32 protein-coding genes are annotated in these 44,104 nt (G+C 44.0%); 19 read left to right on the forward strand and 13 right to left on the reverse strand.

From position 1 onward, the window contains the following. Positions 1 to 10: 10 nt before the first annotated feature. Both GVO62_RS07670 and GVO62_RS07675 read right to left on the reverse strand, forming a co-directional pair. A complete protein-coding gene (locus tag GVO62_RS07670; RefSeq protein ID WP_159118445.1) occupies positions 11 to 430 on the reverse strand; it encodes a diacylglycerol kinase in 420 nt (139 codons plus the stop codon). Then, positions 418 to 2,025: a phosphoethanolamine transferase gene (locus tag GVO62_RS07675; protein ID WP_159118446.1), complete on the reverse strand. Its 1,608-nt coding sequence runs from the start codon at positions 2,023 to 2,025 to the stop codon at positions 418 to 420. The genes GVO62_RS07670 and GVO62_RS07675 overlap by 13 nt, the downstream gene beginning before the upstream one ends. Positions 2,026 to 2,318: 293 nt before the next feature. Here GVO62_RS07675 and GVO62_RS07680 point away from each other — a divergent pair, with 293 nt between their 5' ends. The 6 genes from GVO62_RS07680 to GVO62_RS07705 all read left to right on the forward strand — a co-directional run bounded on the left by GVO62_RS07680 (position 2,319) and on the right by GVO62_RS07705 (position 10,887). Further along, positions 2,319 to 3,008 carry a response regulator transcription factor gene (locus GVO62_RS07680; RefSeq protein WP_159118447.1) on the forward strand — a complete coding sequence of 230 codons (690 nt, stop codon included), beginning with the start codon at positions 2,319 to 2,321 and terminating at the stop codon, positions 3,006 to 3,008. Further along, complete coding sequence (locus GVO62_RS07685; RefSeq protein WP_159118448.1) at positions 2,992 to 4,431, forward strand: sensor histidine kinase; 1,440 nt, start codon at positions 2,992 to 2,994, stop codon at positions 4,429 to 4,431. Before GVO62_RS07680 ends, GVO62_RS07685 begins: the two co-directional genes overlap by 17 nt. 197 nt (positions 4,432 to 4,628) lie before the next feature. Beyond that, on the forward strand, positions 4,629 to 4,943 hold the full coding sequence (locus GVO62_RS07690) for a hypothetical protein (protein ID WP_236547099.1): 315 nt from the start codon (positions 4,629 to 4,631) through the stop codon (positions 4,941 to 4,943). Between the two features lie 195 nt (positions 4,944 to 5,138). After that, positions 5,139 to 6,224: an efflux RND transporter periplasmic adaptor subunit gene (locus GVO62_RS07695; protein ID WP_159118449.1), complete on the forward strand. Its 1,086-nt coding sequence runs from the start codon at positions 5,139 to 5,141 to the stop codon at positions 6,222 to 6,224. A gap of 9 nt (positions 6,225 to 6,233) precedes the next feature. Then, positions 6,234 to 9,419, forward strand: a complete 3,186-nt coding sequence (locus GVO62_RS07700; RefSeq protein ID WP_159118450.1) for an efflux RND transporter permease subunit — start codon at positions 6,234 to 6,236, stop codon at positions 9,417 to 9,419. Beyond that, entirely contained in the window at positions 9,409 to 10,887 is a 1,479-nt protein-coding gene (locus GVO62_RS07705; RefSeq protein ID WP_159118451.1) for a TolC family protein, read from the forward strand. The genes GVO62_RS07700 and GVO62_RS07705 overlap by 11 nt, the downstream gene beginning before the upstream one ends. A 107-nt stretch (positions 10,888 to 10,994) precedes the next feature. Here the strand turns inward: GVO62_RS07705 and GVO62_RS07710 are convergent, their stop codons facing one another. Next, the gene (locus GVO62_RS07710; protein ID WP_159118452.1) at positions 10,995 to 11,444 is read right to left on the reverse strand and encodes a hypothetical protein; all 450 of its coding nucleotides are present in this window, start codon (positions 11,442 to 11,444) and stop codon (positions 10,995 to 10,997) included. Positions 11,445 to 11,677: 233 nt separating this feature from the next. Between GVO62_RS07710 and GVO62_RS07715 the strand changes: the two genes are divergently transcribed. Next, positions 11,678 to 13,804 carry an alpha/beta hydrolase family protein gene (locus GVO62_RS07715; RefSeq protein ID WP_159118453.1) on the forward strand — a complete coding sequence of 709 codons (2,127 nt, stop codon included), beginning with the start codon at positions 11,678 to 11,680 and terminating at the stop codon, positions 13,802 to 13,804. A 30-nt stretch (positions 13,805 to 13,834) separates the two neighbouring features. On the opposite strand, the gene GVO62_RS07720 is transcribed toward GVO62_RS07715, so the two are convergent. The 4 genes from GVO62_RS07720 to GVO62_RS07735 form a co-directional block, all read right to left on the reverse strand. After that, the gene (locus tag GVO62_RS07720) at positions 13,835 to 14,602 is read right to left on the reverse strand and encodes a substrate-binding periplasmic protein (protein ID WP_159118454.1); all 768 of its coding nucleotides are present in this window, start codon (positions 14,600 to 14,602) and stop codon (positions 13,835 to 13,837) included. Positions 14,603 to 14,761: 159 nt separating this feature from the next. Then, the gene (gene ppx, locus GVO62_RS07725; protein ID WP_159118455.1) at positions 14,762 to 16,324 is read right to left on the reverse strand and encodes an exopolyphosphatase; all 1,563 of its coding nucleotides are present in this window, start codon (positions 16,322 to 16,324) and stop codon (positions 14,762 to 14,764) included. A 16-nt stretch (positions 16,325 to 16,340) separates the two neighbouring features. Next, positions 16,341 to 18,413: a polyphosphate kinase 1 gene (ppk1, locus tag GVO62_RS07730; RefSeq protein ID WP_159118456.1), complete on the reverse strand. Its 2,073-nt coding sequence runs from the start codon at positions 18,411 to 18,413 to the stop codon at positions 16,341 to 16,343. A 181-nt stretch (positions 18,414 to 18,594) separates the two neighbouring features. Further along, positions 18,595 to 19,101 carry a glycine cleavage system protein R gene (locus tag GVO62_RS07735; RefSeq protein ID WP_105930631.1) on the reverse strand — a complete coding sequence of 169 codons (507 nt, stop codon included), beginning with the start codon at positions 19,099 to 19,101 and terminating at the stop codon, positions 18,595 to 18,597. A gap of 210 nt (positions 19,102 to 19,311) precedes the next feature. Here GVO62_RS07735 and GVO62_RS07740 point away from each other — a divergent pair, with 210 nt between their 5' ends. The 5 genes from GVO62_RS07740 (at position 19,312) to GVO62_RS07760 (ending at position 26,293) form a co-directional block, all read left to right on the forward strand. Then, entirely contained in the window at positions 19,312 to 21,489 is a 2,178-nt protein-coding gene (locus GVO62_RS07740; protein WP_159118457.1) for an ABC transporter permease subunit, read from the forward strand. Beyond that, positions 21,482 to 23,041, forward strand: coding sequence for a phosphate ABC transporter permease PstA (gene pstA / locus GVO62_RS07745; protein ID WP_159118458.1), 1,560 nt, complete (start codon positions 21,482 to 21,484; stop codon positions 23,039 to 23,041). Before GVO62_RS07740 ends, pstA begins: the two co-directional genes overlap by 8 nt. A 17-nt stretch (positions 23,042 to 23,058) precedes the next feature. Next, positions 23,059 to 23,865, forward strand: coding sequence for a phosphate ABC transporter ATP-binding protein PstB (gene pstB / locus GVO62_RS07750; RefSeq protein WP_105930628.1), 807 nt, complete (start codon positions 23,059 to 23,061; stop codon positions 23,863 to 23,865). 99 nt (positions 23,866 to 23,964) lie between these two features. Beyond that, entirely contained in the window at positions 23,965 to 24,681 is a 717-nt protein-coding gene (gene phoU / locus GVO62_RS07755) for a phosphate signaling complex protein PhoU (RefSeq protein WP_105930627.1), read from the forward strand. Between the two features lie 340 nt (positions 24,682 to 25,021). Next, the gene (locus GVO62_RS07760; protein WP_159118459.1) at positions 25,022 to 26,293 is read left to right on the forward strand and encodes an inorganic phosphate transporter; all 1,272 of its coding nucleotides are present in this window, start codon (positions 25,022 to 25,024) and stop codon (positions 26,291 to 26,293) included. Positions 26,294 to 26,376: 83 nt separating this feature from the next. Here the strand turns inward: GVO62_RS07760 and GVO62_RS07765 are convergent, their stop codons facing one another. After that, a complete protein-coding gene (locus GVO62_RS07765) occupies positions 26,377 to 27,354 on the reverse strand; it encodes a universal stress protein (RefSeq protein WP_159118460.1) in 978 nt (325 codons plus the stop codon). 302 nt (positions 27,355 to 27,656) lie between these two features. Here GVO62_RS07765 and GVO62_RS07770 point away from each other — a divergent pair, with 302 nt between their 5' ends. Beyond that, complete coding sequence (locus GVO62_RS07770) at positions 27,657 to 28,565, forward strand: hydrogen peroxide-inducible genes activator (protein WP_105930625.1); 909 nt, start codon at positions 27,657 to 27,659, stop codon at positions 28,563 to 28,565. Between the two features lie 153 nt (positions 28,566 to 28,718). Here GVO62_RS07770 and GVO62_RS07775 read toward each other — a convergent pair whose 3' ends face one another. From GVO62_RS07775 to GVO62_RS07785, 3 genes are all read right to left on the reverse strand, one after another. Further along, positions 28,719 to 29,234: a hypothetical protein gene (locus GVO62_RS07775; RefSeq protein ID WP_159118461.1), complete on the reverse strand. Its 516-nt coding sequence runs from the start codon at positions 29,232 to 29,234 to the stop codon at positions 28,719 to 28,721. Between the two features lie 24 nt (positions 29,235 to 29,258). Beyond that, the gene (gene trhA / locus GVO62_RS07780; RefSeq protein ID WP_105930623.1) at positions 29,259 to 29,915 is read right to left on the reverse strand and encodes a PAQR family membrane homeostasis protein TrhA; all 657 of its coding nucleotides are present in this window, start codon (positions 29,913 to 29,915) and stop codon (positions 29,259 to 29,261) included. A gap of 212 nt (positions 29,916 to 30,127) precedes the next feature. Beyond that, a complete protein-coding gene (locus GVO62_RS07785) occupies positions 30,128 to 30,577 on the reverse strand; it encodes a MarR family winged helix-turn-helix transcriptional regulator (RefSeq protein ID WP_159118462.1) in 450 nt (149 codons plus the stop codon). A gap of 137 nt (positions 30,578 to 30,714) precedes the next feature. Between GVO62_RS07785 and GVO62_RS07790 the strand changes: the two genes are divergently transcribed. The 3 genes from GVO62_RS07790 to GVO62_RS07800 all read left to right on the forward strand — a co-directional run bounded on the left by GVO62_RS07790 (position 30,715) and on the right by GVO62_RS07800 (position 34,164). Then, positions 30,715 to 31,143 (forward strand): organic hydroperoxide resistance protein, encoded by a 429-nt coding sequence (locus GVO62_RS07790; RefSeq protein ID WP_159118463.1) that lies wholly within the window; start codon positions 30,715 to 30,717, stop codon positions 31,141 to 31,143. A gap of 290 nt (positions 31,144 to 31,433) precedes the next feature. Further along, a complete protein-coding gene (locus tag GVO62_RS07795) occupies positions 31,434 to 33,374 on the forward strand; it encodes a M1 family metallopeptidase (protein WP_159118464.1) in 1,941 nt (646 codons plus the stop codon). A 253-nt stretch (positions 33,375 to 33,627) separates the two neighbouring features. Next, entirely contained in the window at positions 33,628 to 34,164 is a 537-nt protein-coding gene (locus GVO62_RS07800; RefSeq protein WP_159118465.1) for a redoxin domain-containing protein, read from the forward strand. Positions 34,165 to 34,264: 100 nt separating this feature from the next. On the opposite strand, the gene GVO62_RS07805 is transcribed toward GVO62_RS07800, so the two are convergent. Further along, the gene (locus GVO62_RS07805) at positions 34,265 to 34,867 is read right to left on the reverse strand and encodes a YigZ family protein (RefSeq protein WP_159118466.1); all 603 of its coding nucleotides are present in this window, start codon (positions 34,865 to 34,867) and stop codon (positions 34,265 to 34,267) included. A gap of 225 nt (positions 34,868 to 35,092) precedes the next feature. Between GVO62_RS07805 and GVO62_RS07810 the strand changes: the two genes are divergently transcribed. The 3 genes from GVO62_RS07810 to GVO62_RS07820 all read left to right on the forward strand — a co-directional run bounded on the left by GVO62_RS07810 (position 35,093) and on the right by GVO62_RS07820 (position 41,940). Beyond that, positions 35,093 to 36,385, forward strand: a complete 1,293-nt coding sequence (locus GVO62_RS07810) for a TMEM143 family protein (protein ID WP_159118467.1) — start codon at positions 35,093 to 35,095, stop codon at positions 36,383 to 36,385. A 271-nt stretch (positions 36,386 to 36,656) separates the two neighbouring features. After that, positions 36,657 to 38,198, forward strand: coding sequence for an exonuclease subunit SbcD (gene sbcD, locus GVO62_RS07815; RefSeq protein ID WP_159118468.1), 1,542 nt, complete (start codon positions 36,657 to 36,659; stop codon positions 38,196 to 38,198). Positions 38,199 to 38,202: 4 nt separating this feature from the next. Further along, positions 38,203 to 41,940: an AAA family ATPase gene (locus tag GVO62_RS07820; protein WP_159118469.1), complete on the forward strand. Its 3,738-nt coding sequence runs from the start codon at positions 38,203 to 38,205 to the stop codon at positions 41,938 to 41,940. 133 nt (positions 41,941 to 42,073) lie between these two features. Here GVO62_RS07820 and GVO62_RS07825 read toward each other — a convergent pair whose 3' ends face one another. Continuing rightward, positions 42,074 to 43,435 carry a glycoside hydrolase family 68 protein gene (locus tag GVO62_RS07825; RefSeq protein WP_159118470.1) on the reverse strand — a complete coding sequence of 454 codons (1,362 nt, stop codon included), beginning with the start codon at positions 43,433 to 43,435 and terminating at the stop codon, positions 42,074 to 42,076. Between the last annotated feature and the right edge of the window lie 669 nt (positions 43,436 to 44,104).

The following is a 44,104-nucleotide window of genomic DNA, read 5'->3' on the forward strand; positions in this document are numbered from 1 at the left end:
AGTAACAACTCTATATGTGGCTATAAAATACGCCCGCCCACAACATGCAGGCAATAACGATTGATAGAAAAACCCCTGCCGATGCTAGGTCTTTTGCCAGCCCTGATAGTGCATGAAATTCTGTGCCTATTCTATCGACGGTAACTTCAATGGCCGTATTGATTATTTCGGCAAATAAAATGAAAAAAATGGAAAACATTAAAATTGCCCGTTCAAGTAAAGGGATTGACCAAAACGCAAGTACCACGAATGCCAAAACAGTTAGGCTTAGCTCCTGTTTAAATGCAGCTTCGTTCTTAGTAAGCCAACTAAATGCTCGAAGTGAATTCTTTAGAGCCTTAAATACTCGAAGCAAACCTTTTGGCTTGTTGGTTGGGTCGAAGTGCGCGGTGGTACTTACCACACGGTTTGATTCATTTAGGCTTCGCATTGTTTAAAGATATCCATAGTGGGTTGGTATGTAATACTCTTGACACTTGATAAACCAAGTAACGTGTCAAATAAGTTGTCTTGAGAGTAAGGATGGTTGGCTAAGTTTTTAATACAATTTCGGTAGTCTGAATCTTCGAATTTCGACGCCCAAAAAAGCATAGGAATATGAGTTTGTTCTTGCGGTGCAATTTGATAAGGAAATCCATGCAGATAGAGTCCTTTTTCACCTAAGGATTCACCGTGATCGGATAGATATAGCATAGAAGCGTTTGGCACATTTCTTAATGTTCTAACAATCTCACCAAGTACAAAGTCAGTGTATGCAATAGTGTTGTCATAGGTATTGAGAAGCGCTTGTGACTCACAATTTTGAATGTCACTTCTAGGGCATTCAGGAGAAAACTTCGCAAATTCAGTGGGATACCTCCGAAAATAAGTGGGGCCATGAGAGCCAATCATATGAAGAACAATAACTCTATTACTTTCCGCAGGTATTGATAAAACGTCCTTCAAAAGCGCGTTTAGCAAAACGTCATAGCAAAAATCACCGTCACATAAACTAGGGTCTCGGGACGGGTCAAATGCAATAGTTTCAATTCGTTTGCACACCCCCTTGCAGCTACTATTATTGTCTATCCATGTCACGTCAGCGCCAGCTCGGTGTATGATATCAAGCACATTATCCTGACTTTCCGCAATGCGAACATCATAGCTTTGCCTTGAAAGTCGAGAAAACATACAGGGTACTGACACCGCAGTAGCGGTCCCGCATGAGGTCACGTCGTTGAAACTTACCGCGCCTATGTCGTTCATAAAGGGCGTGGTGTTTCTGCTATAGCCATTACTGGCAAACTTGTCTGCCCTTGCTGTTTCTCCAACAACCAGTACAGTCGTAGAAGGCAAAGCGTTATTTCTATTTATTATAGAAGGTGTCTTGTCCAGTACCTTGTAAGGAAGTGGCGGATAAAGGTAGGTGTCTCTGAGATATTTGTAGCCAGAATCGTAAAATGCATACGGGATAATATATTTGGCTAAATCTTTGTTATTTCTACCCACCGCAGCATAGTCTTTATAAAGGCCGGCAGCAATAATGATTATTCCTACCACTGCTAATACGTTGAGCTTAAGTAAGTGCTTAACTCTAGCAACTAATTTTCCATTAATTTCCTGATTAAAGACGGCAACAACGGGCACCAATCCTAACAAGAAGAAAAAGAGTAAAAGCGTTGAGTTTAGATAGGCAAATGCTTCACCAGAATTGGTCTCCATCACATTTTGAATCATACTCTTATCAAATATCACGCCGTAAGCGACCGTACCGTATAAAAGAAGTGAACTGACTAACAGCGTCACTGCCACTGTCAATCTTGGCAAGAGAATGGCGCCTAATAGGCTAAGGGCGATGATATTGAAAAAGGTAAGCAACAATGGAACGGACAGAAGAAATATCCACTGGCTTACTGTGGTTGGTAGCACAGCATGATAGACATTTGAAATAAAAGGGAAGTTGAATACCAGCGTTATTGAGACTGATGCTATAAAAACAAAATTGGCTAATGAAGGATTTAAATTTAACGAACGTGGAAATTTCAAAGTCAGTTCTCTTGTGTACTACTTGCAGCACAAGGTAACTTTCAAAACTTAAATAAAGCTTAAGCAAAACTTTGGGATTAGCGTTAATGGGAATTTTTATCTAGAACCAACAATTCCAGATGGTTTCCCATTGCAACTATTTGTTATACATAGAGAAACGGCGTGCAGTTGCACAAAAAGCTTCCTAAGCCGTCACTTTCTATCGTTAATTAATTCAATATTATTCTCGCCTTCAGTTTATCTTAAGATTGAGATCATAACCTTAGCGAGGAATAAAAATCGACCAATGAAACATGAGAATACTCCTTGTAGAAGATTCATTGTCTTTGAGAAATAGCCTGAGCTTAGGTCTAGAAAAACTTGGCCATTCAGTTGATTTAGCTGCCACAGGGCCCGATGGTTTGAGTATGGCGCTTCTTGGTAGCTACGACATTATTGTATTAGACCGCATGCTGCCAGAGCTTGATGGAATGGCTATTTTAAAAGCGCTAAGAAAGAGACGAATGGAGACTAAAGTACTTATTTTGTCTGCGCGAGCCGAACCAGCAGAAAGAGTAGAAGGTTTACTAGCAGGCGCCGATGATTACCTCTCTAAGCCTTTTTCATTTGAAGAGTTGTCAGCGCGACTTCTCAGTTTGATGAGACGGGGCGTGACAAACTGTATCAACGATCAAATTACCATTAATGGGTTGATATTGGATATTCAGGCCAAGTCTTTTTTATTAGGGGACCAAATTATTGGTTTAACGCCGAATGAATACCGAATAATAGAGTGCATGTTCCTCAACAAAGGCAAGGTCGTCACATCAGAAAAGTTAAGTGAATTTATTTCCGGTAGTTATGATCATATCTCAAAAAATGCAATTGAAGCGCATCTCTCTTCAGCGCGAAAAAAAGTAAGGGCGTGTGGCGCTACACTCCCCATTAAAAGCAAGCGGGGCTTTGGCTACGTCGTGTTGGACGGCGATGAAGTCAATACGTAAAACCTTAACACGACGCCTTTCAATCACTATTTCGTTGCTAGTAATTGTCGTTTTACTCGCCGCAGATATCGGAGTAGATACCTGGGTTCAAAGAGAGTTTAATCAAGGTTTAAAAGCCAAAGTTGGCATGCTTCAGAGCTTAGTTAATGAGAATTTAGACGGCGTTGAGTTTGAGTTCGCTGGCGAGTATTTCCCAGAGTTCGAGGGTGCTTCTTCTCCAGAATACTTTCAATTGTGGTACAAAGGGCAGGTTTTCGAAAAGTCGGAATCCCTTGCACTGTACACTGTTGACGAGCTGCCGTTTGAAAACTTAAGTTTAAACGAGGCGGTGATTAACGACATTACGCTGCCAGATGGTCGTTCCGGGCGTATTATTCACACCAAATACGTGCCTCAAATTGACTCTGAAGGCCGCGAAGCATTCTATAATGTACGAGGCGAAGAGCAGCGCGACGCCATGGTTATCGCATACGCAACCTCCACTGAACTGTTGAATTTTACTCTTTGGTTTATCGATATCGCATTTTTAGTGGCGCTTATTGTAATTCCGTTAATGGTAAGATTCGTCGTGCGCAACACGGTGTCTTACGCGTTGGCACCACTTGATGCATTAAACAACAATATAAGAACTCTAAGGTTTACTGCCACAGATAAGCACGAAGCATTCTCTACAAACGTTTCAGAACTAGAGCCAATCGTCAGCAGCTTGAACCATTTTATAAACGATAACTACGCCCTATACCTTAGAGAGAAAAGACTTACCTCTGACATTGCTCACGAACTTAAAACGCCGGTTTCTGAACTTATCAACCTGGCGGAAGTTGCGATGAAGTTTCCGGGAGAGGAGCGACTCGAAAAAGATTTTAAACCGCAGATTCTTCGCATTGGTGTGCGAATGAAAAACATCATTTCAGGTTTGATGTTAATTCAAAAGCACAGTGTCAAGCAGACTCAATTAAACGACCTTATTAATATTGAAGAGCTCGTTGCTCAAGTTGTTGCAAGCAAAGCGGTAGATAATATTAATGTGGTTGCGAAAGAAAGGAGCGACGTGGTTATTCACTCTAACCGAATTGCGGTGGAGTCTATATTTAGCAACTTGTTAGACAATGCTATTGAGCATGGAAAGCATTGTGAGCCGATAAGCGTGTATATAGGCAAAACGCAATCAGGACGGGGCCAAATAGAAGTGACAAATATAACGCATACTGAAATGGATGAAAGTGATCTAAGACATATGTTCGAACCCTTGTGGCAAAAGGATGCATCACGTACATCGGAAGACAACTTTGGTCTAGGGCTTTCAATAGTAAGTGCATTGTGCAGTGCGATTGGGGCAGACGTATCGGTAGATAAGTTGGACCATAACCACATCTCTTTTTCTGTGATTTTCAAAAGGTCTCTTAATAATACATGCTGTTAAAATGCGTTATTGCTTGCTGTAAAACGATATGACGTACACTGCCACGCTCTGGAGCTCTAAGTTTGTTTTTAACAAATACGTGCAATCGCTTATTGCCTGCGTTTACTAGCAAGAATGTTTCTTGTAAAAGCGTAATCGCCTGTGTAGCATAACGCCGCAATTTTCCTTATATAATTGAATTTCTGGAATAATCATCGGTGAATAATCATCAGTACATGAAGCAGTACACCATATACGCATTAATTGCGTTGTTGTTTACTTGCTTATCTGGACTTAAACAGGATTACAAGCCGATCACGTTTAAGCATCATTTTGATGCTTCTATCTCAGAATATTCATTTGAATTTGATACTGAGGAAAGTGCGCCGGAAGAGCCCGTCCCGCCACAAAATGTTGTGCTGGATTACCTTACGGACTCCTTCACGGATACCGCAAAACCACGTCCGCGTGGGCTTTTCAAAACATCCCTTAACTACGCAACGCCGTTAACCCGAGCGCCGCCTATTGCTTAGTTTTTTAGGTTTAGCGGTTATTGGCTACCTAAAAAACACGTTAATTCGATATTCCTAACAACGCGCCAGCGCTTTGCTGGATGTTTTTGCGTGCTTAATTATCAGCGGTGAACCTATTTGCTGAAAGCGCGCTAGTGGCATGCTGTCTTTTTATAAGGCATGTCACGATTAGCCTTTTTATTACGAATTTACATTATGAGCAAAAAAGCACTTCTTGCAGTAAGCATTGTTTCCGCACTTTTAGGTGGTTGTGGACATGAAGAACATGTTGCACATCACGAAAAACTTCAATTCAACGTTACTCATCCTATCGTACAAGACACAACGCTGGTAAAAGAGTACGTCAGTCAGATACGTGCCATTCAACATATTGAAGTTAGAGCTATGGAAAAAGGCTATCTTCAATCGACCTTTGTTGATGAGGGACAAACGGTAGAACGTGGTCAGCCCATGTTCAAAATAATGCCGAACGTATATGAAGCTGAACTACACCGCGCTGAAGCCGAGGCTAAAGCGGTCGAGATGGAGTACAAAAATACAAAGTCGCTTGTTGAACAAAACATTGTTTCTCCTAACGAACTCGCCGTTATTGAAGCACAGCTTCAAAAAGCTCAGGCTGAAGTTGAACTGGCAAAGACTCATCTAGCGTTTACTGACGTTAAAGCACCGTTCACTGGCAAAATGGACCGACTGGAAGCTCGAACGGGAAGTCTGCTTGATGAGGGTGAACTGCTCACCACATTGTCTGATATCAGCACAATGTGGGTGTATTTCAATGTGCCTGAATCAGAGTATTTAAAGTACGCGCAGAACAGCGCATCAAATGAGCAAACTTCAGTGCGATTAAAGCTTGCCGATGGCAGTATTTACGCGCATCAAGGCGTGATAGATGCTATTGAAGCCGATTTTGATAATCACACTGGTACCATCGAAATGCGTGCGTCTTTCCCTAATCCTGACCAACTGCTAAGACATGGGCAGACCGGTAATGTCATGGTGGATATTGCCTATCCGGATGCTTTAGTTATTCCTCAGAAAGCCACATTCGAAATTCTCGATCAAAGCTTTGTGTATGTGCTGGATAGCGAGAACAAGTTAGCAACCCGCCACATTAACATCGCTGCAGAACTCCCTAACATCTATCTGGTTTCAGACGGACTAGCGCCGGACGACACTATTTTGATTGAAGGACTGCGAAGAGTTTCGAACGGCGATGAGATAGAGCCGGAACTTATTTCAGCCAGCGACACATTAGCTGAACTGTCACTGCACGCAGAATAAGGGGGAGCTATGTTTGGAGTTTTTATTAAACGTCCAGTGATGGCCATCATGCTATCGCTGATGATTATATTTTTGGGCGTGTTGTCGGTGTTTAGCCTGCCCACGTCACAGTTTCCAGATATTGCTCCGCCGCGAGTGCTTATTTCTCTGGCATATCCCGGTTCGAGCGCTGATGTATTGGTGAAGTCATCGCTGGTTACCATTGAGCGTTCAATCAACGGTGTGCCGGGCATGAAGTACATCGTGTCTGATGCGACCAGTGCGGGTGAAGCCACTATTCAAGTTATCTTCGATTTAGATGTGGATCCGAATCAGGCGTTAATTAATGTGAAAACGCGGCTTGACCAGATCATGAACCGGCTGCCCCAGCTCGTGCAGTTAGAAGGGGTGGTACTAGAGCGGGTTCAGCCTAGCATGTTGATGTACATAAACGTTTATAGCACGGACGAAACGGCTGATGAAAAGTTTCTGTACAACTATTCCAATATCAACCTTATCCCAGAGATACAGCGGGTAAACGGTATTGCCAGTGCAAAAATATTGGGAAGCCGCCAGTACGCCATGCGAATTTGGCTGAAGCCCGATCGCATGCGTGCTTACAATGTTTCTGTAGATGAGATCATGGAATCGATAGACGAGCAAAGCTTGATTGGACGCCCTGGACGACTTGGCAGAAGCTCAGGCATTACTGCTCAGTCCAAAGAATACGTGCTTATTTACGAAGGACGTTACGACGAGCCTGAAGAATATAAAAATATCATTATTCGCGCCGATTCCGACGGTCGCTTGCTCAAATTAGGTGACATCGCCGATGTTGAGTTAAGCAGTGAATTCTTCGATATCTATTCAAACAAAGACGGATATCCTTCCGCTGCCATAGTACTTAAGCAGAACTACGGAAGTAGTGCCAACGAGGTTATTTCTCAGGTGAAAGCCACTATGGCTGAACTAGAAAAAACGTTTCCAGAAGGCATGAAGTACGAAATCAACTACGATGTTTCCAAGTTTCTAGATGCCTCTATTGAACAAGTGCTGCATACCTTGTTTGAAGCCTTTATTTTGGTTTCCTTGGTGGTGTTCATCTTTCTGGGTGACTGGCGCTCCACACTTATCCCGCTTCTTGCTGTGCCGGTTTCACTGGTTGGGACGTTTTTCTGCATGCAGGCCACAGGGGTGAACATAAATCTTATTACTCTGTTCGCTCTCGTATTAGCGATAGGGATTGTGGTGGATAACGCTATTGTTATCGTGGAGGCCGTTCACGCGAAAATGGAAGAAAGCAGCAGCCTAACCCCTTATATGGCGACCCAACAAGTACTGGGTGAAATGGGGGGAGCTATTATCGCGATTACACTTGTGATGACGGCGGTTTTTGTGCCCCTTATTTTTATGACGGGCCCGGTAGGTGTCTTCTATCGCCAGTTCTCTATTACCATGTCATCGTCAATTATCATCTCGTGTATTGTGGCGCTTTCATTAACGCCAGTGCTGTGTGCAATGTTGCTTAAAAACCCCCATTCACACACAAGAAAGGCAACGCCATTAAGCAAGTTTATCGACGGGTTTAATTATTATTTCAACAAGTTAACCGGTCGTTATACAGGCATTGTCAAAGCTATCGTTACGCGCCGCAGTGTTACTATAGTGCTGCTTGCGGGCTTTGTGGTAAGTACCTTTGGCGTTAATCAGGCATTACCTACAGGCTTTATTCCCGGTGAAGACCAAGGGCAAATCTATGCCATTATTCAAACACCGCCAGGCAGTACCCTTGAAGCGACGAATACAGTAGCGCGAGAGCTGCAAAGCTTGGCGCTGGACGTTGAAGGCGTCTCCTCGGTGTCCTCGCTTGCTGGCTACGAAATCCTCACGGAAGGACGAGGCTCAAATGCAGGTACCTGCTTGATTAACCTTGAAGATTGGGCTAATCGCGAACAGTCGGTACGTGAAATTATTGAAGAACTAGAAGCCAAAACACACCACTTAGGTGCAGTAATTGAATACTTCGAACCACCTGTTGTGCCGGGTTATGGCGCGTCGTCGGGGTTATCATTCCGTTTACTCGATAAAACCAACACAACCGACTATCAAGAGTTCGACCAAATCAACAAAGCCTTCATGGAAGAACTAGGCAAACGCGATGAGCTAAAAGGTTTGTTTACTTTTTATGCTGCCGATTATCCTCAATACAAAATTGAGATAGATAACCAAGCTGCAATGCAGAAAGGGGTATCTATTGGCGCCGCCATGGAGAATTTGAATATTCTTATTGGTAGTACTTACGAGCAAGGTTTCACGCGTTTTAATAACTTCTTCAAAGTGTACACACAAAGTGCACCGGAATATCGTCGTTATCCCAGCGATTTATTGGATTACTACGTGAAAAACGAAGAGGGTGAAATGGTGCCTTACTCTGCTTTTATGAAGCTGATCAAAACCCAAGGCCCTAATGAAATTACACGCTACAACCTTTATACCTCGGCAGCAATTCGTGCAGAGCCTGCAGCAGGGTATACCTCGGCGCAAGCGATAAAAGCAGTTGAGGAAGTAGCGGCTGCCACCTTGCCAAAAGGATATGACATAGGTTGGGAAGGCCTGTCATTTGACGAAGCTAAACGAGGCAATGAAGCTATCGTTATCTTTGCCGTAGTATTGTTGTTTGTATATATCGTACTGGCATCACAGTACGAGAGTCTGCTTCTACCTTTCGCGGTTATTCTTTCGCTACCTACTGGTATTCTTGGCTCATTCCTGTTTTTAAAAGGTATGGGGCTGGCCAATGACGTTTATGCTCAGCTTGGTTTGGTTATGCTGGTTGGGTTACTTGGTAAAAACGCCGTATTGATAGTGGAATACGCAGTGCAAAAAAATCAGCAGGGCTTGTCAATTGCCGACGCGGCAGTTGAAGCGGCCAAACAGCGCTTTCGTCCAATCCTAATGACATCGTTCTCGTTTGTAGCAGGGCTAATTCCGCTTGTTATTGCAACGGGGGCAGGCGCAGTGGGAAATAGAACTATCGGTGCTTCTGCCTTAGGCGGTACTTTGTTCGGCACTATTTTTGGTGTGCTGGTTATTCCTGGGCTTTACTACTTGTTCGCCAAACTTGAAGAAGGTAAGTCATTAATCAAAAACGAAGATCATGTCCCTCTTACTGAAACTTACCACTATAACGATGAGGTGCTAAGCGATGACAAATAAAAAGCGATTTACCTATAAGCCGCTGTGGTTAGCGCTTAGTAGTGCGTTGTTAGTACAGGCATGTGCTATTCCTACCATTGAAACGCGAAACCCTAACCTGGATTTGCCAGAGCAGTTTAACGCGAAAGTTTCGCAAGTGGATACTCAGGCTGGTCAAGGGATTAACCAGAGTACACAAGCAAATATTCAATGGAGTGAGTGGTTTAACGACCCTACGCTTTCTTCGCTGGTGGAAACGGCGGTTAAGAACAACCAGGAGGTGTCTATATTAATTCAACGCATTAATATGGCGTCGAATGAAGTGTATGCACGAGAAGGGGAATATTTGCCTCGACTCTCTGCGGGGGGAGCCGCTGAAACCGAAAAGGTTGGCGAATATACCCGGGAAGGCGCAGTAGAAGAGCAGTTAAATATCAAGGAGGATAAAGAATTTCCTGACCCGCTGGCAAACCTAAAGCTAGGCCTTAATGCGTCGTGGGAAATTGACGTTTGGCATAAGCTGAGAGATGCGTCTAAAGTGGCCTCGCTTGAATATTTGGCGTCGGTTGAAAGTAAGAACTTTTTCGTTACCCAGTTAGTATCTGAAGTTGCGCGTACTTACTATGAACTGCTGGCACTAGATAACAAGCTAGAGAACCTCGACTCAACCATTTCGCTACAGCGTAATGTTATTCACACTATTAATGCGTTGAAAGAATACGGGCGGGCGTCATCGCTACCCGTTGCGCGCTTTAACGCGGAAGTGAAGAAAAACGAGAGCGAGCGTTACTTGATTGAGCAGGAAATCCTAGAGAAAGAGAACACGCTCAATCTGTTATTAGGACGCACTCCACAGCCCATTCAAAGGGATAGTAACGTGTTACTTGATGCTAAAATCATCAACCCGCAGGTAGGTGTACCCTCTGCGCTATTAGACAATCGCCCGGATATAAAACAAGCAGCACTCATGCTCCAGGCGGCAGAGTTAAATATCGAAGTGGCTAAAGCCAACTTCTACCCATCTTTTGAGCTAAAAGCAGGGTTAGGTTTATCGGCGTTTGATAGTCGCTACTTGTTTAATGTGCCTGAGTCATTGGCATATTCATTATCTGGTGATGTTTTTGCGCCATTAATAAACCGCAGGGCGATTGAGGCGGTTTATCAAAATGCCAGCGCCGAACAAATTGAAGCGGCTTACGAATATGAACTGACCGTTTTAACGGCGGTAGCTGAAGTAACAAACAGTTTGTCGAAGCTCGATAATTTGGAGAAAAGTGCTGAAGCAAGGCGTCATCAAATTGCTTCACTCGAACAGTCGATTGATATTGCCAATAGGCTTTTTTCGTCAGCTCATGGTGAATATTTAGAGGTGCTGCTTGCACAGCGAGAGGCACTGGAAGCGCGTAGCGAGTTTATAGAAACTCGTCAGCAGCAAATGGCCGCACTGGTCGATTTGTATCAGGCACTCGGAGGCGGATGGCAGTCTTAAAATAACTAGGAGAGCGTTAGCTCTCCTTTTTTTTGCCTTTATCAAAAGCTGCCGGTGAATTTCAGACTCAACGTGTGACAAAAGCAGAACGCATGCGGTGTTAAATGTTAACGCGTAAAGTTAAAGCGTGAAAAAAAGCGCTCAGCTTCGTCACTATCAAAATCATAGCCATTATTCGTCATCGCTTCCAAAGCATCTTCTACCGTTTCGTAAAAGCCATAAGGAACCTCGGCAGCGTCGTAGCACTGAGAAATCTGATGCTTAGTTGTGAGCATAATGTCGGTATCTAATATCACCACGGCAAGAAACGACAGGCCGCGGGTTTTTCTTACACGAGTTTGTTTTACAAAAATATCAAAGGTGGAAGGGGGCATCAGGCTTTCACCGTAAAGGCAGCTTACTTGTGCCCATTTAGTGCCCTTTTCGAATTTTGAAATGTCAGAAGACATCTTAATTACGCCATTTCTCATGGTTTCGTCATTCCACGGTCCGCGCGCTGAGAAGAGCAGCAACTGACCGCTTACGCTACATTCAAACTCGCCGTGTGAATTATTCATGGGCACTCCTTTTACGCCTTGTATAGAAGTTATCATTTTATCGCTATCACGCTACTAACCATTCGGCCAAAGCCAACGCCCCTGTGTACTGCGCTTAATCGCCTAGCGATGTCGCTCAACGTTTAATCTTTATTGGCTGAATATATTCAGTAATATGGAGACGATAAATGCATCACTACAACGTGATCACCCCATAAAAAGAACGGATAAGAACAAATAGATTAAGGTGAGATATGTCTTTTACGAGAAATCACAGGTACCCGTCAGTCAAAAAGCGGTTTGCTATATGGGCTGCACTATTTAGCGTAGGCACGCTAGCTATGCCATCCACAGCGCTTGCAAGCAATGAGAGAGAATCTCTTACTACCGACTCTGAACGCTATTTTAAATCGGAAGATATTTTCAATTTAGAATACGTGAGCGAAGTTCAAGTATCGCCAAACGGTAAATATATCGCCTATGTACGTCGCTCGAACGACATCATGTCTGACAGCAGTCGCGCGAACGTCTGGCTAGCGTCTGTGGATGGCAAATCTCATCGCCCTCTACTGTCATCTAAAAAGAGTTACTATTCTATTCGCTGGTCACCAGACGGTAGTCGTTTGGCTTACCTTTCTAATGAAGAAGGTAAACCTCAGCTATACGTACGCTGGATGGACACAGGGCAAACGGCACTCGTCACTAATGTCACTTCAAGTCCTAGCAACATCACATGGTCGCCAGACGGTAAGCATATTGCCTTTACCATGAGCGTAGATGCCAAGGAAAAGCCGCTAGACGTCAAAATGCCCAAAAAGCCTGACGGTGCAAAGTGGTCTCCTAGCTTTCAATATATTACTAAAGCCCGTTATCAAGCCGATGGACGCGGTGTTCTTGAGCCTGCTTATACCCATATTTTTGTTGTTCCTGCCGAGGGAGGCACCGCACGACAGCTCACTTCAGGTAACTATCATCACAACGGGCGTTTAAGCTTCTCTCCTAGTGGCAACAAAATTTATTTCTCTGCCAACCGCAGTGACAATTGGGAATATGAACCTGTTGAGGGGGATATCTTCTCTGTGGATATGATGGGTAATATCGCGCAGCTAACTAGCGAGAAAGGGCTCGAATCATCGCCCGTAGTATCGCCTGACGGAAAGCATATTGCTTACGCGCGTCGCGATGACGAAAAAGTGATGTACAAAAATAGCTATTTGTATGTGATGAAGAGCGATGGTACAGATGCTCAAAACTTAACAAAAGACATTGATAACTCGGTATCTAACTTTCATTGGAAAAATAATAAGCATATCTATTTTCAGCAATCGGTACGCGGCTTAGCGCAAATTGATGTGGTGTCTTTGTCAGGCAAAGTGAAAACAGTGGCTAGCGGTTTAGGTGGCACTACACTCGGTCGTCCTTACGTGTTTGGTACCTATCATGCGGTAGGTGATGTAGTGGCATACACCAAAGGACGAACCGATCGTCCTGCGGATCTATTTGTTACTACTCGAAGCGAGCGACAGCTTACAGCACTTAATGAAGACGTGCTGGGTCACAAGCAGTTGGGTGAAGTTAAAGAAATTGTCTATCAGTCTTCTATTGATGGTGAAGAAATTCAAGGTTGGTACATTCTGCCGCCAAACTATGACAGCACGAAAACCTACCCACTTATTTTGGAAATTCACGGCGGGCCAAATCTCGCCTATGGCCCTGTGTTTACTGCTGAGCTGCAGCGCATGGCAGCAGAGGGCTATGTGGTGTTTTACGACAACCATCGCGGCAGTACAGGTTATGGTGAACGCTTTGCACTATTACTTCAAGGGAAGTACAGCTCGGAGTATGACTTCTCAGATCATATGTCCGGCGTCGACGCGTTAATAGAAAAGGGAATAGCTGACCCAGAGCGCCTGTTTATAACGGGTGGTTCAGCAGGAGGGATTGCATCAGCCTATGCCATTGGCCTCACCAATCGATTCAAAGCCGCTGTGGTTGCTAAACCTGTTATTAACTGGCTATCGAAAGTACTGACTGCCGATTCAGGTCTTTATCAAATCCCTTTTCAATTTCCTGGCAAGCCTTGGGATAACGTAGAGCATTACTGGAAGCGCTCACCTTTGTCGCTAGTAGGAAACGTAACGACACCAACCATGTTGATTACCGGTGTGGAGGATAAACGCACGCCCATGTCTGAGACTGAGCAGTTTTATCAGGCTTTAAAGCTTCAAAAAGTGGATAGTGTACTGGTAAAAGTACCAGGTTCGCCTCACGGTATCGCATCAAAACCTTCAAGAATGATTGGTAAGGTTGAAAACATTCTGGCTTGGTTTAAAAAGTACGACATCGTACCGTCACAAAACACGCAAGTTGAAGCTAAATAGTTAGTTTGCTGGGGTTAAGAAAAGGTGGGGCTATTGCGTCGATTCAATCGGTTCAAGGCCCCATTTTTTTAATATCCGAGCGTATTCGCCATTTGCTTTTAAAATTGAGAGCGCATTTTTAATCGAAATCACTTTGTCTTGCTCAGTCTTTAGACCAGTGGCAACAAAAAGATCGGCACCTAATGCTTTGATGACATATTCGCTCGTTACGTCGTTTGGGTTAAACCCAGCGTCATTTATTTCGTATTTACCTGTCTCGAAATTTGCAAGAGCAAAGTCGATGCGTTCCATGTACAGAAGCTTCCACAATATTGCAGGTTTCGTGACCAACGCTAAGTTTCTATTTTCTTCAAAACCTTGCTGCTGCAAAAATGATGCTGAGCCATAGCCCCTAATCGATCCTATCCGAAAGTTTTTAGCATCGTCCAATGATGTGATATGTGCATTATCTTTTCGCTTTAGCCGAATGAGTGCAGCCTGCATATGATTAACTGCGCCTAGCCACTCAAACTGATCTTCTCGCTTTGGTGTTTTTAATAATGATAAGAGCACAAAATCTGGTTTTTCGTGAGTCTCCTGATAAGCTCGAGCCCATGGCATGTGCTCAAGAGAACTAGTAAATGGGAGCAGAGGTTTAAGCGCATTCGCAAGGTCTACGTTAACGCCCTGCGCCTTACCATTTTCGTCAATCCAATAATAGGGTGGCGTAATTTCGCTAAGAAAGTAGATATGGTTAGGCGTTGCATAGGCAGATGAATTTACAATTAACAACAGATAAATCCAGATACTACGAAACATGACGATTATTGAGAACCTATTATAAGAATGCGATTTGACTTTTTTTAATAAGGTAAAGCTAATGCGTAGTATACGATTTTTATAGACAAATAATACTCATATTTGCCTATAAAATGTGCATAACGGAGTTTTGGCAGGGGCGTGAAAGGCGCTGTTTGTCTATTCCACGGTGGGATGTAATTGCTCAATGTTAGGAACAATAGAGAGTTTCAAATCAAGGGCTTTCCAGTAATGGCTTTCTCGCAATAGATCAGCAGAGATAATCGGTTTTTCGTCGAGCCACCCCTCAGGGAAGGTGATGGTGAGTTCGCTCTTTTCCACATTCACTAAAAGTTCTGGAACAAAGCCTTCCTGGCGTTTGATATTCAACAACACGCCCAAGCGCAATAAAGCGATTAAGCGTTTTACCGCAAGATCGTCAAATAAGTTGAACGAAGGCAGTTCGTTAATGCGAATTTTCTTTCTGTGAAACCTGACCAATGTGGCTAGTAATAACTGTTGTTCTTGTGTAAACCCAGGCATATCCGTGTTGCCAAGTATATAAGCACTGTGTTTTTGAATGCCACGAGAGTTAATTTGCATGCCGACTTCATGAAGTAAAGCTGCCCATCCGAGCATGCTTTTAAAATCACGGCCTTTAAGCTTCCACACTTTTTCAACCTCGCGAAACAGCGTAAGTGTTGTGTTCAAAACCATGGTGGCTTGTGAGGTATCTACGTCATAGCGGGTGGCCAAACTACTGGCGGTTCTGCCGCGAATATCTGCGTGGTGCAACTCATCTTCCATTTGATAAAGAACACCCTCACGTAAGGCTGCTGGAGAATAGACTAAGCCTTCAATTTCCAGCGCTTTAAATACGGCGATAAGAATAGCGAGGCCGCCAGCGATAACTACGCGGCGATCTTCACTTAAATCAGGATAGCTAAGCTTGTCTATATGTCCTGCACTAATGAACTGCTTCATCAAGTTGCGCAAGCTCTTGAGCGTCACAGGTATATCGTGGCCATTCGGCCTGTCTTGCTGACAAAGAGTAAATAGTGAACGAATGGTACCTGATGTACCGATACACTGAACCCAACCTAATCTGCGATATTTGTTGTCGATTAACTCAAGTTCTTGTTGTGCCGCGGTAATGGCGCGATCAAAGGCTTTTGCCTTTAGCTCACCATCTGAAAAGAAGCGCTTGGTGTAGCTAACGCAGCCCATTTGAAGACTACGGCAGAGTAAGGGGGTGAAGCCTTCACCAATGACGAACTCGGTAGAACCACCACCGATGTCTATTACTAACTGCTGACCGTCTGCATGATTGGTATGGGCCACACCTGAGTATATAAGTCGCGCCTCTTCTACCCCCGAGATAACTTCAATAGGGTAGGGAAGAATGTCTTTTGCTGCATTAATAAAATCGCGAGCGTTTCTCGCCCTTCGCAACGTATGGGTCGCCACAATCCGCACTGAGTCAGGTTCAAAACCTTTCAGGCTCTCTGCTACCACTTTTAGCATAGCAAGCCCACGCTCCATCGCTTCATCAGACAATATATCGTCGTCGTTAAGACCTTCGGCCAAGCGAACCTTTTGTTTAACTCTATGCAGAATCTGCACAGACCCAGCAACAATGCGTGCTACTACTAAGTGAAAACTATTTGAGCCAATGTCTAGTGCTGCGACTTTATTGACTTCGCGGGTTTCCACGTCATTAAAAACTGATTCGTGCTGGGTCATGTACTAATTTTCTATCCTACAAAGTGTCTTCTAGCTTCTTCAAATAGTCATAAATGTCTATCTGAGAGCGAAGTTTTTTACGGTTACCCCTGCGAACGTACTTGTTGCTCTGATCCTTGTCAATCACTCGTGCTTTAAGGGTATCTTTAAATTGAAGCTCCATTATATCAACAATGCGCTGTTGAAGCCCTTTATCGTAAACAGGGCAACCTACTTCGATACGGTTATCCATATTCCGAGTCATCCAATCGGCCGATGAAATGTACACTTTTCTTTCGCCGCCGCCTTCAAATATCATCACGCGGGGGTGTTCAAGGAACCTATCAACAATAGAGATAATTTCGATGTTTTCACTTATTCCTTTTATCCCAGGATTCAGTGAGCACATACCGCGAACAATACCGCGAATTTTAACGCCAGCCTGGCTTGCGCGGTACAAATCATCGATAAGTTCTTTATCAACAAGGTTGTTAATTTTGAACGTGATCTGAGCTTTCTGTCCCTGATTTAAATGCTGAATTTCTTGACGAATCAGAGACTGAATTTTAGTTCTGGCATTTAGTGGCGATATTTGAAGGTGCTGAAATTTATAGCGTCTGTAAGGGTATTGAATGAGATCAAATACCGCGACGCCTTCATCTGCTAATTCTTGATTGCGGGTAAATAAGCTGTAATCGGTATAAATTTTTGCGGTTTTCTCGTTAAAATTACCTGTACCAAAATGCGCATAATTCACCAAGTTCCCCCGTTCTTCACGGGTCACAATACATAGTTTAGAGTGAATTTTAAGGGTAGGTACACCGAGCACTACGCGTATACCCGCATCCGTCATACGCTTAGACCATTCAATGTTGGCCTCTTCATCAAAGCGCGCGCGAAGTTCTACTACAACCGTTACTTTCTTACCGTTGTCCACCGCGTCAATCAACGAGTTTACAATGCGCGAATTACTCGCAACACGATAGATATTGATACGTATGGTTTTGACGTTCGGGTCGAAAGCTGCCTGACGTAAAAACTCGGTGAAGTGCAAAAAGCGATGATACGGGTAATAAAGCAAAATATCCCGTGCTGTAATGGCATCAAATACCGTGTTGTATTTCGAAAAGGCTTTACTGTCTATCGCAGGAAGTGTTGCATGCTCTAGATACTCTCGACCCACATTTGGAAAACCAATAAAGTCTTTAAAGTTGCGGTAGTGCCCAGCAGCATGCATGGTATCAAGCTTGGTGATTTTTAAGCGTTTGCGCAGGTCAGACTGCATATCCTCTGGCATGTCGGTATCGTAAATTACCCGCACAGGTTCAGCAATTAAACGCTGCTTCATACTTTCAGACATCTTCTCAACAAAGCTTTCGTCAATCTCTTCGTTAATCGAGTATTCAGCGTCACGTGTCATTTTGAACGAGAAGGCTTCGATTTCATCAAACTTAACAAAACCGCGAAATATGTCTTCGATACAGAGCTGAATCATGTCATCGAGCATAATGATGCTCTTCTTCTTTTTGCTCTTTTGTGGCGGTATTAACATGAAACGCGACATTTCAGTTGTTGGCACCTGAATCACAGCAAACCTTGGATTGCGGTCCTTCCTTCTAAGAGCAACGTAAAGGTATACCGATGTGCCGTTGAGTCGGCTGAGCAAGTCGGTTTTTTTATCAATTAGAATAGGGGCTATGTGGCGAAGCGCTTTGTTTACGAAAAAATTGCGAACCCACTGTTTCTGATAGTCATCAAGGTCATCTTTTCTGAGAATATGGATGTTGTAGCGAGCAAGCGCTTTAACAACTTCTTTATGTATTTGGTCAAATTTTTCAGAAAGGTGTACTACTTTCTTCTGAATTTGCGCCATTAAGCCGATGAGTCGCTCTGCTTCTTCCTCGTTTCCATCATTTTGTGCGATGGTGATTTGTCGCTTAACGTCGGCGGCGCGAACGCGGTAGAATTCATCAAGGTTGTTTGAGTAAATGCCTAGAAAGCGAATTCGCTCTATTGCAGGGTTATTTTTATCCGCTGCTTCTTGAAGTACTCGTTCATTGAATGCAAGCCAGCTTAATTCTTTGGGATAATATAAAACGTCGTTATCCATAATGTCTCATTTCACGTTCATAAAAATGGTCAAAGACTGCCATCAGTCGGTGACACTACTGTGACAAAACGCACCTTGTGTAAGAAACAAAGGGGCGTTGCGGTGATTCCGTTACCTTTCAAAGCTCTACGCTTTGGTTTGTTAATCACTGATAAGTGAGTAACAGTTATTTTTGATTGCACTATCGCTTTGCCGAAATGTCTACAACTAAGTCGTTAGCTAGTGATTCTAATGCATCTTGCAACGCACCATCGTCAAAGTCTTCAGGTACTGCAATTTCTGCTTTGGCTTTAAATATGAGACTTCCCCAATTAGGGGCACTTTCGCAATGGGATGCAAAGGTTAGAATATTCAAATTGAATTGGTTAAGTACTGATGTGAGTTCTTGAACGATACCTGTTTTATCGTTACCCATTACATCGACGGTGAGTTTTGTATTGTTATTGTTTTGTTCGCTAGCCACCGCCACCGATTGTACTGATAAATCCGTTATGGCATCCAGCGCATCAATTAAATTCTGCTTGTGCTCTTCCGTTACATGCACTTCTACGAAGCCAGTAAACATACCCGCCATATGTGCAAAGCTTGAACCTTGCCAATTGCCTTCATGTTTGTATATGCACTTAGCTAGTGCATCCACTAGACCAGGCTTATCTTTACCCATAATACTTATAACCAATGACTGCATTTTATGCTCCTTATTGGGCTGGTAGAGAAAAACTTTTGATCGTCTTTCTGTAGGGTAATACCATAGGCGCCGCGTAAGTTGCGCGAAGGTAATGCTATAAACTTTCACTTGCTATTAGCATAACAAAACTTACACTGCTCACCAGTGCAATTTAGGGTTATTCTTCTGAAAAATGAAGAATTTCGAAAATAAGAATGACTAAACAACCGCATGACTTTCGATAGCAACAGCAAGAACAAAAAACGCCTGCGCAATGATAGGCGGGCACGTTATGTAGTAACGGGCTTTGGCGGTCTTGTTTTACTGACTCTTGTTATTCTAGTGACTCACCTGATTATTCAGGCTTTACCCTTAGCATATAGTCCCAGTTTACATCTTATTGCTTCATATCAAATTCCAAAAAACGAACGAATTATTATTGCTGGTGACTTCATAAATAGTCAGCCGCTGTTGGTTAAAAAGCAAGACTGTCGCTTAGGGTTAAAACAGCTTGATGAAGCGAATTTAGTTGGTATGCACGACTATATTCGTCCATGTAGTCATGTGCTGTCTGCGCAAAATATGATGGGCGAAAACTACATTGTAGACGTCTCTCCAAATGCGCAAGTGAGGGTGTTGCCTGTTCGTTCGTTTATTATGAGCGCCAGCGAAGGCGCAGATACATCGGCACATTCCGCCTTGGCAGGCCAAACCCAGATAATGAGTTTTGCCCTTCCAAAGGAAGAATGGAATAGACGGAATGAATGGGATTTTGCACTGTCTTCTAAATGGGCGGTGGTATCGATTCAACGTGAAAATAGCATTTTTATAAGATGGATTAATCGGCAGCAGCCAACCAATATTATAGATAAACGTTTTAACAACGTTGCACGCTCTGTCCTGTTGCCGGGTAGTGAAAGCGTGCTTCTTCAGTTTGACGATGGGTTGTTCCTCAATAGATTACGTGATGGTGACGCTACATTACAGCCCATAGCAGGTGACCTTGGCTTAGCGAGTGATGAGCCAATTGTCTTTCCACTTGCCAAAGACCGCACTTTCTTTTTAGTGAATAGCAACGCTAGAACCCTGACTCGGTGGGTAATAAGCAAAAGTGAAAAGGGGCTCACCTTCGAACCGACCTACCACATTCCTCTAGTTGATGAAAAAGTGTTAGACGTGGCAGAGCATGCCAGTATTAACATAGTGGCAGTAATGACGAGCAAAGCGAGGTTACTGCTCGTCAACCGTGTTTCGGGTGATGTCGTGTCGGTACAAAATTTTAATCACCCTGTCGCCAATATAATTTGGTACGGCGATAAGTTGTACGGGTTCTCTGACACCACGGTGTCGGTATGGGAAGGAAAGCATTTAAGTGGAATAACAACATGGGCGTCGCTTTTTGAGCCTCAGCACTATGAAGGATATGAGACCGAGAATACGGTATGGCAAACCACTAGCGCATCAGACTATCAAGAAGCTAAATTTAGCTTAACGCCACTTCTTATTGGCAGTATCAAAGCGTCTCTTCTTGCATTACTTATTGCTATACCCGTCGCGATCGGCGCGGCAATTTACACGGCATTTTTTGCCAAAAGTCGTATGCGTAATATAGTCAAGCCCGCGATTGAGCTGCTAGAAGCTATTCCCAGCGTGTTAATTGGCTTCATTGCCGCTATCTGGCTATCACCAAAAGCAGAGCAATTTCTCTTTTCCTTTGCTTTCTTCCTTATTGTCATACCTTTTGTGCTAATCGCGGTAGCGCTTGTCCAGCGGCCAGTGGCGGACTATCTTCCTAAACGATTCCGGCATGGGGCTGAACTTATGTTTGCTTTGGGGGGCGTGTTCGTATTGGGATTTGTAAGTGTAGAGTTTGCACCATCAATCGTGTTCTCTTTAATTGGCGTTGACGGTTTTACCTTACTCGCTTCTGAGTCAAACAGCCCCATTGGCAAAACCACTATTGTAGTCGCGCTAGCGTTGGGCGTCGCTATATCGCCCAGCATATATTCACTAGCCGAAGATGCTATAAACGGGGTTCCGAAAGACTTAAAGCTTGCCTCATTTGCACTAGGCGCCACTCGATTGCAAACCCTTTTGCACGTGGTGTTGCACGTTGCACTGCCTGGTATTGTGGCAGCAATAATGTTGGGGTTTGGTCGCGCCTTCGGCGAGACCATGATAGTACTAATGGTCACCGGGAATACACCCATATCAAGCTGGGGGTTAATAGAAGGTTTGCGAGCACTTACTGCCAATCTAGCAATTGAGCTACCCGAGGCTGAAGTCACTTCTGCCCACTATCAAATCTTGTTCTTAACTGCCTGCATATTGTTTTTGTTTACATTCATGGTGAACACAATTGCAGAGCTTTTACGACAGCGACTTAGGAGCAGACAATATTATGCTTAGTCGCCAATCGTTTGGGCTAAACGCGGTTCAGCGCCAGTCTTTCGTTATTAGCTTAACCGCCTTTTTTACTAGTCTGTTGCTCATTGCACTAGTAAGCGTGCTCATTCTTATTGGAATGCGAGGAATGGCCTATTTTTGGCCTGAGCCGATTTATATGGTGACGGGAAAACAATCTGACGGCAGCGCTTTCACCGTTTTCGCCAATGTTTTTGAGGATCCATCGGGGGGCGGCGTTAGGCTTAAGTACTCTGATAGCCAGACCCCTTATGGCTCGCAGAAACAACTTGCCGAAGAGCAGGTTGAAAGTCTGGACCTAATACCGGAAAGCGCTGAGATAAAATTTCAAGATGGAAGACGAGTGCTCGCCATTCCGGAATATATTGTCGTGCCCTCAAAGCCCGCTCAGGGGCTTGAAATAATAAACGCAGTAATGGATGAAGTTGCCCTGATTACTGCGCAAATAGAAGAGCTAAACACGCAAAAATTAGCGCCTATTCACGAAGCCCTTTCACAATTTGATAAACGAGGGGTTGATGAGGAAGCTCCCGCTAGGGAAAAGCTGGTAGCCTCGTTTACTGAATATCAGAAGCGCGTAGAAGCGTTAGAAGCAACGCGAGCGGAATATGAATTATGGGTAACGTTTGCCGATAAGTCTGCTTTTGTCATTCCTATGTCAGATATTCAGAGCGTGGACTTTGTGAGTCGACTAAGCGCATTCGAAAAATGGAAGGTCGTGTTTTCAGAAATTGGTGTGTTTCTCAGTGACTCTCCCAAACAAGCTAATACATCAGGCGGGGTATTTCCGGCACTATTTGGCACCGTACTGATGGTGTTTCTAATGACGATTATAGTCACTCCTTTTGGCGTATTGGCTGCGATATACTTGAGTGAGTATGCACCCCATTCAGCTCTGACGACCACCATACGCGTGAGTGTGAGCAATATGGCTGGTGTTCCCTCTATTGTTTACGGCGTATTTGGATTAGGCTTTTTCGTTTACACGCTAGGAGGCAGTATAGACGAACTGCTTTTCAGTGACGCACTGCCATCACCCACAATGGGGAGCCCCGGTATTTTCTGGGCTGCATTAACAATGGCTATTTTAACGCTGCCTGTTGTGATTGTGGCGACCGAAGAGGGTTTACGCCGGGTGCCGGAAGGTTTGAAAACAGGAAGCTATGCTTTGGGCGCAACGAAATTTGAGACCATTGTTCGCACAGTTTTACCTATAGCATCGCCCGGTATTATGACTGGCGTAATACTCGCCATTGCGAGAGCTGCAGGAGAAGTTGCTCCCCTGATGTTAGTCGGTGCCGTCAAATTTGCCCCTGCTTTACCGATAGATGGTGAATTTCCCTATTTACACCTAGACAGACAGTTTATGCATCTTGGCGTCCTTATATATGATGGCGCCTTCCACAGCCAGACTGATGGAAAAAGTGCAAGTATGATGTTTGCAGCCTGTCTACTTTTACTTATTGTTGTATTCATCTTAAATATACTGGCTGTGTTACTAAGAGCACGTCTGCGCAAACGCTATATCACAGGATAATTACAGGTTTTGATAACATGTTGAAGTTGTTCGAACACAATACACTAAACGTTGACGACATTAGTGCAGAACAAACCGCAGTAGAGGTGAGAAACCTCAATCTGTGGTTTGGTAATAAGCATGTGTTGAATGACATCAGCATGCGAATACCCAAAAACAAAATAACGGCTTTAATAGGTCAAAGTGGCTGTGGTAAATCTACGCTTATTAGCTGTTTCAACCGCCTTAACGACTTGTATGATGGCTGTAAGTACAACGGTGAAATCATAATCGATGGCAGAAACATCAATAGTCGAAAAATAAATGTGTCCCGTCTCAGAACCAATGTAGGCATGGTGTTTCAGCGGCCAAACCCGTTTCCTATGAGTATTTATGAAAACGTTTGCTATGGATTGAAACTGCAAGGCGTCAAAGTGCGCCGTCATTTAGATGATGCCGTTGAAAGTGCACTGAAACAGGCGGCGCTGTGGGATGAAGTTAAAGATCGCCTGTTCGAATCTGCCCATGTTCTATCTGGTGGTCAGCAGCAGCGTTTGGTTATTGCGCGGGCGCTAGCGCTAAAGCCTGATATTCTGCTGCTTGATGAGCCCACTTCGGCGCTTGATCCGCTTACTACCCTATTTATCGAAGAACTTATGGATTCGCTAAAAAAGCAGTGCACCATCATTATTGTGACCCACAACATGCAGCAAGCGTCTCGTGTGAGCGACTATACGGCCTTCTTCCATCAGGGCAGATTGATAGAGTATGCAGACAGTGACACGCTATTCACCATGCCTGAAAAAAAGCAGACAGAAGATTATATTACTGGGCGCTATGGTTAATCTAATCATCCATATATCCCACACTTACCTTGTGCAGCGCGCAACAAAACTTCGTTTTTCTGCGGCGCATCAAGTGCTATAGCGTCAGGAGAGATTATCATGCGACAAGTAGCATTAAATACCCATATCTCAGGAACGTTTAATATTGAGTTAGAGAACCTGCGTAACTCGGTATTAACCATGGGAGGTGAAGTAGAGCAACAGTTGGTAGACACGCTAAAAGCAGTGAAACACAATCATGCCGCACTGGCCGAAAAAGTGGTGTTAAACGATTTGAAAATTAATTCTATGGAAATTCAAATTGACGAAGAGTGCTTACGTATTATCGCGAAACGTCACCCCACAGCTAGCGACTTGCGTTTAATTATGACTATTTCTAAAGCCATTACCGATATTGAACGAATGGGCGACGAAATAGAGCGTATTGCCAAGTTAGTAACCCGCAATAAATTGCCAAGCTCAGATACTATCAAAAGCAGTATGTTACTTATTGGTGAGAGAGTGGCAGCCATGATGCGAGGAACGTTCGATGCTTTTGCCCGCCAGGATGAAGCGGCGGCGTTAGAAGTGTATGACCAGGACAATCGCATCGACAGTGAATATAAGAGGCTGTTGTCTTACACAACGTCTGAAATGCAAAAAAGCACCGAGGATATGCAGGATTGGCTCGATGTTTTGTGGGCAATGCGTTCGTTAGAGCGAATTGGTGATAGATGTAAAAATGTTTGTGAGTATGTTATCTATCTCACTCGTGGCACCGATGTAAGGCATACGCCGCTAGAAAATATGCAGCAAAAGTTAGAAGATTTGACGTAAACCTGTCCAAATGGTCAGTACGATTTTGCGTATTGATATTCAAATATGGATATATGGGAAATTTATCTGTCATAAAACTGAAATATTTGGTGGATTTATCATCGCATTCAATTAATTCCACATACTTTTATCGTTTTTCGATGATTTTCGCTATGGCTTCTAACATGATTACGTTATCATGCGCCGCAGCCAAGAACAGATCGTGCAAAATTTAATCGAACCTTATGATAAAACACAATTTGTCTTTAACTTCTTTCTCTAGCCTTTGGGGCGAAGAGATCATGCTACTTATTCAAGTAGCGTCCAGCCTAAATCGCGTTTAGATCGGGAGCGATTATCCGTGGAATTTTTTGAAAGTTATGGCCTAATTCTTATAATCCTTGCCGCCGGCGTTGGTTTCGTCATGGCATGGGGTATTGGAGCAAACGACGTTGCCAACGCAATGGGTACGTCAGTAGGTTCTAAAGCTTTAACAATTAAACAAGCCATTATCATTGCAATGATATTTGAGTTTGCTGGCGCCTACCTAGCAGGTGGCGAAGTAACGTCTACTATTCGAAAAGGGATCATCGACTCAACCTACTTTATAGACATACCTGAATACCTTGTATTAGGCATGATCTCGTCACTGCTTGCAGCTGGAATCTGGCTAGCAGTAGCGTCATGGTTGGGGTGGCCTGTATCTACAACCCACTCAATTATCGGTGCAATCATCGGCTTTACTGCAACTGGCGTAAGTATGGACGCTGTATCATGGGATAAAGTAGGTGGCATTGTAGGTAGTTGGGTAGTAACGCCTGCTATATCAGGTATTATCGCCTACCTTATTTTTATGAGTGCTCACAAGCTCATATTCCAAACCGCCTCTCCATTTGCCAATGCTAAACGCTACGTACCTTTTTACATGGCACTAGCGGGCTTCGTCATGTCGTTGGTTACTATCAAGAAAGGCCTTAAGCACGTTGGTTTAGAGCTAAGTGCCGTTAATGGATATCTACTGGCGATTGCTATTGCCGTAGCGTTGGGCTTCTTGGGTAAATGGTTTATTGGTCGTATGAAGTTCAGCGGCTCTGAAGATGCAGATTTACAGGCGGCAAACGTAGAAAAAGTATTCGCGCTTCTTATGGTCGTTACAGCCTGTTGTATGGCGTTTGCCCACGGTTCGAATGACGTAGCGAATGCAATTGGCCCTCTAGCGGCTGTAGTAAGTGTAGTAACCAGCGGTGGTGAGATTAACTCGAGCACCACGCTTGCCTGGTGGATTTTGCCGTTAGGTGGATTGGGTATTGTTGCAGGTCTAGCGCTATTTGGTCATCGGGTTATAAAAACTATTGGCCAAGGTATCACTCACTTAACACCTAGCCGTGGTTTTGCCGCAGAACTCGCAGCAGCATGTACGGTAGTTATTGCATCGGGTACAGGCTTGCCCATTTCAACCACTCAAACGCTTGTAGGAGCGGTATTAGGCGTGGGTTTAGCTCGCGGTGTATCAGCACTTAACCTAGGGATTGTAAGAAATATCGTTGTGTCATGGATTGTTACTTTGCCTGCTGGCGCAATCCTTTCAATTATTTTCTTCTTTATTCTGAAAGCATCCTTCGGCGTGGCCTAATCGCAAAGTAGGCTGCCTGTTAATTGGTATCAAAAAAGCCGCATATTGATGCGGCTTTTTGTTTTTTCAGGTCAACGTTTACGTTACTCTGCCGATATGGGGCTCTCGAAGCCTCTCGGTTTAACACCTACCACTGCACATTTTAACTGGTGGATGGTTTCTTCAGCTGTACTGCCCATGATATACCCCGGAACGCCCAGTCTTGCTACCGTTCCCATTACAATGATGTCTGTATCAAGTGACGTAGTGGTAGCGGCGATCTCCCTTCTTGGATAGCCATGTACTATATGTTTTTGAGGGTTTAAATACTCCCAAACATTCTCATCTAGCTCGTTTGATAATTCTGTAAGTAATCTCTCTAACTCTTCTTCTCGTTCAGAATGTATTTTGGCAAGGTCCGTTTCCATTCTGTCGTTGTCTACGGTAATAAATCCGTCCCTTGCGATGTTTTCTGGCACAGCATCGAACACGTGGACAATATGCAGTTGAGCAAATTCGAGTAATGCTATTTGAGCGGCATGTTGCAGTATATCTCTATTCAGGTCTCGTCTGATGGAAACCTCATGAGTAGGATAGTGATAGTTTAAATCGAGCGCCGCTACTACGTTTTTATATTGGCTACGAGGCTTGTGATTTATTATCCAGACAGGGCAGGGACACTTACGGAAAAGCCTCATATCGAGACTGCCAAATAGCTTATCCAGAAAACTTTCTTCAGCTCTTTTTATAACTAAGTCGACATCATTACGAATAACATAGTGCACAACATCAATTAAAGGCTGACCTACTGTTACTGCGGTAGAAACATCATATTGTTCACCCCAATTTTCAGCTTGTTCTTTCAGCCAATGTTTAGCTTGCGTTTCCATAGACTGTTGAGAATCGATGTATGAAAACGACTCCATTACCATACTGGCATTTGGTGGCAAGGCCTCTAAAGAGAGCATTATCGTGAGCGAGGCCTGATGTGCTTTGGCGATATGAAGTGCCTGTGCCACAGTATCATCCTGTCGATGAGCGTCGCTTAATACACATAAAATATTCTTATAATGTCCTTTCATATTGCCCTCTATAGGTACTCGCGCTATGGCTGAAAAATGACGAGAGTGCGTCTACGCAGCTGTTAAAGAATACGTTGCGAAGATTACTCTTTTTTAATCCTAACGCTACTTATTCATGCTTTCCAGAGAAGAGATAAAGATTTCTTAAAACCTTCGTAATTAGTGGGGCTGGATATGGTTTTATTGCAACAACATTAGCGCAAACACCCCACATAAATATTGCGGATGTCTAGGCTGTTTGTAATCTTTATGTTAGATTAATTCATTGTCTTTTAATCCCTTTAAAGAATAGAGAGAAGCCGATGAAATGGCCAAATCTAAAGCACCTACATTATTTGGTAACGCTTTATCAGGAACAGCATTTTCACCGAGCAGCCCAGCGTTGTAATGTTAGCCAATCAACGTTGAGTACGGCCATTCAAAACTTAGAAGAGCATTTTGGAAGCCAGTTACTGGAACGTGAGCATAAGACCTTTGTGTTTACATCTTTAGGTTTAGACATTGTTGAACGCAGTAAGGTGTTACTGCAGGAAGCAGGAGAGTTGGTAGAGTACGCTCAAAACGCAGGAAACTGGCAGAGAGGAACCCTTAAGCTTGGTGTCATTCCCACCATTGCTCCTTTTCTTTTCGAAGGCATGATGGGAGCATTTTCTGCCTTTCTTCCCGATATCAATTTAGAGATGCAGGAAGACACCACAGAGAAGTTACTTCAGCAGCTAACTGACGGAAGACTCGATTTGTTAATCTTAGCGCTTCCTATGGAGACACCGGGGTGTAAGCAGATGGTGTTGGGTCATGACCCTTTTCATTTGATAGCGCACAAAGACATGGCGGCGCAGCTGCCAAATCCTGTTGATATTTCAGGCCTACCTAAAAAAAGTATATTTTTGCTTCAACAAGAGCATTGTATGACAGGCCATGCTGTGAGTGCATGTAATCTTCAGCACAGTGATCAAATAAGTAGTGTTGCCGCAAGTAGTCTGCATACACTGGTTCAGTTGGCAAACAGTAAAATGGGCTATACCTTTTTGCCAGAACTTGCCATCAATCAGTCTATTCTTGAGCATACCGGCTTGAAAAGCTTTCCAGCAGAAGACCAAGGTTTTAGAGAGATTGGGTTGGTATGGCGCTCAGGTACAACCCGAATGCAGCTGTTTCGCCGCATTGGTGAAATTATTTCGCCACTACTGCCTATTCCAACATTGAAGTAGTTAGCCATTGAGACGGCGTCTTAGCCTTATTAAAAGCGGTTGACCAAAAACATGGCAGCCGCTTTTTTGTTTTTCACCTGAGGGAGCCGTTACCTGAAATGCAGACGTGTTACGCTGTACCTACTCTAAAGAGGCAAAAAGGAGAGCCAAAGACTACATTTTTGGCGCAACATGCCCTAGTTCTGCCGCCCAAGTAAGCTCTGATCTTAGTAGGTTGTTTGCTGCGCTTGCGCCGAAGCTATGCAGTGCGTTGTAAGCACTATTTGATGGAATACGGCAATAATGACAGAGCGCATAAAACAAAAGACTACAGCGGTGTTGAGAGCCGTCGCAGTGTAAATATATTTTTGCTCCCTCGCTTAGCATTTGAGATAGCTCGTGAAGATATTGATGAAGATGTACATCTTCAGTCGGAGATTCAGATGACGGATGCATGAAGGGTACCCATAGCCAGTCTATGCCCGCAGCTGCAGAATTATCGCGAACAATAGGGGCGTTTTCTTCACTGGTTTGCACAGTAGCAATATGGGTAACGCCAAGTGATTTGAGTTGTTTAAAGTCATTTTCTACAGGTTTTTTGCCCAGGCATATTTTCCCTGCACGCAAAGAAAACCATGCAATCTTAGGTGAAGTTTTGGGGCTGTCATCTTTCGTATCAAATGCTTGCATATCTGCGCTTCTAAGGGCCTGTTATCAAAATACAAAATAATAAATAGAAAAATAATGGCAGCTGCATCCGCCTATAACGAACAGGTGCCAAATTGCATGTGTGTACTTTACCTTTTTCGCTACATAAAAGCACACGCCTAAGCTAAAACACAAACCTCCTGCTACAAGTAGCCAGAGGCCCGCACCCGGAAGAGCAAGGTATAACGGGTAAATAAGACCTAGCGCTATCCACCCCATCAATAAATAGGTCATTACCGACACTTTAGGAAAGCGATGTTGCGCTACTAATTTGAATGCGACTCCACCAATTGCTAGGCACCAAATAACGGCGGTCATGGTTATTCCCAATACGCCACCAATTGAAACCAACAGTAAAGGTGTGTAAGTACCTGCTATCAGTAAGTATATTGCACTGTGGTCGAACAGTTTCAGCCATCCTTTTGCTTTGTCATGTGAGATAGCGTGATAGAGGGTTGAGCTTAGAAACATTAAAATTAGTGTAGACCCGTAAATAACAGCCGTTGTTAACGCAAGAGGATTGTCGGCGCGATACACCATGAACACTAGACCGATAATTGCCGCGATAAGCCCGAGTCCGTGAGTAATGCTGTTCATCCACTCTTCCAGAACAGAATAAGCTTTTGCTGGGATACTTTTTATCTGTGTTTCTTCTTGTGTCATCACAGCTCCTTTTTTTACTTTAAAAATATGCGAACCTCTCCACCTAGTGTTTTGTGTAACACCCCGTAACATGTGCAGGTGAGAGCACGTACAGGGAGAGCACGTACAGGTGAGAGTATAGTACTGAGATACTTACAGCGCACACATGTTCGCTGAAGTTTAAATAATAACAGAAATTGGCAGTGCTAGTTATGACAAACTAGGTACACTCTCTACAACGACTCGCGCATTGCGCTCTCAAAGCAGTCACCTAATTTATCAAGAAGATCCCGTAAAGTGCGGCTTTCTTCAGTAGTCATACCGTCCAGCTTGCAAAGCATCTGAGCGGGGACGTCTTCGGCTAGGGCTTTCTTTTCTTCTCCCGCCTTTGTGAGCTGTACGCGCTTAACTCGCTTATCGGTTTTATCTTTGGTAATCATTAAAAAGCCTTTGTCTTCTAACTTTTTAAGTATTAGCGACATAGCGCCACCATCGATAGCGGTCTTATCAAGAAGCTCGGCAATAGTAACGTTGTCAGTTTCCCACAAGGCCATTAAGGTTACATATTGCGGGTAGGTGATATCGAGCGCTTTAAGAAGGGGCCGGTAAGCGCGAGTAAACGCGTTCGATAGCGTATAAAACCGATGACAAAGCTGATTTTCCAACTTCAATAATTCTGACATAACGCTATAACCTTTACCGATGTTGCCTTTTGACTAAGGATAATATTTTGCATACAAAGCACTTGATCCGCAAGTTGGTTAGGTGTTAATTTATTTTGCATGCAAAATATATTAACTCGCTAATAAGGAGAGCAACTATGCATAAGCTTCAACAAGTCGTTTATACCGGAACTGCAACCGCAACTGGCGGTCGAGAAGGAACGGCGAAATCAAGTGACGGGAACCTAGATCTTAAATTATCTACCCCGAAAGCGCTGGGCGGCGCAGGTGGAGAAGGCACAAACCCAGAACAGATGTTTGCTGCAGGCTATTCGGCGTGTTTTATTGGTGCACTGAAACACGTGGCTGCGGCGCAAAAAATAAAGTTAGCTGACGACATTAGTGTTACAGGTGATGTGTCAATTGGTCCCATTGAGCAAGGCTTTGCTATTGCGGTTAAACTGACGGTAGATTTAGGCGATATGGAGCAAGCACAAGCGCGAAGCTTGGTCGATACTGCGCATAAAGTATGTCCATACTCAAATGCAACACGCGGTAATATAGAAGTAGATATCAATTTAGCCTAATCAATTAACAGCGGTTAAGCGGTTACGCCTGCCAAAGTGGGCGTAACTATCCACATTAACCGTGTTCACTTGTTAAAAACAAAGCGTGAGTTTACATAAGAACATTTACGGCAAGCTTTTATTGAATTAACGCATCACTTCTTGCAATGCTTTTTGCGCAATATCGCGCTCTTTCACTATAGCGTTTTCGAAATATAGCGCAGGTGCAACACCGCTCTTCGCATTTGATTCGCCAGCCGTAATGGGGCTTGATACACTATTACCGTATCAATAATCCTTTAGGAAGCTCTATGAGAAAATACGGACTACTGGCTACATTTATTTGTGCACCTGTTTTATTTGCGTGTAGTGATAATCAGAATGTAGACACAGCGAAGGCAGATAAAGATAAAGCCGTTAAGGTTGAATCGGGTTCAAACGCTCAAGCAGCAAATACTCAAGTAGAAAAACATGCCGATGAAGCCATCGCTTCAGGCATAGACTATCACTCTTTTGCGAACCCAAACGAAGTTCGAGTTACTCATCTAAGTTTAGATCTCACCGCAAACTTTGAGTCTAAGCAGCTAATTGGTAGCGTAACGTTAGACATTGAACGCGCAAAACCTGAAAACGACACATTGGTATTAGATACACGTGGGTTAGATATTCAACGTGTGAGTGTCGATGGTGAGGATGTTCCCTTTGATATGGGAGAGACTGATCCTGATTTGGGGACGCCTCTTTCTATTACTTTACCAAGCGCTGCCAACTCATTAACAGTTGCGTATTCGACCTCACCAGAGGCCTCGGGCGTGCAGTGGTTAACACCAGCTCAAACCGCAGGTAAAAAGCATCCGTTTTTATTCACGCAAGCGGTTCATGCTAGAAGCTTTGTTCCGCTTCAAGACTCGCCCCAAGTTCGCGTAACGTATGACGCTACCATTAAAACACCAGAAGCCTTGTTGGCGGTAATGAGTGCATCAAACGACCCAACGACGGAACGTGACGGTGAATACGAATTTACTATGCCACAGCCAATCCCCTCTTATCTTATTGCATTAGCGATAGGTGATTTAGAGTTTAAAGCTATGGGTGAGCGCACGGGGGTCTACGCTGAGCCAGCACTACTGGAAAGTGCTGCGAAAGAATTCGAAGATACTGAAGCAATGCTTGAAGTAACAGAAGCGACCTACGGTCCTTACCAGTGGGATCGCTATGATCTGCTTATCCTGCCTCCTTCGTTCCCCTTCGGCGGTATGGAAAACCCTCGACTATCGTTTATTACGCCAACGGTTATTGCGGGTGATAAAAGCTTGGTTTCACTAATTGCCCATGAACTAGCACACAGCTGGTCTGGAAATACGGTTACTAACGCTACATGGCGCGATTTGTGGTTAAACGAGGGTTTCACGACCTATTTAACCTACCGCATTATGGAAATGATCTATGGTCATGACCGCTTTAAAAAAGAAGCAGTATTAGGTTATCAAGATTTAGAGAACGACGTTGCGGCTCTAGATGACAATGACGAAATCCTTGCGATTGACCTTCGCGGTCGTAATCCGGACGACGTGTTTTCTAATATTCCCTATGAAAAAGGCGCGCTATTCTTACGTGAAATTGAACAAAAAATTGGGCGCGAAAATTTTGATGCGTTTTTAATGCAATACTTCAAAGACTTTGCCTTTAAGAGCATCACAACCGATACCTTTATTGCCTATTTAGATAAAACCTTGTTGAAACAATATCCTAATGAGCTAGACGCTGAACGCATTCACACATGGATTTTTGAGCCTGGTATTCCAGAGGGCGCACCACATCCTGAGTCTGATGCATTTTCTAAAATCGATGAGACCCGCAGCGCTTGGTTGTCTGGTGGAATAAAGGCTGCTGATATTGAAACAGGACAATGGACGGTACACGAGTGGCTGTACTTCTTAAACAATATGCCTGAGTCACTCAGTGAAGCACAGCTTGTAGAGCTAGATTCAGCGTTTTCACTCACCTCTACTAAAAACAACGAAATTGCCCATAGCTGGCTAATGATTGCAGTAGAAAATAACTATCAGCCTGCGTTTGAGCGTTTGTATAGCTATTTGGTGTCGATAGGGCGAAACAAGCTGGTTAAACCCCTTTACCGCGAACTATCAAAAACGCCAGAAGGCAAGGCATTTGCTAAGCGCGCTTTTGAAGAGGCAAAACCGGGCTATCACCCACTCACCGTGAAAGCCAATGAAGGCTACTTAGAGTAAGCGACACAATCGCGCTACAAAAACATAGTTCAGTTAAATATAAGCAGCTCGAAGGAGCTGCTTTTTTTGTCTCTTTCAAAACTTCGCGCTTATTGTGCAAAATACACAAGAAGTTTTGAACGAGTGTTCAGTTAGGCGATCTGAATGAATTTTTCCTCGTATCAATTAGTCCTTGTGCAGCAGAAGTACATTGCATCAAATAAGCTTGTTGGATGTACTTTGAAGGATTCAATTCAATAATTAAGGACTGTTTATGTATACGCAAAAAATGCACCCTACAACGACGTTTCCAGACATCAACGTAACGCTTTCTACCGGAGAGTCGGTGTCGCTTACAAGCAAAGAAGAGGGCTGCGACTGGAAAATGGTAGTCGTGTTTCGCGGCAAACATTGCCCCATATGTACAAAATATTTAAATAAGCTCGAAGATTTCAAAGGTCGTCTTCGAGAGATCAACACAGACCTCATTGCAATAAGCGGTGACAGTAAGCAGCAGCTCGATGAACACTTAGACGAACTGTCAATTACATTTCCAATTGCCTGTGGTCTATCGCAGAGCGATATGAAAACCTTAGGCTTGTATATTTCCGAGCCCCGTTCAGAGAAAGAAACAGACCACAACTTTTCGGAGCCAGCGCTATTTGTACTGAACGAGAATAATAAGATTCATATTGCTGAAATTGCCAACGCGCCATTTGTGCGTCCAGATTTAGAGCAGCTGGTGTCGGGTCTGGAGTTTATTCGTAATCCCGACAACAATTATCCAATTCGCGGTACGTTTAAAGAGTAAGTCTGTTTATTACTATCTAAGTAATCTAGAAGGCCATCAGTGTAAGCGAAGGCCTTCTATTTTTCTGTATGAGCAAAAGTGGAGTAGAGTTTTTTTAAATCTAATCGTCTGAATGTGAGATTGAATAGGCAATTGGCGCCATCTGTTTTTTAAAACCATCTATTGCAGCTAATGGAAGTGCAACTTGCATATCCACGCTGTTAGTGTAATCGCAGCTTGCGATATTACCTTGTGCCTCTTCAACTAAGTGTCTTACAAACTGTTCGTGTTTGAAATCAAGGTTAACCAACACTGTTTCCAGCTTTACTTCTTCTCGTACTTCAAGGGCATCGATAGCTTGCTGCGCAGCTGCGGAGTAAGCCCTAACAAGGCCGCCAGCCCCTAATTTTATGCCGCCAAAATATCGTGTAACGATAACCATAATATCGCCGATATCTTTGTGTTGGAGTACATTTAATATGGGTTTACCGGCTGTACCGCTAGGCTCGCCATCATCGGCCATTGCTGCACTAGTTGGCGAATTGGGATTCCCAAAGACATAAGCCCAGCAATGGTGTCTGGCGTCGGGGTATTGTTGTTTAACGCTGTCTAAAAGCGCCATGGCACTTTCGCGAGAATTAGCAAAGCCAGCGCAAGCAATGAATTTGCTTTTTTTAATTTCGTACAGGGTTTCAACCTGTGTAGCGGGAACGGGATAAGTCATCTGCGCATTGTAAGCGAAGACGATTTTTTTTATAAGCCTAATGAGCTAAGTCGAGCGTTTTACGTGTTACGTTTTATGTGTTACGAAGTTACGTGGTTTGTTCATAAAATATGTAATCACGGCTCATCCATTGGGCTTAATTCAGCATGGAATGGTTGTTTTTTCCTTTTCCAAGAGTGATTATCTGTGCCCTATAAGAAGCAAAAAAACTCATAAGAACAATTCATGCCGTTAGAACGATTTATCCCTTTTCGCAAGTGCGACGTCGCTACGTTGTGTGAAAATTTGCTTGCGCAAGAGTCCGCCTGCTTTCGTACTTTTTCGACCTTGTTAGTGAATCGTATTCATTACCAGTACCACGAGCAACTGGAAACATTGAAAAACAGTTACAGTCATTTCGACCCGAATAAAGATACTCGTGACCTGCACGTCTCAAGCGAAGCTGTGCGTAAACAAAATCAGAAAGCATTTGCGAATGGTTTTGCAAACTTATTAAACGCCGCTAATTTTGAAAAAGTCACAGATGAAGACTTAGAAGCTGCACTTAAAGAAGAATCTCTGTTTAAAGTACGCCTTGCTGTTAGTTTCGACGATTTTGAGAATGTGGTGTTTTATCGACGAGGTGAGTCAGTAAAAACTGAAACAGTACGAACATTTTTCGGTTTACGCAAAAAGCAGGTGTCGTTTACTAATTACGATAAAGTAGCCGTGTATATCACCTTTAAAGATGAAGCCTACTTTAAACAAAAAGGGCAAAAGCCATTAACGTTTAAACCTGGTTCAACCATCGTAAAGCTTTTTCAAAACGTACCTAAAGCTGACCTAGAAATGCTGTTTCCCAACAGCGAAGTAAAAATGCGCCCGCTTGATAAGTTAATTATTAGTGCATCAGCTGCAATTGGCGGCACCGTTGTGTTAGTCACTAAATTAGGCGCGTCGCTACTACTTATGGCGTCATTTCTCGCGTTTTGGCTGGGCTTTAAGGACGACGAGGTGGAACTGACCAAGCAAAGTCTCATTACTTTTGGAATTGGCATGGGGGTATTCGGTAGCTTTGTCTTTAAGGAATGGACAAAATTTAAAAATCGAAAAATACGCTTTATGAAAGCGTTGTCTGACAATCTGTATTTTAAAAATTTAGACAACAACGCAGGCGTGTTTCATACGTTAATTGATGCCGCAGAAGAAGAGGACTGCAAAGAAGCCTTGTTGGCTTACACTTTTCTACTTAGATGCAGCAAAGTCTCCGCTGAAGGCGATGCTGCATTATGTTCGGCTCAAGCAGAGCATGAAGTTGTTGCCGGTGGAATGACATTAGCGACGCTTGATAGCGTGATAGAAGCGTACTTTTTAGAAGAACTCGATTGTGCACTCGACTTCGACGTTACCGATGCCATTGATAAATTGGTGGACATGGATTTAGTTGAACGAAGCGGCGATGTTTTTATTGCTCGAGGGCTTAGTGATGCTGTTAAGACACTTGACGATTACTGGGACAATATTTATCAGCCTGTTTGATGATCGCTTAGCCTTACAAATGCCATGCATAGGTGAGAAATTTAAGCCTGCAGACATTCACGTTATTCTTAAATACTGCTTATTGTGCATATTGCACGTATTGCACGTATTGCACGTATTGCACAATGCATACAAACCATTGTCATAAAACCACAAAATCTCTATAGTTGCTTTAAGGTGTGTAGAGCGTCATTTACACACCCTGGCAACAGCCGCATTGCACTGAATGCGCACCTCTATCTCCAATGCAACAAGCCTGGTTCACTTCTACATGAAAATATTGCATACATCTGACTGGCACTTAGGTCAGAGTTTTTTTACCAAAAGTCGTAAAAACGAACATGCTGCCTTTCTTAAGTGGCTTCTTCAACAAGTAGATGTGCATCACATAGATGCGATCATTGTCGCGGGGGACGTATTTGACACGGGCACGCCGCCTAGCTATGCCAGAGAGCTCTACCATGCTTTTATCGGCGAGCTACAGGGTAAGCAGTGCACCTTGGTGGTGCTGGGGGGAAATCACGACTCGGTGTCAGTGTTAAATGAAAGCAAGGCGTTACTGAAATACTTAAATAGTCATGTGATAGCCAGTACCTATGGCGAATTAGGTGAACAAGTGATTGCACTTAATAACCGCAAGGGCCAGCCCAGTGCGGTGCTGTGTGCGGTACCATTTATTCGCCCTCGTGACGTTCTAATAAGTGAGGCAGGGCAAAGCGCCACCGACAAGCGCCAGGCACTTGGCGATGCAATAAAGCAGCACTATGCGTCGCTGTACGATGAGGCCTTATCCTTGCGCACCTCAATAGAAGAAAAACAAAGGAAAGAAGGCAGTGAACGTAGCGCAGCCATTCCTATTATTGCCACTGGGCACTTAACCGCCTTGGGCGTGAGTCAATCAGAAAGTGTGCGTGATATTTACATCGGCACTCTTGAAGGCTTCGACGCCAAAGGTTTTCCACCCGCTGACTACATAGCCCTTGGGCATATTCACAGGCCACAAAAAGTGGCGAAAACAGAGCATATTCGCTATTCAGGCTCGCCCATACCGCTAAGTTTTGATGAACTGAACACGCAAAAACAAGTGGTGCTAGTATCGTTTGATTCTGAAAGTACAACACCAACCCTTTCTACGCTTCCAGTACCCCGCTTCCAGGCTATGGAAGTGATAAAAGGCGACTTAAAGACGATTGAGGAAGTTATCAATAAAAGCGAAGCCATTGCTGTAGCGTCTCTCACCGATGATGACGCAAATAATTCCGTTCAGCCCCCCGTATGGCTGTGCATTGAGGTTGAAACAGAAGACTATTTAACTGATTTGCAGCAGCGTATTCAGGGCCTATTAGAGGGGAAAAATGCTGAAATTTTGCAATTAAAACGCAAGCGCAAGCGCACGGTAAAGAGCTTAACAGAAAAACAAAACGTGCAGCTAAGCGAGCTGTCGGTAAATGAGGTGTTTGAAGCGCGTTTGGCATTAGAGACCATAGAAGAGAATCCAAGCAGCGAAAAGACCGAAGAATTACTGCCGGGAGTAGTAGAAAGCGACGATGTCACAGATGTTGCTGACTCAAAGGAAAACACTTCGCGCATAGACCGGATTAGACTGATGTTCAATGAAGCGGTAGAGCGTGTAAATACCAATGACGAAGATGCTGATGTGTCAGGTGAGACATCGAAAGCAAAGACTGAAGGCTATACCAGCAATAAAGTCTCATCTCAAAATGAAAGCGACGTCTCATCTGTAAGCGCGAGCGAGTCTGAGCAAGGTCAAGTCAGTGCAGATAAGCGAGACCACAAAGGAAAAGGCGAATAATACGATGAGAATATTGACCTTACGCCTTAAAAACCTAAACGCCCTAAAAGGGGAATGGAAGATAGATTTCACCCAGTCGCCGTTTATCGACAATGGCCTGTTTGCTATCACAGGCCCAACGGGGGCGGGTAAAACCACGCTACTTGATGCCATTTGTTTAGCGCTTTATCACCAAACCCCTCGCCTGGGGCCAATTTCAACGTCTAACAACGACATCATGACCCGCGGCACGGCGGAGTGTTTGGCGGAAGTTGAGTTTGATATTAAGGGTAAAGCCTACCGCGCGTTTTGGAGTATGCGCCGCGCTAGAGGTAAAGTAGACGGTAACCTGCAAAGTGCCGATGTTGAGCTAGCTGAAGTGGGAAGCGGCAAGGTACTGGCTACCCAGGTTAGACCGAAAAGTGAAGAGATAGAGAAGCTGACCGGCCTTAATTTTGCCCGCTTTACTAAGTCTATGATGCTGTCGCAAGGGGATTTTGCTGCATTTTTAAATGCTAACGAGGCCGACCGAGCCGAGCTGCTTGAAGAGTTAACTGGCACCGAAATTTACGGGCAAATATCACAGGTAGTGCATCAGCAATTTAGCGATGCTAAACAAAAGAAGAAAGAATTCGCGATAAAGTTAGAAGGCGTAACTTTGCTAAGCGACGAGCAAATTATCCAGCTTGAAGAAGAGCAAGCCGAAACCAAAGGCCAAGTCGCAGCGTTTAACCAAACACTTGCGGAACTGCAAAAGCAGCAGCAGTGGGAACATGCATTTAGCGCCAACGAGCTAGCCATTAAAGCAGCCAGTGAAGCACAGCAGGCCGCGAATAACGCCATCAATGAGGCAAAGCAAGAACTTGATCTTTTAACCCAAAGTGAGCCCGCTGAAAAACTTCGTCTGCCGTTCTTGCAGAGAAACGGGCTTCAGCAAGATGTAACACGGTACAAAGAAAAGCTTGGTGAAAAGACAACTCAGCTTCCCGATTTAAAAACGCAAAAAGCACAGCTCAGTTCGGAAGTGAGTAAAGCTGAACAAGCGCTACTTCAAGTAAAGCAGCAAAGTAGTGAGCTTGAGAAGCGCATAAACGAGCAGGTTGTTCCGCTGGATAACGAAATCGCGCAGAACACTGCCGCTCAACAAAAGGCAAACGAACATGTCGCGAATTTAACGGGCTCAATAAACGCGCTAACACTAAAGCGCACAGAAATTGAAAATGCCTCGGCAGATAACAAGACAAAACTCGAAGCATTGGAAGCCTACTTAAATGAACACCATTCACTGAGCGGTATGGCTGAGTTTATCAGCGGCTGGAGTGAAACGGCCCGTTATATTGAACAAGATCAGAAGCAATTAGATGCACTGACACAAAGCGTAAAGAATGATCGTCAGGCGCTTTCATCCCAAGATGAAGCTATCGCAAAAAACAATGAAACCTTAAACACCTTAACTCAGACCTTCGATACCAAAAACGCGCAAGTTGCCAAGTGCGAAAAGGCACTTCATGCTTTATTGGCTGACGCGCTATCTGATCCCAGTAAGGCCAGCGCTAATAGCAAAATGGGTCTTCAGCAAGAGCGCGATAATAAACTTCGCCACTGGGACAACCTAGTGCAAGCGGGACACGTTCAACAGCAATATTTAGCACTGGGTGAAGATAAGGTATCGCTGAGTGCACAGAAGGAAGACTTAGCGAAACAGTTACAGCAGCAGCAATCTGACCGCCAAGCCTTGGTTGATGCTTACAAACAAACCCGCGGTGATTTAAAAGACATTGAGGCGCTTATCGCCCTAGATGCTGAAGTGGCCCATCTTCGTGCTCAGCTAAAAAGTGGCGAACCATGCCCTGTGTGTGGGGCTAACGAGCACACCACGTCTAGCGTGGTTATTGATGTACCTGAAACTATTCAAAAGCGAGATAGCTTAAAACAACAGCTAGATAATATTGAGCTACAGGGGGCGCGAGCAAAAGAAAGCGTTACACACACCGAATTTACCCTTGCTCAGACTAATAAGCAGCTAGATCAAGCCATTGCGCAACGAGAGGCGTTGTTAGCAACGTGGCAGCAGATTTTACATGCAATGTGCGCTGATATACCGAGCTTCCAACAGGTCGACATTGATACATTGCAAAGCGTCGCTCAATTTACCGAACAGTTTAAAAAACGGCTTGATGACATTGGCGCACAGTTAACCCGCATAGAAGAATGCGAGCAAGCCCTTAATGCCGCAATTCAGAGTAAAAATGAAGCGCAACACGCGCTACAAGCCAAACAGTCAGAACTTGCGGTTACAATGCAGCAGCGTGAAACATTGGAAAAACAAATCACCGAACGCAATGCAGAGTTAGAGAATAAAACTAACAGTGTTGACGATAGTATTGAGGCGCTCAGCAAGACGATGACGGCATACGGTGCTGAAATTCGTAATATGTCTATCGATGGAATTGCTAAATGGTTAGCCGAAAAAGTTGAAGCCCTTAAAACCTATAAACAAAATCATCAGCTGCACGGCAAACTTAAAAGCGAGCTACAAGAGGTGGGTAGCACCTTGCTTGTACTCAATCGTGATATCGAAAGTGCCGACAACCAGCTGAAAGGCGTATCCCAAGAACTCTCGCAGTTAGATAGCAGCCTAAAGGCGCTGCGCGATTCGCGTTTAACCATATTCCCTGAAGGTGATATTGCTGAAACAAGGAATAAGGCAAGCGCAGCCCAAGAACAGGCTGAGCGAAACCTGAGTGAATGCAAATCTCGCTTGCAACAAACTCAGACCATCTTGTCTCGCGTAGAAGCAGAAATTGCTCAACTTGACGAGCAAATGCGCGAAAAAGAGCAGGCACTTACAGAAGCAACTGAGTACTTTAATCGTAAGTTGGCAGAAAGCCCCTTTACCGACGAACACGCGTTCAGCCATGCCCTTTTAGACGAAGAAAACCGAACTAGGCTTCTTGAGCTGCAAAAGCGATTAACTGAGCAAAAACAACAGGCTGACCTTAAATTAGAAAACGCGCTGACAACACAGCAGTCGCTTACAGCGCGTGACCATGCAGAGCAGTGGCTGCGCGATTTACAGGAACACGGTGCACAGTGGCTCGATACGAAAATTGCCCAGCAAGCTCAGCAGCGTGACACGCTATTATCTTCTTTAGGGCAAATTGAACAGCAGCTAAGCGCCAATAACCAAGCACGAAAAAAACAGCAGCAGCTTGTAAACGAGATGGCCCAGTTCGAAGCCTACTACGACGATATTACTTACCTGCACTCACTGATTGGTTCGGCAAGCGGCGACAAATTCAGACGTTTTGCCCAAGGGCTTACTTTGGACAACTTAGTGCAGCTAGCTAATCAGCAGCTTGATAAATTACACGGTCGCTATCAGCTAATTCGAAAGGAAAACGAAGGGTTAGGTTTAAGTGTACTAGACACTTGGCAAGGTGACGTAGTGCGAGATACTAAAACCTTGTCTGGCGGAGAAAGTTTCTTAGTGAGTCTTGCGCTGGCTTTAGCTTTATCAGACCTGGTTAGTCACAAAACCAGTATCGATTCGCTGTTTTTGGATGAAGGCTTTGGCACTCTGGATGCTGAAACTTTAGACGTGGCCCTTGATGCGCTAGATAACTTAAATGCCAGCGGAAAAATGATTGGCGTGATAAGTCATATTGAAGCCATGAAAGAGCGTATTCCTACTCAGCTTAGAGTAATTAAACGCAACGGTGTGGGCTTAAGTGCACTAGAAAAGCCTTATGCGGTGGGGTAGTGGCGCAGCCGACAGCCAGCAATAGAAGTTACTTTTTGCTTAAAGCTTTGTTCATCTCATAAAAACGGGTAAGCGAAGCGCTTACCCGTTTCAACACTATTTGCTTTAAAAAAGCAATTACTTAAATGTTTGTTTATGGAATGAAGGCATCGTCAAAAGTGTGAACGAAAGTAGTTTTCGTTTGTTGTTTTGTCACCATCTTAACCGTAGGCGTTAGCGTACCAGCAAACTCACCCTGGACATTGTCTAAGAAGGCTTCAACAAAGCCACCTGGCATCATGTACCAAGAGTAAGCTTGTTCATTGTTTTCAGGCGGATTTGCCAACACTAAACCACTTCCATTTAGTGGAATATAGTCACTGCGAATTGACGGCCCAACAAAGCCGTATAGCCCATCTACACCAGCATCTTGAAGCGCAGGGGAAAAGGTAAATTTATGGCTGATAGTCCATAGGTATACGAGTCCGCCAGAGAACGTTGCGTGGGGGCGTTCTAGCTGTTGGTTAGTACAGTTAGCATGCAAGATGGGCGGAAGAAGCTCAAACTCCGTCATACTATCTTCATTAGCAACGGCAAGACCTATATTACCGTTATAATATTTCGCCTGTGGGCTTACTGGAAGTGAACTGTCGTTCGCTGCCGCTGGATTAGCGCCATAAGGACCAGGGTTAACGGGATTAGTTACGCCATCGGTTGTACCGCAAGCAACTTCTTCACCTGGACTATTGCCTTCAAACAACATATAGACTTGACCGTCCTGCGGGTTTTTAAATACCCACGGGTCTCTGAAGCCATAGATGATGGGGCCAGCTTTTGATTGCTCAAGCGTTTGATACATTTCGCCATCCGCCTCAGCGATTATTTCGTGCTCGCTCCAGTCGCTAAAAGAAATGCCGTTTGAATCTGCAGAGATGGTTGCACTAGCCACAACGAGCTTTTGGGTAAAATATTCAGCATCATTCGGTCCAGCGCCTTCGCTACCCGAGGCCGTGTAGTAAAAGTAGACCTTGTTACCAACAAGGATAGTCGAGCCTGCCCATTCTCTTAGTCCCGGCGTATCAACGTCTTCGGGGAAAACATCACCTTGGTAGTCCCAGCTTTTTCCATCGCGTGAAATCGAGTAACCAATCTCAGCGGTCCAATGACGCTGTGGAAAATCTAAATCTCTGTCAGCAGTTAGCGAGAATATAACTTTATAACCTTTATAATTAACGGTTCTAGAGTCTAAGTTTGTCATCGGCCAAGTGTCCCAAATCCAAACTTCGTCAGTAACAATATCTACTGGCATCTCTTCTAAAAGAGGTAAGGTGTTATCCTCTTTTAACTCAATCTTTGCTGCATCATCTCGGGTCCAAGCGTCAGTATAGTCGCCCCACGCTGGGTAGCTCATCTGTTTTCTCGGATTTTCCGATGGCGCAGCATGTGCTGATCCTAGCAGACCTATGCCAATTGCTAAGGTCGTTGAACAAGTCAAAAACGTTTTTTTAAAAGTCATATAAACAGTCCTGTATTTACGATTAAGAAAGATAGTCATCCTCGGTCTATCTATCTCACATTCAGCATGTGGTATGCCAAGTATTGTTTTTGGTTTTTCATCTATATGATAATTAGAGGTAATTTAGGGTTTGGTGATTTTTTAGAGTTAGAGGTGATGCTAATTTTGAAGGTATAAGGCAACAGTTATACGTAAGTTATTCACCTTGACTGCAATATTTACTTAATCGATTAAGTTTTATTGGGCGTTGTAAATAATTCCTAACAGACTGACCTTTATGCATTTTTTCAACCTCTCAATTGTAGGTACGGTTGGTGAGATATATCGCAGAAGAAAAGTGTCGCAGTTGAGCATCATTTTTTAGGAGAGTATTATATTTAATTATAGTCATTTCACGTAAATACTATCAAAATTATGGTGTTATGATGCTTTATCTTTATCAAAAATAGATATGGAACATCATGTAAAGTGAAGCGATTCGTCATCCTCCCTATTTACGAGTGGACGTCTTATGCGCAAAAGATACTCGAAGGCATGTAAGCCCTTATAAACGGTAAGCATACGGTAATTTGCGAGTAACTAAGACCAAACAGGTTCATTTGTCTGGGGTTATACTCTATACCAGTCCACATAGATAATTACCCTCTCAGAAGGCGCTGGCAAGTTTCC

The sequence above is a fragment of the Alteromonas sp. KUL150 genome, from assembly GCF_009811475.1.
In the GTDB taxonomy this organism is placed as follows: Bacteria; Pseudomonadota; Gammaproteobacteria; order Enterobacterales; family Alteromonadaceae; genus Alteromonas; species Alteromonas gracilis.

What these genes read in the sequence shown, in the direction of transcription:
- GVO62_RS07680 (WP_159118447.1), top strand. Translation starts at nt 2,319, where the DNA reads ATGAGAATACTCCTTGTAGAAGATTCATTGTCTTTGAGAAATAGCCTG.
- GVO62_RS07820 (WP_159118469.1), top strand. Translation starts at nt 38,203, where the DNA reads ATGAGAATATTGACCTTACGCCTTAAAAACCTAAACGCCCTAAAAGGG.
- GVO62_RS07795 (WP_159118464.1), top strand. Translation starts at nt 31,434, where the DNA reads ATGAGAAAATACGGACTACTGGCTACATTTATTTGTGCACCTGTTTTA.
- sbcD (WP_159118468.1), top strand. Translation starts at nt 36,657, where the DNA reads ATGAAAATATTGCATACATCTGACTGGCACTTAGGTCAGAGTTTTTTT.
- GVO62_RS07705 (WP_159118451.1), top strand. Translation starts at nt 9,409, where the DNA reads ATGACAAATAAAAAGCGATTTACCTATAAGCCGCTGTGGTTAGCGCTT.
- pstA (WP_159118458.1), top strand. Translation starts at nt 21,482, where the DNA reads ATGCTTAGTCGCCAATCGTTTGGGCTAAACGCGGTTCAGCGCCAGTCT.
- GVO62_RS07790 (WP_159118463.1), top strand. Translation starts at nt 30,715, where the DNA reads ATGCATAAGCTTCAACAAGTCGTTTATACCGGAACTGCAACCGCAACT.
- GVO62_RS07825 (WP_159118470.1), bottom strand. Translation starts at nt 43,435, where the DNA reads ATGACTTTTAAAAAAACGTTTTTGACTTGTTCAACGACCTTAGCAATT.
- GVO62_RS07695 (WP_159118449.1), top strand. Translation starts at nt 5,139, where the DNA reads ATGAGCAAAAAAGCACTTCTTGCAGTAAGCATTGTTTCCGCACTTTTA.
- GVO62_RS07720 (WP_159118454.1), bottom strand. Translation starts at nt 14,602, where the DNA reads ATGTTTCGTAGTATCTGGATTTATCTGTTGTTAATTGTAAATTCATCT.
- GVO62_RS07800 (WP_159118465.1), top strand. Translation starts at nt 33,628, where the DNA reads ATGTATACGCAAAAAATGCACCCTACAACGACGTTTCCAGACATCAAC.
- GVO62_RS07740 (WP_159118457.1), top strand. Translation starts at nt 19,312, where the DNA reads ATGACTTTCGATAGCAACAGCAAGAACAAAAAACGCCTGCGCAATGAT.
- GVO62_RS07670 (WP_159118445.1), bottom strand. Translation starts at nt 430, where the DNA reads ATGCGAAGCCTAAATGAATCAAACCGTGTGGTAAGTACCACCGCGCAC.
- GVO62_RS07700 (WP_159118450.1), top strand. Translation starts at nt 6,234, where the DNA reads ATGTTTGGAGTTTTTATTAAACGTCCAGTGATGGCCATCATGCTATCG.
- GVO62_RS07770 (WP_105930625.1), top strand. Translation starts at nt 27,657, where the DNA reads ATGAAATGGCCAAATCTAAAGCACCTACATTATTTGGTAACGCTTTAT.
- GVO62_RS07715 (WP_159118453.1), top strand. Translation starts at nt 11,678, where the DNA reads ATGTCTTTTACGAGAAATCACAGGTACCCGTCAGTCAAAAAGCGGTTT.
- GVO62_RS07735 (WP_105930631.1), bottom strand. Translation starts at nt 19,101, where the DNA reads ATGCAGTCATTGGTTATAAGTATTATGGGTAAAGATAAGCCTGGTCTA.
- trhA (WP_105930623.1), bottom strand. Translation starts at nt 29,915, where the DNA reads ATGACACAAGAAGAAACACAGATAAAAAGTATCCCAGCAAAAGCTTAT.
- GVO62_RS07685 (WP_159118448.1), top strand. Translation starts at nt 2,992, where the DNA reads ATGAAGTCAATACGTAAAACCTTAACACGACGCCTTTCAATCACTATT.
- GVO62_RS07805 (WP_159118466.1), bottom strand. Translation starts at nt 34,867, where the DNA reads ATGACTTATCCCGTTCCCGCTACACAGGTTGAAACCCTGTACGAAATT.
- GVO62_RS07775 (WP_159118461.1), bottom strand. Translation starts at nt 29,234, where the DNA reads ATGCAAGCATTTGATACGAAAGATGACAGCCCCAAAACTTCACCTAAG.
- GVO62_RS07765 (WP_159118460.1), bottom strand. Translation starts at nt 27,354, where the DNA reads ATGAAAGGACATTATAAGAATATTTTATGTGTATTAAGCGACGCTCAT.
- phoU (WP_105930627.1), top strand. Translation starts at nt 23,965, where the DNA reads ATGCGACAAGTAGCATTAAATACCCATATCTCAGGAACGTTTAATATT.
- pstB (WP_105930628.1), top strand. Translation starts at nt 23,059, where the DNA reads ATGTTGAAGTTGTTCGAACACAATACACTAAACGTTGACGACATTAGT.
- ppx (WP_159118455.1), bottom strand. Translation starts at nt 16,324, where the DNA reads ATGACCCAGCACGAATCAGTTTTTAATGACGTGGAAACCCGCGAAGTC.
- GVO62_RS07710 (WP_159118452.1), bottom strand. Translation starts at nt 11,444, where the DNA reads ATGAATAATTCACACGGCGAGTTTGAATGTAGCGTAAGCGGTCAGTTG.
- GVO62_RS07785 (WP_159118462.1), bottom strand. Translation starts at nt 30,577, where the DNA reads ATGTCAGAATTATTGAAGTTGGAAAATCAGCTTTGTCATCGGTTTTAT.
- ppk1 (WP_159118456.1), bottom strand. Translation starts at nt 18,413, where the DNA reads ATGGATAACGACGTTTTATATTATCCCAAAGAATTAAGCTGGCTTGCA.
- GVO62_RS07810 (WP_159118467.1), top strand. Translation starts at nt 35,093, where the DNA reads ATGCCGTTAGAACGATTTATCCCTTTTCGCAAGTGCGACGTCGCTACG.